The sequence below is a fragment of the Thiococcus pfennigii genome, assembly GCF_016583835.1.
In the GTDB taxonomy this organism is placed as follows: Bacteria; Pseudomonadota; Gammaproteobacteria; order Chromatiales; family Chromatiaceae; genus Thiococcus; species Thiococcus pfennigii.
In genome coordinates this window covers 113,182-169,928 of sequence record NZ_NRRW01000002.1, presented here as the reverse complement: position 1 = coordinate 169,928, position 56,747 = coordinate 113,182, and the positions used below count along the sequence as shown (strand labels likewise).

Annotated in this window: 46 protein-coding genes (2 of these 46 only partly in view); 16 read left to right on the top strand and 30 right to left on the bottom strand. The window is 69.7% G+C overall.

Annotation, left to right across the window (positions count from 1 at the left end; translation table 11 throughout):
• The 3 genes from CKO41_RS01530 to CKO41_RS01520 all read right to left on the bottom strand — a co-directional run.
• Positions 1-258, bottom strand: the 5' end (the start) of a protein-coding gene (locus CKO41_RS01530; RefSeq protein WP_200253157.1) for a hypothetical protein. Its footprint begins 354 nt before the window's first position; the window shows 258 of its 612 coding nt (coding positions 1-258); it begins with the start codon at positions 256-258; its stop codon lies beyond the left edge, outside the window.
• A gap of 194 nt (positions 259-452) precedes the next feature.
• Positions 453-1,319, bottom strand: a complete 867-nt coding sequence (locus tag CKO41_RS01525) for an SIR2 family protein (RefSeq protein WP_200381034.1) — start codon at positions 1,317-1,319, stop codon at positions 453-455.
• A gap of 82 nt (positions 1,320-1,401) precedes the next feature.
• Positions 1,402-2,316 (bottom strand): LysR family transcriptional regulator, encoded by a 915-nt coding sequence (locus tag CKO41_RS01520; protein ID WP_200381033.1) that lies wholly within the window; start codon positions 2,314-2,316, stop codon positions 1,402-1,404.
• A 117-nt stretch (positions 2,317-2,433) separates the two neighbouring features.
• On the opposite strand from CKO41_RS01520, the gene CKO41_RS01515 reads away from it, so the two are divergent.
• The 4 genes from CKO41_RS01515 (at position 2,434) to CKO41_RS01500 (ending at position 7,137) form a co-directional block, all read left to right on the top strand.
• The gene (locus CKO41_RS01515) at positions 2,434-4,407 is read left to right on the top strand and encodes a TonB-dependent receptor domain-containing protein (RefSeq protein WP_200381032.1); all 1,974 of its coding nucleotides are present in this window, start codon (positions 2,434-2,436) and stop codon (positions 4,405-4,407) included.
• Between the two features lie 49 nt (positions 4,408-4,456).
• Positions 4,457-5,293: an SAM-dependent methyltransferase gene (locus CKO41_RS01510; RefSeq protein WP_200381031.1), complete on the top strand. Its 837-nt coding sequence runs from the start codon at positions 4,457-4,459 to the stop codon at positions 5,291-5,293.
• Positions 5,290-6,675 carry an APC family permease gene (locus CKO41_RS01505; RefSeq protein ID WP_200253166.1) on the top strand — a complete coding sequence of 462 codons (1,386 nt, stop codon included), beginning with the start codon at positions 5,290-5,292 and terminating at the stop codon, positions 6,673-6,675. Before CKO41_RS01510 ends, CKO41_RS01505 begins: the two co-directional genes overlap by 4 nt.
• Before the next feature lie 105 nt (positions 6,676-6,780).
• Positions 6,781-7,137 (top strand): PilZ domain-containing protein, encoded by a 357-nt coding sequence (locus tag CKO41_RS01500; RefSeq protein ID WP_200381030.1) that lies wholly within the window; start codon positions 6,781-6,783, stop codon positions 7,135-7,137.
• A 240-nt stretch (positions 7,138-7,377) separates the two neighbouring features.
• Here the strand turns inward: CKO41_RS01500 and CKO41_RS01495 are convergent, their stop codons facing one another.
• Genes CKO41_RS01495 through CKO41_RS01485 form a run of 3 tightly spaced genes read right to left on the bottom strand, consistent with a single transcriptional unit; the run spans position 7,378 to position 9,696 of the window.
• Positions 7,378-8,757, bottom strand: a complete 1,380-nt coding sequence (locus CKO41_RS01495) for a TRAP transporter large permease (RefSeq protein WP_200253170.1) — start codon at positions 8,755-8,757, stop codon at positions 7,378-7,380.
• The gene (locus tag CKO41_RS01490; protein WP_200253172.1) at positions 8,757-9,341 is read right to left on the bottom strand and encodes a TRAP transporter small permease subunit; all 585 of its coding nucleotides are present in this window, start codon (positions 9,339-9,341) and stop codon (positions 8,757-8,759) included. The genes CKO41_RS01495 and CKO41_RS01490 overlap by 1 nt, the downstream gene beginning before the upstream one ends.
• Before the next feature lie 22 nt (positions 9,342-9,363).
• Positions 9,364-9,696, bottom strand: coding sequence for a DUF2782 domain-containing protein (locus CKO41_RS01485; protein ID WP_200253174.1), 333 nt, complete (start codon positions 9,694-9,696; stop codon positions 9,364-9,366).
• Positions 9,697-10,222: 526 nt separating this feature from the next.
• Between CKO41_RS01485 and CKO41_RS01480 the strand changes: the two genes are divergently transcribed.
• On the top strand, positions 10,223-13,414 hold the full coding sequence (locus tag CKO41_RS01480; protein WP_200381029.1) for a bifunctional diguanylate cyclase/phosphodiesterase: 3,192 nt from the start codon (positions 10,223-10,225) through the stop codon (positions 13,412-13,414).
• 28 nt (positions 13,415-13,442) lie between these two features.
• Here CKO41_RS01480 and CKO41_RS01475 read toward each other — a convergent pair whose 3' ends face one another.
• From CKO41_RS01475 to CKO41_RS01460, 4 genes are read right to left on the bottom strand one after another with little or no spacing between them, the layout of a single operon-like run.
• Entirely contained in the window at positions 13,443-14,756 is a 1,314-nt protein-coding gene (locus tag CKO41_RS01475; protein ID WP_200381028.1) for an ABC transporter permease, read from the bottom strand.
• Positions 14,757-14,770: 14 nt separating this feature from the next.
• Positions 14,771-15,928 (bottom strand): FtsX-like permease family protein, encoded by a 1,158-nt coding sequence (locus CKO41_RS01470; RefSeq protein WP_200253831.1) that lies wholly within the window; start codon positions 15,926-15,928, stop codon positions 14,771-14,773.
• A complete protein-coding gene (locus CKO41_RS01465; RefSeq protein ID WP_200253829.1) occupies positions 15,925-16,653 on the bottom strand; it encodes an ABC transporter ATP-binding protein in 729 nt (242 codons plus the stop codon). Before CKO41_RS01465 ends, CKO41_RS01470 begins: the two co-directional genes overlap by 4 nt.
• 12 nt (positions 16,654-16,665) lie before the next feature.
• Positions 16,666-17,886: an efflux RND transporter periplasmic adaptor subunit gene (locus tag CKO41_RS01460; RefSeq protein WP_200253827.1), complete on the bottom strand. Its 1,221-nt coding sequence runs from the start codon at positions 17,884-17,886 to the stop codon at positions 16,666-16,668.
• Between the two features lie 630 nt (positions 17,887-18,516).
• On the opposite strand from CKO41_RS01460, the gene CKO41_RS01455 reads away from it, so the two are divergent.
• Positions 18,517-18,921 carry a hypothetical protein gene (locus tag CKO41_RS01455; protein ID WP_200253825.1) on the top strand — a complete coding sequence of 135 codons (405 nt, stop codon included), beginning with the start codon at positions 18,517-18,519 and terminating at the stop codon, positions 18,919-18,921.
• A 514-nt stretch (positions 18,922-19,435) separates the two neighbouring features.
• Here CKO41_RS01455 and CKO41_RS01450 read toward each other — a convergent pair.
• Positions 19,436-21,523, bottom strand: coding sequence for an ATP-binding protein (locus tag CKO41_RS01450; RefSeq protein WP_200381027.1), 2,088 nt, complete (start codon positions 21,521-21,523; stop codon positions 19,436-19,438).
• A gap of 272 nt (positions 21,524-21,795) precedes the next feature.
• Here CKO41_RS01450 and CKO41_RS01445 point away from each other — a divergent pair, with 272 nt between their 5' ends.
• The gene (locus tag CKO41_RS01445) at positions 21,796-22,686 is read left to right on the top strand and encodes a phosphoribulokinase (RefSeq protein ID WP_200254868.1); all 891 of its coding nucleotides are present in this window, start codon (positions 21,796-21,798) and stop codon (positions 22,684-22,686) included.
• Positions 22,687-22,729: 43 nt separating this feature from the next.
• On the opposite strand, the gene CKO41_RS01440 is transcribed toward CKO41_RS01445, so the two are convergent.
• From CKO41_RS01440 to miaB, 4 genes are read right to left on the bottom strand one after another with little or no spacing between them, the layout of a single operon-like run.
• Positions 22,730-23,629 (bottom strand): CorC family transporter, encoded by a 900-nt coding sequence (locus tag CKO41_RS01440; RefSeq protein WP_200381026.1) that lies wholly within the window; start codon positions 23,627-23,629, stop codon positions 22,730-22,732.
• 4 nt (positions 23,630-23,633) lie between these two features.
• Positions 23,634-24,098 carry an rRNA maturation RNase YbeY gene (gene ybeY / locus CKO41_RS01435; protein WP_200254864.1) on the bottom strand — a complete coding sequence of 155 codons (465 nt, stop codon included), beginning with the start codon at positions 24,096-24,098 and terminating at the stop codon, positions 23,634-23,636.
• Positions 24,099-24,114: 16 nt separating this feature from the next.
• A complete protein-coding gene (locus tag CKO41_RS01430; protein WP_200254862.1) occupies positions 24,115-25,134 on the bottom strand; it encodes a PhoH family protein in 1,020 nt (339 codons plus the stop codon).
• A complete protein-coding gene (gene miaB / locus CKO41_RS01425) occupies positions 25,134-26,474 on the bottom strand; it encodes a tRNA (N6-isopentenyl adenosine(37)-C2)-methylthiotransferase MiaB (protein ID WP_200381025.1) in 1,341 nt (446 codons plus the stop codon). Before miaB ends, CKO41_RS01430 begins: the two co-directional genes overlap by 1 nt.
• 458 nt (positions 26,475-26,932) lie before the next feature.
• Here miaB and CKO41_RS01420 point away from each other — a divergent pair, with 458 nt between their 5' ends.
• The 4 genes from CKO41_RS01420 to CKO41_RS01405 all read left to right on the top strand — a co-directional run bounded on the left by CKO41_RS01420 (position 26,933) and on the right by CKO41_RS01405 (position 33,883).
• The gene (locus CKO41_RS01420) at positions 26,933-27,631 is read left to right on the top strand and encodes a type 1 glutamine amidotransferase (protein ID WP_200254436.1); all 699 of its coding nucleotides are present in this window, start codon (positions 26,933-26,935) and stop codon (positions 27,629-27,631) included.
• Between the two features lie 60 nt (positions 27,632-27,691).
• Positions 27,692-30,097, top strand: a complete 2,406-nt coding sequence (gyrB, locus tag CKO41_RS01415; RefSeq protein WP_200254434.1) for a DNA topoisomerase (ATP-hydrolyzing) subunit B — start codon at positions 27,692-27,694, stop codon at positions 30,095-30,097.
• Positions 30,098-30,246: 149 nt separating this feature from the next.
• Positions 30,247-32,646 carry a DEAD/DEAH box helicase gene (locus CKO41_RS01410; protein WP_200381024.1) on the top strand — a complete coding sequence of 800 codons (2,400 nt, stop codon included), beginning with the start codon at positions 30,247-30,249 and terminating at the stop codon, positions 32,644-32,646.
• Complete coding sequence (locus CKO41_RS01405) at positions 32,636-33,883, top strand: ribonuclease H-like domain-containing protein (RefSeq protein ID WP_200381023.1); 1,248 nt, start codon at positions 32,636-32,638, stop codon at positions 33,881-33,883. Before CKO41_RS01410 ends, CKO41_RS01405 begins: the two co-directional genes overlap by 11 nt.
• A gap of 82 nt (positions 33,884-33,965) precedes the next feature.
• On the opposite strand, the gene CKO41_RS01400 is transcribed toward CKO41_RS01405, so the two are convergent.
• Positions 33,966-34,268 (bottom strand): hypothetical protein, encoded by a 303-nt coding sequence (locus CKO41_RS01400; protein ID WP_242463859.1) that lies wholly within the window; start codon positions 34,266-34,268, stop codon positions 33,966-33,968.
• A gap of 126 nt (positions 34,269-34,394) precedes the next feature.
• Between CKO41_RS01400 and CKO41_RS01395 the strand changes: the two genes are divergently transcribed.
• Both CKO41_RS01395 and odhB read left to right on the top strand, forming a co-directional pair.
• Positions 34,395-37,247 carry a 2-oxoglutarate dehydrogenase E1 component gene (locus CKO41_RS01395; RefSeq protein ID WP_200255059.1) on the top strand — a complete coding sequence of 951 codons (2,853 nt, stop codon included), beginning with the start codon at positions 34,395-34,397 and terminating at the stop codon, positions 37,245-37,247.
• A 2-nt stretch (positions 37,248-37,249) separates the two neighbouring features.
• Positions 37,250-38,536, top strand: coding sequence for a 2-oxoglutarate dehydrogenase complex dihydrolipoyllysine-residue succinyltransferase (gene odhB / locus CKO41_RS01390; protein WP_200381022.1), 1,287 nt, complete (start codon positions 37,250-37,252; stop codon positions 38,534-38,536).
• 5 nt (positions 38,537-38,541) lie between these two features.
• Here odhB and CKO41_RS01385 read toward each other — a convergent pair whose 3' ends face one another.
• Positions 38,542-39,018: a protein YgfX gene (locus CKO41_RS01385; protein ID WP_200381021.1), complete on the bottom strand. Its 477-nt coding sequence runs from the start codon at positions 39,016-39,018 to the stop codon at positions 38,542-38,544.
• A 104-nt stretch (positions 39,019-39,122) separates the two neighbouring features.
• Between CKO41_RS01385 and CKO41_RS01380 the strand changes: the two genes are divergently transcribed.
• On the top strand, positions 39,123-39,728 hold the full coding sequence (locus CKO41_RS01380) for a DUF2238 domain-containing protein (RefSeq protein WP_200251419.1): 606 nt from the start codon (positions 39,123-39,125) through the stop codon (positions 39,726-39,728).
• Positions 39,729-39,798: 70 nt separating this feature from the next.
• On the opposite strand, the gene CKO41_RS01375 is transcribed toward CKO41_RS01380, so the two are convergent.
• Together CKO41_RS01375 and ppx are read right to left on the bottom strand one after the other, a co-directional pair.
• A complete protein-coding gene (locus tag CKO41_RS01375; protein ID WP_200251422.1) occupies positions 39,799-40,212 on the bottom strand; it encodes an SCP2 sterol-binding domain-containing protein in 414 nt (137 codons plus the stop codon).
• Between the two features lie 315 nt (positions 40,213-40,527).
• Positions 40,528-42,051, bottom strand: coding sequence for an exopolyphosphatase (gene ppx, locus CKO41_RS01370; protein WP_200381020.1), 1,524 nt, complete (start codon positions 42,049-42,051; stop codon positions 40,528-40,530).
• Positions 42,052-42,460: 409 nt separating this feature from the next.
• Here ppx and CKO41_RS01365 point away from each other — a divergent pair, with 409 nt between their 5' ends.
• The gene (locus CKO41_RS01365; RefSeq protein WP_200251428.1) at positions 42,461-42,640 is read left to right on the top strand and encodes a PA3496 family putative envelope integrity protein; all 180 of its coding nucleotides are present in this window, start codon (positions 42,461-42,463) and stop codon (positions 42,638-42,640) included.
• Positions 42,641-42,698: 58 nt separating this feature from the next.
• On the opposite strand, the gene CKO41_RS01360 is transcribed toward CKO41_RS01365, so the two are convergent.
• The 11 genes from CKO41_RS01360 to CKO41_RS01310 all read right to left on the bottom strand — a co-directional run bounded on the left by CKO41_RS01360 (position 42,699) and on the right by CKO41_RS01310 (position 56,476).
• Positions 42,699-44,042, bottom strand: coding sequence for a TIGR00266 family protein (locus CKO41_RS01360; RefSeq protein WP_200251430.1), 1,344 nt, complete (start codon positions 44,040-44,042; stop codon positions 42,699-42,701).
• A 4-nt stretch (positions 44,043-44,046) separates the two neighbouring features.
• On the bottom strand, positions 44,047-44,769 hold the full coding sequence (locus CKO41_RS01355; RefSeq protein WP_200251432.1) for a TIGR00266 family protein: 723 nt from the start codon (positions 44,767-44,769) through the stop codon (positions 44,047-44,049).
• 87 nt (positions 44,770-44,856) lie between these two features.
• Complete coding sequence (locus CKO41_RS01350) at positions 44,857-45,996, bottom strand: PilT/PilU family type 4a pilus ATPase (RefSeq protein ID WP_200381019.1); 1,140 nt, start codon at positions 45,994-45,996, stop codon at positions 44,857-44,859.
• Between the two features lie 59 nt (positions 45,997-46,055).
• Positions 46,056-47,093 carry a PilT/PilU family type 4a pilus ATPase gene (locus tag CKO41_RS01345; RefSeq protein ID WP_200251436.1) on the bottom strand — a complete coding sequence of 346 codons (1,038 nt, stop codon included), beginning with the start codon at positions 47,091-47,093 and terminating at the stop codon, positions 46,056-46,058.
• A 164-nt stretch (positions 47,094-47,257) separates the two neighbouring features.
• On the bottom strand, positions 47,258-47,758 hold the full coding sequence (gene purE, locus CKO41_RS01340) for a 5-(carboxyamino)imidazole ribonucleotide mutase (RefSeq protein ID WP_200251437.1): 501 nt from the start codon (positions 47,756-47,758) through the stop codon (positions 47,258-47,260).
• Complete coding sequence (gene purK / locus CKO41_RS01335; RefSeq protein WP_200381018.1) at positions 47,755-48,909, bottom strand: 5-(carboxyamino)imidazole ribonucleotide synthase; 1,155 nt, start codon at positions 48,907-48,909, stop codon at positions 47,755-47,757. Before purK ends, purE begins: the two co-directional genes overlap by 4 nt.
• A gap of 508 nt (positions 48,910-49,417) precedes the next feature.
• Positions 49,418-50,053, bottom strand: coding sequence for a vWA domain-containing protein (locus CKO41_RS01330; RefSeq protein ID WP_200381017.1), 636 nt, complete (start codon positions 50,051-50,053; stop codon positions 49,418-49,420).
• A gap of 5 nt (positions 50,054-50,058) precedes the next feature.
• Entirely contained in the window at positions 50,059-50,700 is a 642-nt protein-coding gene (locus CKO41_RS01325; RefSeq protein WP_200381016.1) for a vWA domain-containing protein, read from the bottom strand.
• A gap of 482 nt (positions 50,701-51,182) precedes the next feature.
• Positions 51,183-53,867, bottom strand: a complete 2,685-nt coding sequence (locus tag CKO41_RS01320) for a calcium-translocating P-type ATPase, PMCA-type (RefSeq protein ID WP_200251447.1) — start codon at positions 53,865-53,867, stop codon at positions 51,183-51,185.
• A 162-nt stretch (positions 53,868-54,029) separates the two neighbouring features.
• Positions 54,030-54,974 carry an alpha-E domain-containing protein gene (locus tag CKO41_RS01315; RefSeq protein ID WP_200251450.1) on the bottom strand — a complete coding sequence of 315 codons (945 nt, stop codon included), beginning with the start codon at positions 54,972-54,974 and terminating at the stop codon, positions 54,030-54,032.
• 56 nt (positions 54,975-55,030) lie between these two features.
• Entirely contained in the window at positions 55,031-56,476 is a 1,446-nt protein-coding gene (locus CKO41_RS01310; protein ID WP_200251453.1) for a circularly permuted type 2 ATP-grasp protein, read from the bottom strand.
• Between the two features lie 210 nt (positions 56,477-56,686).
• Between CKO41_RS01310 and CKO41_RS01305 the strand changes: the two genes are divergently transcribed.
• A protein-coding gene (locus CKO41_RS01305; protein WP_200381015.1) for a proteasome-type protease crosses the window boundary here: on the top strand, positions 56,687-56,747 show its start. It continues 695 nt past the right edge of the window; the window shows 61 of its 756 coding nt (coding positions 1-61); its start codon is at positions 56,687-56,689; its stop codon lies beyond the right edge, outside the window.

Here is a 56,747-nt window from a genome sequence, read left to right as displayed (position 1 = left end):
CGCGCTCTGCGACTGAGGCTCGTCGGCCTGCCAGCCGGCCAGCGGTTCGGGCAGGAGTTGCCATAGCTTGCCCGTCATCTGCTCCTGGATCTTGGTCACCGCGAATTGAAGGGCCTGCACGGCACCGCGCAGGTCGCCGGCATCGTACGAGGACCGGGCGGCATCGAGTTGCTCGTGGACCTCGTCGGCCAGGAGCGGGCCGCTGCCGAGCAGGGCGGCGAGGGCCAGGGCGGTGCGGGCGCGTTGGAATCCGGTCATGATCGGTGATCCTCGTCGTGATTCGGTGTGGTCTGGCGGGACGGTGCGCAGTGTCGCAGGGGAGGCGGCGGGTCTGCGCGGGGCACGTCGAGACGGATTCTGGCGAGCCGGGCGACGCTTGTCCAGACAGGTGGGCTTGAGCCGCGCCTCCCTGTCATGCCCGGTGGCGGTGCAGCGTGCGCCGTCCTCGCGCGCTACGCTGGCGCCTCGATTTGCCCGTCGCGTGTTGCGGCGGCGGCGAGGAGTGCGGGGATGCCGGCCTCGACGATCTCGATCCCTTGGCGCGCGCAGAAGCGCCGCTCCTTGGCCGTAGGCTCGGCGATCAGGGCCCAGCCGGCCGGGCGGCCGGCCGCGTAGATCAGGTTCGAGAGGATCATGCGCTCGGTGTCGCGCGTCAGGCGCAGGCCGAGTAGGACATACTGGCGTCCGATCCGGTAGTCCTTGAGGAAGCTCGGGATCGCGAAACCGCCCATCAGTTCGGTGATGTAGTCGACGAAGTCGGCGTCCGAGGCGATGAAGGTCGGGTCCGGCACTGGGCTGCCCAGGGGCTTGAAGAGGACTGGCAGGCGGCGGTCGACCCCCTCCTGCGGCACTTCGCGGTAGGTATCGCCATCCCATTCGTGGATCAGAAACCGGTAGGGAGTGCCACCGATCCGCGCGATGCCGCGCACCAGGGTGTGAGGGGTCGCACGATAGGAATCCTGAAGCTGGGTGTCGCGATTGATGTCGATGACGTAGGGTGGGTGGATCCCGGCCAGCCAATCGTGCAGCGGTGCCCGGGTCCAGGTGCGCTCCCCGTAGGTCCGCACGAGAAAGCGGTTGACCGCCCCGCGCCCGCGCTTGAGCTCCACGTTCATCGCCGCCCGCGAGAACTCCCACATCAGGCGTGCCGACATGGGGCGGCCGTTGTTCATCGCCAGGATCATGTGCTCGCTGTCGGCCGGGATCGGCTCCCCGGTCGCCGGGTCGACGACATCGGCCAGCGCCCCGGGGCCGAGGTAGGGGACTAGCTCGCCGCAGGCTAGGCCGGCGGCGAGCTGCTCTAGGATCTCCTGGGACATCTTTTCTGCTCCTCACTGAGGGAAACGGCTACGTCGGTGTCCCAGGCAAGTGTCGTGCCGTTTCTTGGCGCCACGGCGTCTGCTACCCGGTCGTGTCGGTGAAGGTCCAGCGCCGCGGGAGGTTGGCACGCAGGTACTCGATCAGGACGTCGGTGCGCCTCGGCCTGGGGCCGTGCGGCACATGCAGAGACAGCTCCACTGGCGAGCCCTCCCAGTCGGCGAGGACCCGCGCGTAGCTGCCGCGCAGGCCGTGGCGGGGGCACTCGGCGAGCCAGGAGGGTAGGATGCCAATGCCGTAGCCGCGGGCGATGCCGTCGGCGAGCATCTCGATCGAGTCGACGCGCAGGCGCGCCCGTGGCCGCAACCTGTGCGCCTGTCGGCTCCCCGAGTGATGCAGGACGACCTCGGGCGGCTCGCTCGCGAGCCCGATCCACGGGCACTGCTCCACGGTGCTAGGGTCGGCGAGCCTGCGGCACGCGCAGTCCGGCGCGGCCGAGGTGTAGAGGCGCCGGCGCCAGCGTCCGAGCGGCAGCCGCCTGAGGCTGGGGGCGCTCCGCGCGTCGCAGCTGATCCAGAGATCGGTCCCGGTTTCGTCCGGCAGTGCACCGCTCGGCAGGACCCTCACGTCGAGCGTCAGCCCTGGATGGCAAGTCAGGACCTCGTTCAGCATCCGCGTCGTCCAGCCCCTAGTCATTCCGTGGCTGATCCAGACCCGCACCTCCCCGGCCATCTCGCACGAGATCGCCTGCACCTCACGCCGCCCCTCCTCGGCGAGTGCCAGGATCCGCTCGGAATAATACGCGTAGCGCCGCCCTGCCTCGGTCAGGGTTAGGCGCCCGCCGTCGGGCCGCGTGAGGCGCTGGCCGAGCCCCTCTTCCAGTGCCGCCAGGCGGCGGCTCAGCGTCGATTTCGGGGCACCGAGCGCCCGGGCGGCGGCGCTGAGTGTGTCGTGTCGTGCCAGCGCGAGCAGGGCGCGGAGGGCGTCGAAGTCGCTCATTGGGGTTGCATTTCGGGAACGGCCCGTTCCACTGCCGAGGCTTCCCTGGCCGCTCGGGATGATTACCATATCTTTAGGTAGTGAGAATCATTCTAGATTAGCTGGAATAGGAATGCGATGAAACGCCACGCTTTGGTCTCGTTGGGGATGCTCTCCGCTTATGGTCTGACCGGTCAGGCCCCGGGAGCGGCGGCGCAGGACGCGCAGCTCCCAGCGATCGAGGTGCACGCCGAGGCGAGCGCCGAGGGCAAGGAGATCCCGATCGAACAGATCCGGCGCAACCTTGCGACCGACGTCGCCGACGTCTTCAAGGACGAGCCCTCGGTCGCCGTCGGCGGCGGGGCCCGCAACGCCCAGCGCATCTATCTGCGCGGCATCGAGGGCAGCAACCTCAACATCACGGTCGACGGGGCCCGCCAGGGGCGCAACCTGCATCAGCACCGCGGCGGCATCGGCGGTATCGACCCGGACCTGCTCAAGCGGGTCGAGGTCGATACGGGCACCGCCGCCGACCGCGGTCCCGGGGCGCTCGGCGGCGCGATCCGCTTCGAGACGGTCGACGCCCAGGACCTGCTTGCGGCCGGGCGTGACAAGGGCGCCACCCTGAAGGGCGGCTATGCGAGCGCCGACCGCTCCTGGCAGGGCAGCGCTACGGCCTACGGGCGCGTGGCCCCGGATCTGGCGCTCCTCGCCCATGTCAGTGCGATCAATCGTGAGGACTATCGCATCGGCGGCGGTGGCGAGGTGCCGAACTCGGCCGGGAAGGACCGCGACTACTTCCTCAAGCTGAGCCGGCTCGGCACCGACGGCCATGCGTTGCGCCTGAGCGCGGAGCGCAACACCAATGCCGGCCTCTACCTCTGGGGCAGCCACGGCAGCGACATGGGCTATGCCCCGGAGGACTCGGTGCCCGTCTATCAGCGCTGGGAGCGCAACACCTTGAGCCTGGATCATCGCTTCCGGTCCGACAATCCGCTGCTCGATCGGCGCGCCAATGTCTATCGCAACCAGGTCTCGTTGGAGGACCAGGACAGGGGTACCGAGGTCGAGAGCGACGAGATCGGTGGCGAGCTGCGCAATACGCTGCGCTTCGCGCTGGGTGCGACAGATCATCGTCTGACGATCGGCGCCGACTACTTCCAAGAAGACGGCACCAGCGAGGACTCCGCCGGCGCTTCGGTCGACATGGAATCCGAGAACCTTGGACTGTTCATACAGGACCGCATGACCCTGGGGCGCCTCGGCCTCTCGTTCGGGGCACGCTTCGACGACTTCTCGGCCGAGTACGGTCCGCACACCCTGAGCGGCAACCGCGTCTCGCCGAACGTCAATGTCGACTACGAGGTGGCGCGCGACTGGACCCTCTTCGCCGGCTACGGCGAGGCGGTGCGCGGCAGCGGCATCATCCCGGTCGCTTGGATGGCGCGGATCGACGAGAGCACCCTATTCAACGACGGTCAGGGGCTCGAGCCCGAGGAGTCTTATCGCAGCGAGGGCGGTGTGCGCTACCAGACGAGCGGCCTGCTGCGCGCGGACGACCGCGTCGATGCCGAGGTCACCGTCTTCAACACCCGTCTGCGCAACACCATCGAGCGGGTCGGCGGTGGCGGGGGGGCGGTCACCGCGATCATCAACAACCCAGATACCCTGCACGCGCGCGGCTACGAGATCCGCGCCGGCTGGGGCTGGCGCGGGTACCAGACGCGCCTTGCGTTCGCCAGCGTCGACCTCGAAGACGACGACGGCGAGCCGGCCGGAATCATCCGGCGCAAGGGTGCGGCCACCGGCGACCGCCTCGTCTGGGACAACCGCTGGGTGGTGCGCGAAGACTTCACCCTCGGTTACACCCTGACCGCGGTCGGGCGTCTGGACGAGGTCCCCGACGGCGAGGAGGAGCGCCCGGGCTACGTTCTGCACGACGTGCAGGCCGAGTGGCAGCCGCGCCACCTGCCCGGCCTGACCTTGGCGCTCGCGATCCACAATCTGTTCGATCGGCGCTACGCCGATCAGGCCACGATCGCCAGCAGCACGACCGGTATCGTCGAGGAGCCCGGACGCGACGTCCGCCTCGCGGCGAGCTACCGATTCTGATCCTTCATCCCTACACCAAGACCTGAACCAGAAGCTAGGAGTCACCCCCATGAACCGTGTCTCATGCCGCCGTGCCGCGGCCATCGGCGTCCTGACCATCCTCTGCGCCTTGCTCGCCGCGCCGCTGGCCTGGGCGGAGGACGACAGGAAGCGCGGCCAGCTCTATCTCGTCAGCCTCGGCATCGGCGACCCGGACAACATCACGGTGCGCGCTCAGAAGACCATCGCCGGCGCCGACATCGTCCTCGGCATGGAGCGGTTGCGCGAGCAGTACGGCGAGCTGCTGCGCGGCAAGGATCTGCACGAGGCCGGCCACGGCCTGTTCCGCCCGCTTGGGCGGCGTGCCCGAGACGGCGAGACGGTCGCAGCCCAGGAGGCGCAGGTGCGCCGCCTCGTCCGCGAGGCCGTCGCCGCCGGCAAGAGAGTGGCCGTCATCGACTACGGGGATCCGACCATCTACGGCCCGCAGATCGGCTACCTGCGCGAGTTCGCCGATCTCGATCCGGTCGTCGTGCCCGGCATATCGAGCTTCAATGCGGCCAATGCGGCCCTTGGGCGGAGCCTCACCGACGGCGACGGGAGCCGTTCGGTGATCCTGACGGCGGCCGCCGGGCGGCGCGGCGAGGGCAGCCGCGACACCCTCGAGAAGCTGGCCGAGACCCGCTCGACCATGGTGCTCTTCACGATGCGTTCGCAGCTGCCCGAGGTGATCGAGCAGTTGCGCCGCCAGTACCCGGGCGAGACGCCGATCGCGATCGTCAGCCACGCCGGCTATGCCGAGCGCGAGCAGGTGCTGAAGGCGACCCTCGACACCATCCTCGAGCGGGTCGGCGGGGCGGATCTGCCGTTCGAACACCTGATCTACGTCGGCGACTTCCTACGATGACGGAGTTGGCGGCGGGCGGCCTGCGCCGCGAGATGGGGCTCGGCTCGGCGACCGTGTTGGTCATCGCCAACATGATCGGCAGCGGCATCTTCACGACCTCGGGCTTCATCCTCGCCGAGCTCGGCAGCCCTAAGGCGCTCCTCGCCTGCTGGCTGGTCGGCGGTCTCTTCGCGCTGGCTGGGGCGCTCTGCTACGGCGAACTCGGGGCCATGCTGCCGAGGGCCGGCGGCGAGTACGCCTATCTGCGCCGGGCCTTCGGCCCGCTGCCGGCCTTCGTCTCGGGCTGGATCTCGCTGATTGTCGGCTTCTCGGCGCCGATCGCGGCCGCCGCGATCGCGTTCGCGACCTATCTCCTCGGCAGCGGCCAGGCGCCCTGGCTGGTCGTCGAGTTTGGCGGGCGGCCCTGGTTCAGCCTGTCGCCGATCACCGTGCTGGCCTGTGCCGTCGTCGTCCTGCTCTCGCTCGTGCACTACCACAGCCTGCGCCTCGGGCAGGGTGTGCAAAATTGGCTCACGGCCTTCAAGCTTGGGCTGATCCTCCTCTTCATCGGTGCCGGTCTGGCCGTCGGGCGCGGCGACTTCGGTCACCTGGGGCGGACGTTGCCCGATGTCTCCGGCAGTGCTGCCGACTTCGCCGTGGCGCTGATCTTCGTCTCGTTCGCCTACAGCGGCTGGAACGCCGCGGCCTACCTCGGCGGCGAGATCCGCGATCCGGGGCGCAATCTGCCGCGTGCCCTGGCGCTCGGCACCGCTCTGGTCGTCGTCCTCTACTTGGCGCTCAATCTCGTCTACGTCTACGCCCTGCCGCCGGCGGCGATGCGCGGTGTCCTGGAGATCGGCACGGCGGCCGCCGCGGCCCTCTTCGGGGGCGGGATCGGCACCCTCTTCGGCCTGGCGATCGCGCTCGGGCTGCTCTCGGTGCTGAGCGCGATGATCATGGCCGGGCCGCGGGTCTACTATGCGATGGCGCGCGACGGGCTCTTCTTTCGTCGCTTCGGCCGCGTCCACGTGGCGCGGCGCACGCCGGCCCAGGCGATCCTGTTACAGGCGGCGATCGCGATCCTGATGATCCTCGCCGCCGCCTACGACGCGCTGCTGATCTACATCGGCTTCACGCTCTCGCTCTCGGCGGCGCTGACGGTCGCCGGCCTGATGCGCCTGCGCCACCTGTGTCCCGAGGCGCCGCGGCCGTACCGCACCCTCGGCTATCCGCTCACGCCGCTCCTGTTCATCGCCGGCAACCTGTGGATCCTCGTCTACACGCTGGCGAGCCGTCCGGTGGTGGCGTTCTACGGTGTCGCGACGCTGGTGGCGGGGGTGGCGCTGTACTGGCTGTTTCGATCGGAGGCGACGAAGCGCGCCGACACGGGCGCGTCCGGGTGACGGTGCGGCCGTGTCACCGTTCGGTCACGTCGATGGAACTCGGTCGTCAAGTTTTGCATCTAAGATGTTTTAGAAGAAGGAGAAAGAACCCTGGAGAGTCCGATCATGTCCGTCGAGCGCCGATACGGCAAGCGCTATGCCATTGACCTGCAAGTCCAGATCCGCTATCGGCGCCGTCGCTTCTCGCATGCGCGGGCGCGGAACCTGTCCGAGCAGGGCATGTATCTGGACGTGCGGGCCGTGACCCTGCCCACGGGGACCCTCGTCGAGTTGGAGCTCCAGTGCCTCGGGCGGGAATGGCTGATCCCGGCGATCGTCATCCACCACCAGGGCGGCGGCATCGGGGTGATGTTCCGCGACCCCCAGGACGAACTCTACCGCGGCCTGATCGGTGCCCACGAACTGGCGCACCGGCCGCACCGTCCGGCGATCCCCGCCCGCGAGCCGTCCTCCCTGTACTGATCCCCCGCAGCATCGCGTCCGCCCATCCCTGTCGCCGCGTCCTCGGGGGTGAGAGTCGTCTCCGGCGCGCCATCGCCCCTTCGCTTGGCGGTCGAGCGTCGGCGGTGAGCCGTCCATCGGGCCCTGCTCGGGTCGTGCCCAGCCAGGCCCGGGGCGCATGGCGACCTTGCCCCCTTCTGTTGCGGGCGATGCCCAAGCCTTGGCGTCGTGTCTCCCTTGGTCTTGGGGCTTGCCCGACGGTCAGTAGAGCGCGTCCGGCAGCCAGGTCGCGAGACTGGGCGCGAGCGCGAGGAGCAGAAGGACCAGCAACTGGATCGCGATGAACGGCAGCGCGCCCCGGTAGATCTGGCCGGTGGTCAGGGTCGCCGGCGCGACGCCGCGGAAGTAGAAGAGCGAGAAGCCGAAGGGTGGCGTTAGGAACGAGGTCTGGAGGTTGATCGCGATCATGATCCCGAGCCAGACAGGATCGACGCCCATCGCGAGCAGCACGGGCGCGACGATCGGCACGACCACGAAGGTGATCTCGATGAAGTCGAGGATGAAGCCGAGCAGGAAGAGGGTCAACATCACGAAGGCCAGCGCCACAACGGTCCCGCCCGGCAGACCGGTCAGGAAGTCGGTCACCAGCCGATCGCCGTCGAGGCCGCGGAAGACGAGCGAGAAGATCGCGGCGCCGACGAAGATGAAGAAGACCATGCTCGAGACGATCGTCGTGCGCCGAACTACCTCGCGCAGGCCGGCGAGCGTCAGGCGCCGCTGGAGCGCCGCGAGCGCCAGTGCCCCCACGGCGCCCACGGAGGCCGCCTCGGTCGGCGTGGCCAGCCCGGCCATGATCGAGCCCAGCACCGCCACCATCAGCGCCAGCGGCGGGACCATCACCCGCATCACCCGTCCCCACAGCGCGGTCCTGTCGCGTGCGCGTTCGGTGCGCGGGATCGCCGGTGCCGCGCCGGGTCGCAGCCAGGCGACCGCGGCCAGATAGCCGATATAGAGGACCACGAGCAGGAGGCCAGGCACCAGGGCGCCGACGAAGAGGTCGCCGACCGAGACGGTCTCCGGCGCGAAGATGCCCATCTTCAGTTGCGCCTCCTGGTAGGACGACGACAGGATGTCGCCGAGCAGGACCAGGATGATCGAGGGGGGAATGATCTGCCCGAGGGTGCCGGACGCGCAGATGGTGCCGGCCGCGAGCCGCGGGTCGTAGCCGCGACGCAGCATCGCCGGCAGCGCCAGCAGGCCCATCGTGACGACGGTCGCGCCGACGATGCCGGTGCTGGCCGCGAGCAGGGCGCCGACCAGTACGACGGCGATCCCCAGCCCGCCGCGCAGCGGACCGAACAGGGTGGCCATGGTGTCGAGCAGGTCCTCGGCGATGCGCGAGCGCTCGAGCATGACGCCCATGAAGACGAACAGCGGGACCGCGATCAGGGTCTCGTTGGTCATGATCCCGTAGAGGCGGTTGGGCAGCGCCTCGAGGAAGGCCGGATCGAAGAGGTCGAAGGCCATCCCGAGCAGGGCGAACAACAGGGCGCTGCCGCCGAGCGACAGGGCCACCGGATAGCCGAGCAGCAGCGTGAGCCCGACCGCGACGAACAGCAGCAGCGGCAGCCAGTCGGCCATCAGCCGGCGCCCCGCTCGCGCTCAGACGCATCCGCATCCGCGTCCGCGTCCGGGACGGCGATTCCGGCGAGGAACAGCGCATTGCGCAGCGCCGTCGCGAGCCCCTGGACCATCACCAGGGCCGGCATGACCAGGATCAGCGCCTTGAGCAGGTAGACCCCGGGCAGCCCGCCCGCCTCCCGCGACGCCTCGGCGACGGCCCAGGAGGCGGCGACATAGTCCCAGGCCATCCAGGCGATGAATAGGCAGACCGGGAAGAGCAGCAGCAGCGTCCCCAGGAGGTCGACCCAGGCGCGCCCGCGCGGCGAGAGGCGCTGGTAGAAGATGTCGACCCGCACGTGGCCGTCGTGGCGCAGCGCATAGCCGATGCCTAGCATGAAGAGGAGCGCGTGCATGTAGGTGACCGACTCCTGCAGCGCGATCCAGCCGAGGTCGAAGAGGTAGCGCAGGACGACGACGAGGAAGGTGACTGCGACCATCGCCAGGGCCAACCAGGCGACGGTGCGGCCGACGAGGTCGTTGATCCGCTCCAGGGCGCCGATCAGGGCCGCCCAGCGGGGGCCGTGGGCTGGGCCTGCGTTCATGGGGTCCCGGCGGCGGCCCATCCTACCAATCGAACAGGAGCCACTGCTGCGTGGCCATGTTCCATGGCTGGTCGTCGCGGGTGTCGAGGGCCCCGTCGCCGTCGGTATCGAGCAGGTAGTAGGGCGGTCCGGCGACGGGGATGATCTTGGCCATGTACAGCTGGCCGCGCACCCGGTACTCGTAGATGACGTCCTGGCCGCGCTCGATGATGGTGACCTCCGGTTCGACGGCGTCGTCGGTCAGCGAGGCCGGCGGCAGGGCCGGGGCCGAGAGGTATTCCTGCATCAGGTCATCGTCGGCCAGCGCCGCGGCCGCGAACAGGCCGAGCGCGAGGAGGATGGGCAGCTTGTTCATTGGACTGAGGGCCGACTCCATGTGGATTTGAGGAAGCTGGACAGGGACCGCCGCGGCCTACCGAGGCTGCCGTCTCTGTGCGGTGGGGCCGTCGCGATTGGAGCGCATCGCCGACCCGGGCTCGGACCTTCGCCCCATGGCCGCGCGGTCGCCTCGTCCGGCGCAACGCAGATGGTATACCGAAAACGGTCTCGTTGCCGCCCGAGGGAACCAAGGGAGATCCGCGCTCGCCTGCCCGCGGCGTGGGCGCGAATCTGGCTCTTGGTTCACAGTTCTTCGCTGTGGTCGGGTCCCAGTGTGAACGCCGGTCGCCGGGCTGCGTAGAATCGAGGCGATCGTGCCCCCGGGGCAGGCCAACCAGCGTGGGCCGAATGCCGCGGGCGCTACGCAGGGTTCGCAGCGCCCGCCGGGCGTCGTCGCCATGCCGCCGGCGGGATGGCCCCGATGGATCCGGCTCGCCGTCGCGGCTGGATGCGCGCGTTGGGGCGCCCCATTCGATCGGACTCGCACACGGAAGGATCTCGTCATGTCGGAACGATTGCGCGCCGTCGCTTGGGCGATCGTCGGTTTCGTCGCGGTACTGTCGATCATCGTCGCCGTCGACCGGCTCGTCGTCCAGCGGGCCTTCGAGCGCGTGCAGCGCGCCCAGGCCGGGGAGGACCTGGTGCGCGCCCGTCTCCTCGTCGAGGGCGAATTGGTCCGGCTGGCCTCGGCGGCGGCCTGTCGGGCCGCCCGTGCCGCCCTCGCCGGCACCGATGCGCCCGGCGCGCCCGGCGGTCGCGTCGCGCCCGAGGACGAGTCCGTCGGTGCCTGTCCCGAGCCGATCGACCTCGCCGCCCTCGTTGGGCCGGCGGGCGAGGTCCTCGCCCGGGCCGGTCGGCCGGCCCCGGCCGGCGACTCGGGCAGGGGGGGCGATGCACTCGTGGCCGCCCCGGCCCTGAGCGGGCCGCTGCGCCAGGCCCGCGGCGAGGGACGGGGGGCGGCCGGCCTGGTGGCCAGCCGCGACGGGCCCCTGCTGGTGGCCCTGCATCCCGTGCCGGCGGCGGGCCGCGGTCCGCCATGGGCGGTGCTCCTCGTCGGGTTGCGTGCCGATGCGGACTGGCAGCGAACCCTCGGCCAGCGCGCCGGCCTGCGCTTCGCGCTCCTTGCCGCCGAGGATCCTCCAGCGGAGGGCGCCGGGCGGCGCCGGTTCCTTTCCACCGGGCCCGAGCCGTCGGGTGTGCTCTCGGTCGTCCTCGATGGACTCGACGGGCGACCCGCGGCGCTATTGCGGGTCGCCGTGCGCGACGACATCGCGGTGACCGCGCGGCGCACGAGCCGCACGATGATCGGCATCCTCGGTCTGGCGGCCCTGGCCTGGCTGGTCGCGGTGGCCACATCCAATGCGGGCCGGCTGCGCGGGCGGTCGGGGGCGGCCTCGGCCTGGGGCACGGCAACGGTCGCGGCCCTGATCGGCCTGACGGTGACGCTGGCGATCCTCGATGGCCTCGGTCTGCCGGCCCATGCGTCCACGACGACCCCTTGGATGCTGGTCCTCGGGCTCTCGGCGACCCTGTTCCTGGCGGGGGCGCTCTACCGGCTCTCGGCGCGGCGTGCGCGGGCCGAGGCCCTGGCGGCCGCCCGGGACGTCGCCCTCCAGGAGAACGAGCGGCGCCTGCGCAGCATCCTCGATCATGCCCCCTGGGGCTGCCTGCTCTTCGACCTCCTCCCCGACGGTCGGCTGGTCCTGCGGGTCGCCAACCGGGTCGCGCACGCGACCCTCGGCTGGCCCGCGGGCGATGCGATCGGCCGCCCCCTCGAGGCGCTCTTCCCGGCGCTGCGGGGCACCTCGTTCCCCGCGACCCTGCGCCGGCTGGCGCGCGCGGGCGGCGTCCGCTATTGGCCGGAGATCCGCTACCCCGATGGTTCGATCGACGGCCTCTACGAGATCACGGCCTTCCAATCCGCCGGCGATGCGGTCGCGATCTTCTTCACCGAGATCTCGGAGCGGCGCCGCGCCAGCGAGCGCCGCCGCCTCGCGGCGGCGGTCTTCGAGGCGGTGCACGATGCGATCCTGGTCATGGATACCGGGCGACGGATCGTCGCGGTCAATCCGGCCTTCACGCGCCTGAGCGGCTATCCGGAGGCCGAGGCCCTGGGGCGCGAGCCGACCTTTCTGCATGCCGGCCGCCAGGCGACGGCCTTCTATGCGGGGATCTGGCGCGCAGTCGGTCGCGACGGGGTCTGGCAGGGCGAACTCGTCAACCGGCGCCAGGACGGTGCGGTCTTCGTCATGGTCGCCACCGTCAGCGAGGTCCGCGGCGACGAGGGGGAATTGACCCATTACGTCATCGTCGGTGCCGACATCACCCACCAGAAGGAGACCGAGCACCGCATCGAGCACCTGGCCCACTACGACGCCTTGACGGATCTGCCGAATCGGGTCCTGCTGAACCGGCGCGGCGATCTGGCCCTGGCGCTCGCGGAGAATCGTCGCGGGACACTGGCGGTGCTGGCCGTCGACCTCGATCACTTCAAGGGCATCAATGATTCGCTCGGCCACGCCGTCGGCGACGACCTGCTGCTGCAGGTCGCCGCGCGGTTGCGCGCGGCGAGCCGCGATACCGACACCGTCGGGCGACTCGGCGGCGACGAGTTCGCGTTGCTGCTGCCCGAGACCGGGCGCGATGGGGCGCTGCGCGCGGCCGAGCGGCTCATCGACGCCTTCCAGGAGCCGTTCGACCTGGCCGGGCAGATGGTGCGGATCACCCTGTCGATCGGCATCGCCATCTCTCCGCAGGACGGCAAGACGATGGCCGAACTGCTGAGGAACGCCGATACGGCCCTCCATCAGGCCAAGCTCGAGGGCCGTGCCACCCGGGTCTTCTTCACGCCGGAAATGAACGCCGCGGCCGTCGAGCGCCTCGTCCTGGAGTCCGACCTGCGCAGGTCGATCGCCACCGGCGGCATGCTCGCCTGGTATCAGCCGAAGGTGCGACTCGCCGACGGCCGACTGGTGGGCGCCGAGGCCCTGATCCGCTGGCGTCACGACGAGCGGGGGTTGATCCCGCCGGATCGTTTCATCCCGGTCGCCGAGGCCAGCCACCTGATCGTCGAGATCGGCGACTGGATCCTCGAGGCGGTCATCGGCCAGCTCGCCGCCTGGCGGGCCGCCGGCCTGCCGCCGCTCACGGTGGCCGTCAACCTGTCGCCGCAACACTTTCGCGACCCGCGGCTCGCGACCCGTATCGAGACCCTGCTGACGCGCTACGAGGTGCCGGCCGAGGCGCTGGCGCTGGAGCTGACCGAGTCGAGCCTGCTCGACGGCGGGGTCCGGACCCGCGAGATCCTGCTCGCGCTGCGGGCGCTGGGCGTGCAGCTTGCGATCGACGACTTCGGTACCGGGTACTCGAGCCTCGGCTATCTGAAGCGACTGCCGATTCAGGCCGTGAAGATCGACCGCGGCTTCGTGCGTGACCTCGCCGCGCATCCCGACGATCGCATCCTGGCGGCGACGATCGTCGCCCTCGGGCGCAGCCTGGGCCTGGAGGTCATCGCCGAGGGGGTGGAGACCGAGGAACAGCGCGAGATCCTGCTCGCGATCGGCTGCGACCTGGGACAGGGCTTCCTGTTCGACCGCGCCCTGTCCGCCGAGGCGTTCGCCGAGCGCTGGCTGCGTCCCGCGGCCCCGGCGGTGGGGTCGCCTCCCGAGGGGGCGCCCGTGCCGCGGCACCGGTAGGGCGCGCCGCGCGGCGCCGCCAGCCTGCTCAGGACTCGCGCAGCGCCACCGTCACCGGCAGGGTCGCGGCGCGCAGAGCCGGTAGCAGGCCGCCGAGGAGCCCGATGCCGAGGGCCCATTGCAGGCCGCGTCCGAGGAGCTCCGGGGTGACCTGGAACTGGAAGACCACCTGGCTGAAGTTCGACCCGAGCGTCGAGACGGTGAAGCCGTTGAAGAGCGCCCAGGCGATGCCGGCGCCGAGCAGGCCGCCGGCGAGCGCGAGTGCCATCGTCTCGAGCAGGACCGAAACGACGACCGGGGCGGCCGTGAAGCCGAGCGCGCGCAGCGTCGCGATCTCGCGGGCGCGCTGCGAGACGGCCGTGTACATGGTGTTCAGGGCACCGAAGACGGCGCCGAGGGCCATGATCGCGGCCACGCCGGTGCCGATCGCGCGGATCGCCGTCGTCAGCCGCTCGGACTGCTGCCTATAGTAGGTGCGCGTCGTCTCGACGTCGACGCGCAGGCGGGGATCGGCGGCGAGCGCCGCGCGCAGCGTCTCGATCGCCGCCGGCGAGTCGAGGGCCGCGATGACCGACTGGAAGCCGTTGCGGCGGTGGGCGGCGGCGAGCGTCTCGGCGTCGGTCCAGACCTCCGACTCGTGGGTGTCGCCGGAGGCGAAGACCCCGACGACCCGCCAGCCCTCATTGTTCATCCGCAGTTCGTCGCCGATCTCCAGCCCCCGGAATTGGGTCCGCGCCCCCTCCCCGACGATCAGCTCTCGGCGCCCCGACTCGAAGCGCCGCCCGGCGACGATGCGCACCTGCGGGCGCACCTGCCAGGCGAGCGGCCCGATGCCGCGCACCTCGAGGTTCGCATCGGCCCCGGTCGAGCGGCGCGGCACCGTCGCGACCAGCACCACGTCGGCCGTCGCGAGCGGCACATCGCGCGCGTCGCGGCGCACGCCCGGGGCCTGCATGATCAGCGGTACCGCCGAGCGCTCGACGACCGAGGAGACCTCGGCGTTGGCCCCGGCGCGCAGCACGATGGCCGTCTCGTCGTTGCCGGCCCGGGTCACGGTCGCCTCGAACCCGGCCGCCATCGCCTGCATCGCGACCAGCACGGCGACCACGCCGGCGATGCCGACGACGACCACCGAGGTCGCCCCGAGCCGCTGCGGGATGGTCGCGAGCCCGACCCGGGTGATCTCGAGCGCTTGGCGCCCCTGACGGGCGGCGACCAGCCAGTAGAGCAGACCGGCCAGCAGTCCGAGCATCAGGAACGGCTGCCAGAGCCAGCCGGCGGCGAGCGCCAGGCCGGCCAGGGACCCGACAAGCGTGCGCAGGGGCTTGGCGAAGTGGGCCATCGCTCGCGCCCCGCTCAGCGTCCGGCGAGGGCGTCGACGATGCGCAGGCGCATCGCCTTGAGCGCCGGCGGCAGGCCGACGATGAGGCCGATCGCGACCATCAGTACGCCCCCGAGGAGCCAACTGCGGGTCGCCATCACGACATCGAGCTGCCCCGAGGTCGCCTCGCTGATCACCGGCAGCGCGAGCCGCGCCATGACGAGGCCGGCCAGGCCGCCGAGCACGAGCAGCGTCACCGACTCGGCCATGACCAGCAGGAGCACGGCCCGGTTGCTGAAGCCGATCGTCTTGAGGACGGCGAGCTCCGGGATGCGCTCGCGGATCGCCTGGGCCATCGTGTTGCCGGTGAGCAGCAGCAGCGTGAAGAAGACCGCCGCCATGATGGCCGTGACGATCAGCCCGATGTCGCCGATCTGCTGGGCGAACGAGCGCTGGAAGTCGCGCTCGCTGCGCGCCGTGGTCTCGAACGCCGAGTTCGCGAACTGCCGATCGATCGCCTGGGCGACGCGGTCGGCCTGACGCGGATCGGCGACCCGTACCGTGAACCAGCCGACCGTCCCCTCCCCGAGCGTGCGGCCCTCGTCGAAATAGGCGTAGCGGAACAGGAGCTGGCGCTCCAGTCCGCGCAGCTGGGCGTCGCCGACCCGGTAGATGCCGACCAGGTCGAGGAGCCAACGGTCGGTGCCGTCCTTGTTCGGGTAGAGGGCACCCTGGAGCGGGATCTTGTCGCCGAGCCGCCAGCCGAAGCGCTCGGCCAGGGCGGCACCGACGATGGCACCGGTGCGCGTCTTGAGGAAGGCCTGCTGCTGCGCCGGCGGCAGCTCGTACTCCGGGTGCAGGGTCAGGTAGTTGTCGCTGACCGCGATGTTGGGGAAGAAATTCTTCGGATCCTGGTAGATGCCGCCGAACCAGTCGGCGTGGGCCACCCCGGCCACGCCCGGGACCGAGGCGATCCGCGCCAGGTACGAGGAGGGCAGGGTCTGGGTCAGCGACAGCCGCGAGGAGACGATGAGCCGGTCGATGCCGGTGGCCGTCTCGGGTGCGGTGAAGGCGACGCGCACCGCATCGAGCATGCCGAAGAGGGCGAAGGCCGCGGCTACCGACAGGAGCGTCAACAGCGTGCGCGGCTTCTTGCGCAGCAGGCCGGCGAGGACGAGCGGCAGGTACTTCACGGGCCGCTCGCGGGCGCCTCGCTGGCCTCGACCAGGACGCCCTTGTCGAGGTGCAGGACGCGCTTGGCGAACTCGGCCGCCTTCGGGTCGTGGGTGACCATGATCATCGTCTTGCCGTGCTCGCGGTTCAGCCGCTGGAGCAGCGCCAGGACCTCCTCGGCCGAGTGGCGGTCGAGATCGCCGGTCGGTTCGTCGCAGACGAGCAGCGTCGGGTCCGAGACGATCGCCCGGGCGATCGCGACCCGCTGCTGCTGGCCGCCCGAGAGCTCGGCGGGCTTGTGCCCGGCGCGGTCGGCGAGCCCGACGAGGCGCAGCGCGATGGCGGCATTGCGGCGGCGGCGCGCCGCCGAGAGGCGCGTCAGCAGCAGCGGCAGCTCGACATTGCGCTGCGCCGAGAGGGCCGGCAGCAGGTTGTAGAACTGGAACACGAAGCCGACATTGGCCGCCCGCCAGCGGGCCAGCGCCGTCTCGGAGAGGCGGTCGATGCGCTGCCCGGCCACGTGCAGGGTCCCGGCGCTCGGCACGTCGAGGCCGGCGATCATGTTGAGCAGCGTGCTCTTGCCGGAGCCCGATGGCCCCATCAGCGCGAGGAAGTCACCGGCGGGGATGTCGAGGTCGACGCCGTGCAGGACCTCGAGGCGCTCGCGGCCGCGCGTGTAGACCTTGCTCACGCCGCGGATCATGACCAGCGGCTCGCCGATCGGGGTAGGGGCGGGTACGTCCATCCGGGGCGCGGCTCAGGCGCCCGGGCGGGGCGCGATGCGCGCCCCGTCGGTCAGGTCGGCCGGCGGCGTGCGCACGATCCGCTCGCCCGGGGTCAGCCCCGCCTCGATCAGGCGCTGTTCGCCGAGCTCGGCCCCGGGCGTGACGCTCCGCTCGCGGGCGCGCTCGCCGTCGACGACATAGACGACGCTCGCCCCGTCGCGCGCGCGGACCGCCGTCGCCGGCACCAATACGCCGTTGGCCTGGCGCTTGCCTTCGGCCTGCGGCGCCTCGAGGAACGACACCCGCACGCCCATCTCGGGCACCAGGCGCGGGTCCTCGACGAGGATCGCGATGCGCACGCGGATCGTCGCCTTCGCGCGTTCGGCGGTCGGGATGATCGCGATCACCTCGGCCGGGATCCGCCAGTCCGGATAGGCGTCGAGCGTCGCGACGACCGGCTGGCCCGGGGCGACCCGGTCGATGAAGGCCTCGTTGACATCGACCTCGATCTCCAGCGAGGCCATGTCGACGATGGTGCCGATGCCGGTGCGGGTGAAGCCGCCGCCGGCCGACACGGGCGAGACGATCTCCCCGGGCTGGGCCGCTTTGGCGACGACCACGCCGGCGAAGGGCGCCCGCACGATGGTGTTGTCGTAGTCGACCTGCGCCACCGCGAGCTCCGCCTCGGCGACCTGGACCTGGCTGCGGCTCGCCGCGAGCTGCGCCTCGAGGGTGCGCACCTGGGTGCGCGCCAAGTCCAGCGCCTCCTCCGATGTCAGCCGCCGGGCATCGAGCCCCTCCTGGCGCCGCTCGGCGCGCCGCGCCTGTTCGAGCTGGGCCTCGATCTGGCCGAGTTGGGCGCGGGCGGCGGCGACGCGGGCCTGCCGCAGCGCGACCTGGGCCTTGGCGTCGGCATCGTCGAGGCGCGCCAGCACATCGCCGGCCGCGACCCGCTCGCCCTCCTCGATCAGCACCTCGGCGAGCTTGCCCGAGATCTTGCTCGACACCGTCGCCTGGCGGCGCGCGACAACATAGCCGGTCGCGTCGAGCAGGGTCGCGGGGCCTACGCCGCGGGTCTCGACGACGATCGTGTCGACGGTCAGGGCCTGGCCGAACAGGGCCCGGTAGCCGCCGATCCCGACCAGCGCGAGGACCAGGACGAGGACGAGCGGCCAGAGCCAGCGCCGGTCGCCGCGGCCCTCGCGTTCGCCATTGTCGATCCGCAATGCTTCGAGGAGGTCAGGTTCGGACATGGCGGTTACCAGGGAGGCGTCGAGGCATGGCGGTCCTTCCAGAATCGTGTCGCGTGGCGGGCATGTTGGCGTTGGACCGGTCGCGGGTCGGGCGGTTCGCTTTGGCACGCCGCGCGTTCGCCCGAGCCGCCGTTTGGGCGACGAGCGTGCCGATCAAGCGGCGGGCGCGTCGCAGATCCGACCGACAGTGCCCCTCGCGTCGCGAATCGCGGTACAGGTTCACAACCTTGTCCGTCTCGGGTGTCCAGGGACCTTGACAGGGGGGTGGGATCGTCTATCTTCTCCTGTAATTCGCGAGCGACTGGTGTCGTGCCGGCGCCCTCGTTCCCGGCCCTGAACAGGCCTTGGGCGCCGGCCCAGGTCGGCGAATGCGCAATTATCGAGGGCGTCCCGAGAAATTCAAGGCGCCTTTCGTTACTCGCATGCCCCTTTCTTCGTTTTCAATCGGTTGGTTTGGCGGAACGAGGGCGGGACGACGGTCGCGTCGTCCGTGACGCGCCTTGAAAGGGTTGCTCGTGGGGAAAGTTTTGGGCACCCTTGCGAGGAGCCAAGCGTTGGGGCTGCAGGCCGCGGGGTCTGGCAGTGATTCAGGTTACGAAACCGTTGGTAGATTGAATGGAGACTCATCCGATGAAGAAGACGGCCATACTTTTGACGTTTTTCGCGGCGATTTTTCTCTTAGGCGGCACGGCCTATGCCGACAGGATTCTGCCATCGGCCAATGCGGGGTCGCTTGGTTCCGATTACGAAGGCGTGGATGTCTCGCCGGGCGAATTCGCCGATGCCTTGACCGCCTACGAGGTCCTGACGAAGCGGGGCGCCATGTCCCCCGAGGTGCTTTCTCCGTCGGCCTGCGATGGGCAGCTCCTCTTCTGCACCGGCGGCTTCCGGACCTGCGAGTATGAGTGCCAGGGCACCGCCGGTGGCGGGACCCTCACCGGCGATCGTCCCTGCGGGCCCGTCAAGGTCTGCGTCGGGCTCCCGAACTGCGAAGCGGTGTGTCTGAATCCGAGTGCGCCAGCGCCTTCCGAGTGATTCGCCACGACCCTCGTGACGAGATGACATCGACCTGATCCGCCACGGATCGGGCACTTGGCCCCCAGGGCAACCCTGGGGGTCCCTCCCGCGACCTCTCCCCATCCGCGTGTCGGTTCGGACATGACCGGCGCACGCCTCGAGTGCGGCCCCTGACCCGCCCTCCCGCAGGTCGTCGCAGTCGCTACCGGACAGGCGCCGCCCCCTAGGTGCGGCTTCAGCCGCCATTCCCACCCCCCAGGCAAGTCTAGTCTAGCCGTTCAACATGCACGCGACCGCATGGACTCCGCGGTTGGGCTTGCCAAGCGGTGTTGCGGCTGAAGCCGCACCTACGGCGGCACGGAATGCGGAGGTCGGTCGCTGTGCGGAGGTCGTGCAGGATCCGGGACTCGCTGCGGGCTTCGATCGGTCGCGAGTCATGCCCATGCGGACAATTCGCATCTTGAACCAGAGGTGCCGCCCGTCACTGCGTCCGGCTCGGCCGGGGGCGGCCGAGCCGGCGTGGTCGCGGTCGTCAGGTCGGTATCGCGGGCACGAAGCGTGCGACGACGTCGCGCAGCGAGTCGGCCTTGACGGGCTTGGAGAGGAAGTCGTCCATGCCGGCGGCGAGGCAGGCGGTCTTGGTGTCTTCGGCCGCGTTGGCGGTCAGGGCGATGATCGGCAGGTGGCCGGCGCGCTCCTCGGCGCGGTAGGCGCGGGTGAAGGCGATGCCATCGAGCTTGGGCATGCGCAGGTCGATGAAGGCGATGTCGAAGCGGCCCTCGCGCGCCGTGCGCAGCGCCTCCTCGCCGTCGTCGACGAGGACGACCGCGAAGCCGAGGCGCTCGAGGAAGGTCCGGATCACCTTGGCGGCGATCTCGTTGTCCTCGGCGACCAGGATGCGGATCTCGGCGGCGTCGGGCCGAGCCGGTGCCAGTGGTCGGGGGCGGGCCGCCGCGGTGCGGTGCTCGGGGGGGTCTCGGGTCGCGTCGCGGCTGGTCAGGTCGATGAGGGTCGTGATCAGTTCCTCGGCAATGAAGGGCTTGTCGAGGTGGGCGGCGCAGAACTGATCGACCTGGGCGGTGCGCCGCCCGGCGTAGGTCAGGCAGAGGCAGGGCAGGGTCCGTTCGAAGGTCCTCCGGAAGAGGTCGAGCATCGCCGCCATGTCGACCGGTTGGGGCGCGTCGGCGACGATCAGCAGGTCCGTGGGCTCGGTGATCAGGCGGCTGAGTCGGGTGATGTCCTCGGCCTCCTCGCAGCGGACCCCGACCGCCGCGAGCTCGTCGCAGATCAGGGTCCGATAGGTCGTGTTGCGTTCGAAGATGAGCGCCCGCAGGCCGCTCAGCCGGCCGTCGATGCTTGGCGGCGGCGCCTCGGCCGGGGCGAGCGGCAGGCGCACCCAGAAGCGGCTGCCTCGACCCTCGACGCTGTCGACACCGATGGCCCCGCCCATCAATTGCGCGAGGTCGCGGGCGATCGTCGTGCCGAGGCCTGAGCCGCCGAAGCGACGGGTCGTCGATTCGTCGGCCTGGCGGAAGCTCTCGAAGATGGTCGTGAGCTTGTCGGCCGGGATCCCGATGCCGGTGTCGCGGACCTCGAACAAGAGGTGCGGCCGATCGAGCGCGGCCTCCGCCGGGCGCGGCGTCACGCTAAGCTCGACCTCGCCCTGTTCGGTGAACTTGACCGCGTTGCCGAGCAGGTTGAGCAGGATCTGGCGCACGCGCAGCGGGTCGCCGATATGGCGGGCCGGCAACCCCGGTGCGACCCGCAGGATCAACTCCAGGCCCTTGCCCAGGGCCAGTGGCTCCATGAGCCCGCAGACATCCTTGACGGTCGCGCGCAGGTCGAACGGCGTCTCCTCCAACCGGAGTTGGCGGGCATCGATCTTCGAGAGGTCGAGGATGTTTCCGATAAGGGACCCCAGGAGCTCGGCCGAGCGCGAGATGGCGACGACGTAGTCGCGCTGTTCGTCGGTGAGTTCGGTGGTCTCGAGGAGGTCGGTCATGCCGATCACCCCGGTCAGGGGCGTGCGCAGTTCGTGGGTCATGAAGGCCAGGAAGTCGCTCTTCGCCCGATTGGCCCGTTCGGCCTCGGCGCGCGCCTGCTGGACCCGGCGCAGCAGCGAGTACTGGTAGAGCGGCAGGGCCACCAGCAGGAGCATGAAGAAGGCCGCCTCGAACGGGTGTCGCGACCAGTGATCCAGGCTCATCAGGACGGCGTTGTACGCGAGCACCGAGACGACGGTGGCGAAGATCAGCTCGCTGCGCCCGTAGCGGGTGCCGGCCGAGATGAAGACCCAGATGTAGAAGAGGTAGAAGGGGCTGATGGCCTCCTGCGTGAGCTGGATCACGAGGCTGGTGGCGAGGATGTCGATGAGCAGCCCCAGGTAGCGCCGCGGCGTCGACTCGGGTACCCGCAGCGCGCTGATCAGCAGGGCGATGGCGATGACCAGAAAGAACGCGAACAGGGCGACGAAGTAGGAGACATCGATCGCGTAGTAGCCCGTGTGGGCCCCCAGGCCGATGTAGACCAGGCCGAAGGCCCAGATCGCCAGGCGTACAACGGCGGATTGGAAATCGGCCCGGCCGAGCAAGTCGGGCGGCAAACCGAAGGTTCGACGCATCGTGCGATTCCTCCCTGATGTGGCCGGCCGCGGCGCGTCGGCTGCGGCCGGTGCGCTGGTGGGGATTGATCTTCATGGTATATTAGCGAAAACTTTCGCCGTCCTGCCCATTGGCCAGTCGGCGCTCGAGGCGAAGTTTTCCCGTGCCGATCTTCCGAGTGCCGTATCGTCGCGACAATAACAGCAGACCGCCGTCGGCGCCCCGTGGTGCGCCTGGTGGGCCGAGCGCTCGCCCGCGGTCCGGTCACAACTGAGAGAAAGAGGAGTACCCCATGTCGAAGAAGCATCCCATCGTCGCCGTGACCGGTTCGTCCGGCGCGGGCACGACCACGGTCAAGCGCGCCTTCGAGCACATCTTCTACCGCGACGGGATCAACCCGGCGGTCATCGAGGGCGACAGCTTCCATCGCTACGACCGGGCCGAGATGAAGGTGCAGATGGCCAAGGCCCACGATGAGAGCCGCAACCTCAGCCACTTCGGCGCCGAGGCCAACCGCTTCGACCTGTTGGAGACGCTCTTTCAGAGCTATGGCGAGAGCGGCAGCGGCGACAAGCGCTACTACATCCACAGCGACGACGAGGCGGCGATGCACAATGCCCGCCTCGGTACCGACCTGAAGCCCGGTCAGTTCACGCCCTGGGAGACGATCGCCCCCGATACCGATCTGCTCTTCTACGAGGGCCTGCACGGCTTGGTGGTGACCGAGGAGCACAATGTCGCCCGTCACGTCGATCTCGGCGTCGCGGTCGTCCCCATCGTCAACCTGGAGTGGATCCAGAAGATCCATCGCGACAACGCCGAGCGGGGCTATTCGGCCGAGGCGATCGTCGACACCATCCTGCGTCGGATGCCCGACTACATCAATTACATCGTCCCGCAGTTCTCGCTGACCGACATCAACTTCCAGCGGGTCTCGACGGTCGACACATCCAACCCGTTCATTGCCCGTGACATCCCGACGCCGGACGAGAGCTTCGTCATCATCCGCTTCAAGGAACCGGAGCGGCTCAATATCAACTTCCCGTACCTGCTCGCGATGATCCACGACTCCTTCATGACCCGCCGCAACACCATCGTCGTGCCCGGCGGCAAGATGGGCTTCGCGATGGAGATCATCCTCCAGCCGATCATCGAGCGGATGATGGACGACCGCAAGGTCTGAGCCGCGTCGAGCCGAGCGGCGGTACCCCGCCGCTCGGCCCGGTTCAGCCCGGGCGGCCCTGGGCCGTCCTGTCCTGCCCGGCGTCCTGCTCCGGGTCGCCGAGCGGTCGCATGGGCTGGATCCCGAGCAACAGCACCCGGCGGCTGTCGGCGCGCATCACGACGAAGCGAAAGCCGTCGATCTCGACCGTCTCGCCCTTCTTCGGCACATGGCCGAGGGCGTTGACGACCAACCCGCCGATCGTGTCGAACTCGGCGTCCGAGAACTCGGCGCCGAAGTACTCGTTGAAGTCCTCGATCGAGGTGCGCGCCTTGGCCGTGTACTCGTTGCGGCTGCGCCGGAAGATGCTCGCGCCCTCGTCGAAATCGTGCTCGTCCTCGATCTCGCCGACGATCTGCTCGAGCACGTCCTCGATCGTCACCAGCCCGGCGGCGGCGCCGTACTCGTCGACGACGATCGCCATGTGGTTGCGGCTGGCGCGGAACTCCTTCAGCAGCACGTTGAGGCGCTTGCTCTCGGGCACGAAGAAGGCCGAGCGCAGCAGGTCGCGGAGGTTGAAGCCGCGGCGGTTGTTCGAGCAGTAGGCGAGCAGATCCTTGGCGATGAGGATGCCGAGCACCTCGCCCTTGTCCTCGCCGACGACGGGAAAGCGCGAGTGGGCCGATTCGACGGCGATCTCGAGGATCCGCTCCAGCGGGTCGTCGCGGCGGATGGCGACCATCTCGGCGCGCGGGATCATGATGTCGCGCACGCGCTGATCGGCCACCTGCAGGACACCCTCGATCATGCACAGGGCGTCGGTATCGAGCAGGGCCCGTTCCTTGGCCTGCTTGAGCCGTTCGATGAGTTGCTCCCGGTCCTGCGGCTCGCTTCCGAAGACCTGCCCGAGTCGTTCGAGCCAGCCCCATGGACGCGAGCCGTTGCTAGATCGATCGCTAGTCATTGTTTCAATCCATCTCCTCGTAGGGATCATCGAATCCTAACCCGCGCAAGATGACCGTTTCCAGCCTCTCCATCTCGGCGGCCGCGGCCGCGTCCTCGTGGTCGTGGCCGAGCAGGTGCAGGGTGCCGTGGACCAGCAGGTGGGCCCAGTGGGCGACGGGCGGTTTGCCCTGTTCGGCGGCCTCGCGCGCGACGACCGGGGCGCACAGGACCAGGTCCCCGAGCAGGTCGATGGCGTTGGGCAGGCCGGGCGGGGCCTCGAACGGGAACGACAGGATGTTCGTCGGTCCCTCCTTGCCGCGGTAGCGGCGGTTGAGCTCGGCGCCCTCGGCCAGGTCGACGAGACGCACCGTCACCTCGGCGCGGGTGCGCCGCCCGGCCAGGGCGGCTGCGACCCAGGCGGCGCAGTCGGCGGCCGAGGGCAGGTCCGGCGCGCCGCTCGCGCACTGGAGATCAAGCTCGAGGTCCATCGCGGGGCGCCCGGCCTCAGCGATCGGCAAAGGCGTTGTCATCGCCGCGGCGCCGGTCGAAGGCGTCGTAGGCGTTGACGATGCGCTGCACCAGGGCGTGGCGCACGACGTCGCGGGCGTTGAAGAAGGTGAAGCCGATGCCCGGCACGTCGCGCAGGATCTCCACCGCCTGGCGCAGCCCCGAGGGCTGGCCGCGCGGCAGGTCGACCTGGGTCATGTCGCCGGTGATCACGGCCGTCGAGCCGAAGCCGATGCGGGTGAGGAACATCTTCATCTGCTCGGGCGTCGTGTTCTGCGCCTCGTCCAGGATGATGAAGGATTCGTTGAGCGTGCGCCCACGCATGTAGGCGAGCGGCGCGACCTCGATGACGTTGCGTTCGATCAGCTTGCCGACCTTCTCGAAGCCGAGCATCTCGAACAGGGCGTCGTAGAGCGGGCGCAGGTAGGGGTCGATCTTCTGGGCCAGGTCGCCGGGCAGGAAGCCGAGGCGCTCGCCGGCCTCGACGGCCGGGCGCACCAGCAGCAGGCGGCGCACTCGGTCGGTCTCCAGCGCCTCGATGGCGCTCGCGACGGCCAGGTAGGTCTTGCCGGTGCCGGCTGGGCCGATGCCGAAGTTGATGTCGTGGCGCTGGATCGTGTGCAGGTATTCCTGCTGGTTGGGGCCGCGGGCGCGGATCAGGCCGCGCTTGGTCTTGATGACGACCTCCGGCAGCCGGTTGCGGCATTCGGCGAGGTCGGCCTCGAGGGTCGATTCTTGGAGGTGCAGGTGGATCGTCTCCGGGGTCAGGACCTCGTGCTCGGTCGCGGCATAGAGGGCGCGCAGGACCAATTCGCCGGCGGCGACGCCGGGCGCGTCGCCGACCAGGCGGAAGCTCGCCCCGCGGTTGCCGATCTCGATGCCGAGCCGGCGCTCGATCTGGCGCAGGTGCTGGTCGAGCTGGCCGCAGAGGTTGGCGAGCCGGACGTTGTCGGTCGGGGCCAGGTCCAGGTCGCGGACCGCGGGCTCGACCCGCAGGGCGGAGGCGCTCGTCGGCATCAGGCGATGAAGGCGTCGCTGAGGGCGCCGCGCAGCGAGTTGGGCAGCGCCTCGGTGATGGTCAGGTCGACGAACTGTCCGACCAGGTGGTCGGGCCCCGAGAAGTTGACGACCCGGTTGTTCTCGGTGCGCCCGGCGAGCTGTCGCGGGTCCTTGCGCGCCGGCCCCTCGACGAGGATCCGCTGGCGGGTGCCGACCATGCGCCGGCTGAGCGCCTGCGCCTGGGTGTTGATCTGCTGCTGGAGGCGGGCGAGGCGGGCCTGCTTGACCTCGAGCGGCACCGAATCCGGGTAGTCGGCGGCCGGGGTGCCGGGGCGGGGGCTGTAGATGAAGCTGTAGCTCTGGTCGAAGCCGAGCTCCGCGACCAGGGCCAGGGTCGCCTCGAAGTCGGCGTCACCCTCGCCGGGAAAGCCGACGATGAAATCCGACGCGAGGCTGAGCCCCGGGCGCGCGGCGCGCAGCCGGCGGACCTTGGCCTTGTATTCGAGGACCGTGTGACCGCGCTTCATCCGCGCGAGCACCGGGTCCGAGCCGCTCTGGATCGGCAGGTGCAGGTAGCTTGCGAGCTCGGGGACGTCGCGGTAGGCGGCGATCAGGTCATCGGAGAGTTCGACCGGGTGGCTGGTCGTGAAGCGGATCCGGTCGATGCCCTCGATCGCCGCGACGTAGCGGATCAAGAGCGCGAGATCGGCCTCGCCGCCATCGTCGGTCGCGCCGCGGTAGGCATTGACATTCTGCCCGAGCAGATTGACCTCGCGCACGCCCTGCTCGGCGAGGGCCGCGACCTCGGCGATCACGTCGTCGAACGGCCGGCTGATCTCCTCGCCGCGAGTGTAGGGCACGACGCAGTAGCTGCAATACTTCGAGCAGCCCTCCATGACCGAGACGAAGGCCGTCGGCCCGTCGGCGCGCGGGGCCGGCAGGCAGTCGAACTTCTCGATCTCGGGGAAGGAGACGTCGATCTGTGGCGCGCGCTCGCGGGCCAGCGCGTCGAGCATGCTCGGCAGCCGATGCAACGTCTGCGGGCCGAAGATCAGGTCGACGAACGGCGCCCGGGTGCGGATCGCCTCGCCCTCCTGGCTCGCGACGCAGCCGCCGACGCCGATGATCAGGTCGGGGCGGTGCACCTTCCAGGGCCGCCAGCGGCCGAGCTGGGAGAAGACCTTCTCCTGGGCCTTCTCGCGGATCGAGCAGGTGTTGAGCAGCAGGACGTCGGCGTCCTCCGGCCGTTCCGCGAGTTCCAGGCCGTGCGAGACGCGCAGGACGTCCGCCAGGCGGGCGGAGTCGTATTCGTTCATCTGGCAGCCGTAGGTCTGGATGAAGAGCTTCTTGGCGGGCATCGTGGGGGGAGGTGCGAGACGGGAGTGCGATGTTCAGCCATTCAATGGTTTACTGTCAAGGGCGGCGACGCCCGAACAGCACGACGGGGCGTCTTGATCGGCGTGACGGGCAGGCGATGCGTCCCGGCGGCCCCCGCCGGCGTCGTCTGCGCCGGTAGGGCCCGCCTGTGAGCGACCCCGGTGAGCGATCCGGGCGGGCGATCCGGGTGGGCGATCCGGCAGGGCGGTCGCCGAGAAGGGGCAGGTTGGCGCGCGTCGTAGCCCGACGGCCCCGGCTCAGGCGGCGAGGTGACCGCGAACGGCACTCAAGTAGCGGCCCGCAGCGGGTATAATGCCGGGATCCGCAGCGGGGTGCGGCCCTGGGACCCAGCGGGCCGTCACCGGGGCCGCTCGGGCAGCGGTGCCGCGAGTGCTCGAGGCGCCGCGAAGCCCTCGCCGTTCCACCAGGGAGCAGGCCGATGAAGGTCCAGATCCTCCAGCACGTGCCCTTCGAGGACACGGGTTCGATGGCCGCCTGGCTCGCCGGGCGCGAGGCCGTCTGCCACTACACGCGCCTCTTCGCGGGCGACGCCCTACCCGCGCCCGAGGGCCTCGACCTGATCATCGCGCTGGGCGGGCCGATGAGCGTCAACGACGAGCGCGAGCACCCCTGGCTGCGCGGCGAGAAGGCCTTCCTGCGCGCGGCGATCGCGCGCGGCACGCGGGTCCTCGGGGTTTGCCTTGGCGCCCAGCTCATCGCCAGCGCCCTCGGCGCGCGGGTCTACCGCCATGCGGAGAGGGAGATCGGCTGGTTCGAGATCGAGGGGCTCGCCGCCGCCCCCGGCGAGGCGCCGGGGCGGCTCGAGCTGCCGCGCCGTTGCCGGGTCTTCCAATGGCATGGCGACACCTTCGAGCTGCCGGCCGGCGCGGTGCAGCTCGCGCGCAGCCCGGCCTGCGAGGCCCAGGCCTTTCAGGTCGAGCGCCACGTCGTCGCGCTTCAGTTCCATCTGGAGACGACGCCGCAGAGCGCCGCGGCGCTCCTCGAGCATTGCCGCGACGAGCTGGTGCCCGGCCCCTGGGTCCAGGACGAGGAGACCATCCGTGCCGCCGATGCCGCGACCTACGCCGCGGCCAATCGGCTCATGGTGCGGGTGCTCGACCACCTCGCGGCCGCCTGAGCGGCCTGCAAGCCATACCCTTCGGCCGCCGCCGGTGGCCGAGCTGAACGAGTGCAATCAATGTCATACGATTCTTCGAACATAAAGGTGCTGCGCGGTCTCGATGCGGTGCGCAAGCGGCCGGGGATGTACATCGGCGACACGGACGACGGCACCGGGCTGCACCACATGGTCTTCGAGGTCGTCGACAACTCGATCGACGAGGCCCTGGCCGGTCACTGCAACGAGATCCGGGTAACGCTGCTCGCCGACGGCTCGGTGGCGGTCGTCGACAATGGGCGCGGGATCCCGGTCGACCTGCACGTCGAGGAGAACCGTTCCGCGGCCGAGGTGATCATGACGGTCTTGCACGCCGGCGGGAAGTTCGACAACAACTCGTACAAGGTTTCGGGTGGGCTGCACGGGGTCGGCGTGTCGGTCGTCAATGCGTTGTCGGAGCACCTCGACCTCGTGATCCGCCGCAACGGCCGGGTCCACCGCCAGGAGTACCGCCTCGGCGAGCCCCTGTACCCACTCGCGGTCATCGGCGAGACGGGCGAGAGCGGTACCGAGATCCGCTTCAAGCCCTCGCGCGAGATCTTCTCCGACGTCGAGTTCCACTACGACATCCTGGCCAAGCGCCTGCGGGAGCTCTCGTTCCTGAACTCGGGGGTGTGCATCCTGCTCACCGACGAGGCCACCGGGCGGAGCGATCGGTTCGAGTACGAGGGCGGGATCCGCGCCTTCGTCGCGCATCTCAACCGCAACAAGGCGCCGATCCACCCGAGCGTCTTCCACTTCTGCACCGAGCGCCAGTCGGTGACCGTGGAGGTCGCGCTGCAGTGGAACGATTCCTACAACGAGAGCATCTTCTGCTACACGAACAATATCCCGCAGCGCGACGGTGGGACCCATCTGGCCGGCTTTCGCGCCGGCCTGACGCGCACCCTGAACAACTACATCGAGCGCAATGGGCTCGACAAGTCCGCGAAGGTCAAGACGATCGGCGAGGACGCCCGCGAGGGGTTGACCGGCGTCGTCTCGGTCAAGGTCCCCGATCCGAAGTTCTCGTCCCAGACCAAGGACAAGCTCGTCTCCTCCGAGGTCAAGGCGGTCGTCGAGGCGCTGATCGTCGAGAAGCTCGACGAATTCCTCGAGGAGAACCCGCCCGAGGCCAAGACCATCGTCAACAAGATGCTGGAGGCCGCACGGGCGCGCGACGCGGCGCGCAAGGCCCGCGAGATGACCCGCCGCAAGGGCGTGCTCGATATCGCCGGCCTGCCCGGCAAGCTCGCCGACTGCCAGGAGAAGGACCCGTCGCGCTCCGAGCTCTATCTCGTCGAGGGCGACTCGGCCGGCGGCTCGGCCAAGCAGGGCCGGGACCGCGCCTTCCAGGCGATCCTGCCGCTCAAGGGCAAGATCCTCAACGTCGAGAAGGCGCGTTTCGAGAAGATGCTCTCCTCGGCCGAGGTCGGCACCCTGATCACGGCGCTGGGCTGTGGTATCGGGCGCGAGGAGTACGACCCGGACAAGCTGCGCTATCACCGCATCATCATCATGACGGATGCCGACGTCGACGGCGCGCACATCCGCACCCTGCTGCTGACCTTCTTCTACCGTCAGATGCCGGAACTCGTCGAGCGCGGCCACATCTACATCGCCCAGCCGCCGCTCTACAAGCTGCGCCGCGGCAAGCACGAGGAGTACCTGCTCGACGAGGCGAGCCTACGCCTGGCCCTGCTCCAGACCGCCCTCGATGGGGCGAGCATGCAGGTCGCCGCGGAGGCCCCGCCGCTGCGCGCGTCGGCCCTGGAGGAGCTCGCGAAGGAGTATCTGGTCGTCAAGCGCATCATCCAGCGCCTCGCGGTGCGCTACGACGAGCGGGTCCTCGTCGAACTCCAGGGCCTGCCGCGCCTGGCCCCCGCCGCCTTCGAGGAGGCGGCGCAGCTCGGTGACTGGCTGGCCGAGCTCGACCAACGCCTCAATCGCCAGGCCTCGCCGGCGGTCAGCTACCGGGTTGCCGCGAGCGGACCGGACGACCTCGTCTACCCGGGGCTGGAGGTGATCCGCCTGGTCCACGGCATCCCCGAGACGCGCTTCATCCCGATCGAGTTCTTCAAGAGCGCCGACTACAACCGCATCGTCCACTTCGGCGAGAAGGTCGCGACCCTGCTCGGTCCCGGGGCCAGGGTCCGCCGTGGCGAGAAGGAACAGGCGATCGAGTCCTTCGGGCAGGGCGTCGACTGGTTGATCGGCGACGCCCAGAAGGGCTACTTCATCCAGCGCTACAAGGGGCTCGGCGAGATGAACCCGGATCAGCTCTGGGACACGACGATGAACCCCGAGTCGCGCCGCCTGCTCCAGGTCACGATCGAAGACGCGATCGCCGCCGACCAGATCTTCACGACCCTGATGGGCGACCAGGTCGAGCCGCGCCGCGACTTCATCGAGACCAACGCGCTCAACGCCGAGAACCTCGACGTGTGAGACGACGTCCAGCCGGCGTCCCCGCGCGCCGTTTCATGGGAACGGTCGGGTTGCGCGTGCCGTAACCCGATAGGCGGCGCTGCCTGTTTCGCGGTAACCTCACCCGATCGCGAATCCCGGCGAGCACAGGTTCGGCAGACACCGGCGAGATGGCACAGACGATCCCGTTGCAGGGCGTGACGGCGGCGCGCCCCGAGGCCGTCGAACGGATGGTCGCGCGCTTGGAGCAGCGCTACCCTGGACGGATCACGGGGCGGCTAGTGCGCCCGGCGACGGCGGCCCAATATCGCCCGCTGCCACCCGGGCTGCATCCAGGCCTCGCCCAGGCGCTCGCGGCGCGCGGCGTCGAGCGTCTCTACAGTCACCAGCGCGCCGCCTGGGACCGGGTCGCCGAGGGGCGTCACCTGGTGATCGCGACGCCGACCGCCTCGGGCAAGACCCTCTGCTACAACCTGCCGGTCCTCGATGCGGTGCTGACGCGCGGCGTCAAGGCCCTGTACCTATTTCCGACCAAGGCCCTGGCCCAGGACCAGGTCGCCGAGCTCAATGCGCTCAATCAGGCGGCCACCCTTGGTGTGAAGGCCTTCACCTTCGACGGCGACACGCCGGGCGATGCGCGCCAGGCGGTGCGCACCCGCGGCGACATCGTCGTCTCCAACCCGGACATGCTCCACCAGGCGATCCTGCCGCACCATACGAAGTGGGCGCAGTTCTTCGAGGGGCTGGCCTTCGTCGTCGTCGATGAGCTGCACAGCTATCGCGGCGTGTTCGGCTCGCACGTGGCCAATGTCTTCCGCCGGCTGCGGCGCATCTGCCGCTTCTACGGCGTTGCGCCCCAGTTCCTGTTCGCCTCGGCGACGATCGGCAATCCGGCGGCCCTAGCCGAGGGTCTGATCGGCGCGCCGGTCGCGGCCGTCAACGAGAGCGGTGCACCGGCCGGCGACCGCCACCTGCTGCTGTGGAACCCGCCGGTCATCAATCCGGACCTGGGCCTGCGTGCGTCGGCCCGCTCGCAGACGACGCGCCTTGCGCGGCTCGCGGCCAAGAGCGGACTGAAGACGATCGTCTTCGCCCGCTCGCGGTTGATGGTCGAGGTCATCACCAAGTACCTGAAGGACGTCTTCGACCGCGACCCGCGCCGCCCGCCACGGGTGCTGGCCTATCGCGGCGGTTACCTGCCGAGCGAGCGGCGCGCGGCCGAGAAGGCGATGCGCGCCGGGCGGGTCGACCTCGTGGTCAGCACCTCGGCGCTCGAGCTCGGCGTCGACATCGGGGCGCTCGATGTGGCGGTCTTGAACGGCTATCCGGGCACGGTCGCGGCGACCTGGCAGCGCCTCGGGCGGGCCGGGCGGCGGCTGCGCCCGAGCCTCGGCGTGCTGGTCGCGACCAGCGACCCGCTCGATCAGTACCTGGTGCGCCACCCGGAGTTCTTCTTCGATGCCTCGCCCGAGCAGGCGCGCATCCACCCGGATCAACTGCTGATCCTGCTCGATCACGTGCGCTGCGCGGCCTTCGAGCTGCCGTTCCAGGACGGCGAGTCGTTCGGCGGCGAGGACCTGATCGAGATGCTCGGCTATCTGCGCGACGAGGGGCTGCTCCAGCACCAGGGCGGGCGCTGGTATTGGATCGCCGACAGCTATCCGGCCCAGGCCGTGTCGTTGCGCTCGGTCGCCGAGGGCAACTTCGTCGTCGTCGAGATCACCGACGGGGCGAGTCGCATCCTCGCCGAGGTCGACTACACGGCCGCGCCTGGGACCCTCTACGAGGGGGCGATCTACATGGTCCAGTCGCGCCCCTATCAGGTCGAGCGGCTCGACTGGGTCGGGCGCAAGGCCTATGTGCGCGCGACCCGTGCCGACTACTACACGGATGCGATCGACTACACGCGCCTGAAGATCCTCGACCGCTTCGACCTCCGCCCCGAGGGGCTCGCCGCCGCGGCCCACGGCGAGGTCCACCTGGTGCGCCGCTACCCGGGCTACAAGAAGATCCGCTACTACAGCCACGACAACGTCGGCTACGGCAACATCAACCTGCCGGACCAGGAGCTGCACACGACCGCCGTCTGGTGGCAGGCGCGCCCCGATGCCCTGGAGGGCCTGCTGCCGGACCGCCAGCAGGCCATCGAGGGCTTCCTCGGCGCCGCCTACGCGCTGCACCATGTCGCGGTCCTGCGCGCGATGGCCGAACTGCGCGACCTGGGGCGCGCGGTCGGGGATGGGCAGGGCACCTGGTTCGCGACCCTAGGCGCCGACGGCCGAGGGCAGCTGCGCGGCGCCGAGAACGAGCCGGTCGCCGCGGGCGATCTGACCGGCTTCGAGCCGACCCTGTTCCTCTACGACAATTACCCGGGCGGGGTCGGTCTGTCGGCGCCCCTCTTCGACGAGGCCGCACTATTGGTCCGCGACGCCCTCGACCTGGTCGCGGCCTGCCCCTGTCCGGCCGGCTGCCCGGCCTGCGTCGGCCCGGTGCTCCCCGGCGACGAGGTGCGCGCGGTGACACCGAAGGCGGCGGCCCAGGCCGTGCTGGGGTTGCTCCATGGAGACTAAAGGGGGGCTTCGGGGGGGGCTGAAGGAGCGGCTCGGGCGGCTCAAGGGAGGGGCCCCGTCCGCGCCCGAGGCGTCCGCCTCCTTCGCGGCGCGGGTCCAGCGCCTGCGCCGGGGGACCGGGCGTGTGGCGGCGCACGGCGGCAGTCCGGACGAGCAGGCCCTCGCCGAGGCACTCGGCGCCGAGCGGCTCGCCCCGGGCGTGCTGCGCCGCGAGGAGCGGCTGGCGTTGAGCGAGCGCCACGGTGCCGTCGCCCTTGCCGAGGTGCCGGGGGCGCTGGCCGAGCTCGCCGAGGGGCCTGCGGTGGAAAGGGTGGGCGATCCCGTTGGGGATCGGGACGGCTGGATCTTCCTGGACACCGAGACGAGCGGCCTGGCCGGCGGCACCGGCACCTGGATCTTCCAGCTCGGTGTCCTGCGCCCCGTGGCCGATGGCTGGTGCCTGCGCCAGTACCTGCTCGCGCGGCTCGATGCCGAGGCTGCCTTCATCGAGGCGATCGCCGTCGAGCTTGGCGGGGCCGGGCTCGTCATCACCTACAATGGCAGGAGCTTCGATGCGCCCCTGCTCGCGACCCGGTTTCGGCTCGCCGGGCGGGGCGATCCGCTGGCCGGCGTCGCCCACCTCGACCTGCTCGCGCGCGTGCGGCGCGCCTTTGCCCCGGTTTGGCCCGATTGCCGGCTGGCGAGCGCCGAGGAGCAACTACTCGGCTTCCGCCGTGCCGGCGACCTGCCCGGGGCCGCCGCCCCGCAGGCCTGGCTCGATTGGCTGCGCCATGGCCGGATCGCGCCGCTCGCCGCCGTGGCGCGCCACAACCGCTGGGATCTGCTGTCGCTGGCGGCCCTCGCGGTGCCGCTGGCGGTCACCTATCGCGACCCGTCGGCGACGGGGGCGGCGGTCGAGGCCGTCGCCGCCTACCACCTCGCCCGTGGCGCGCCGGAGCTCGCCTATGCGGTCCTCGCCGGGTACCCGTCGCGGCTCGCCCCGCCGGCCCGGCTACTCTTGGCCGACCTGCACCGCCGGCGCGGCGAGTGGGAGGCCGCCTGCCGCCTCTGGGGCGAGCTCGTCGAGCGCGACGAGCCGGCCGCCCTGGAGGCCCTGGCCAAGTACCATGAGCACCGCCGCCGCGACCCGGCCCAGGCCCTGGCGCTCGCCCGCCGCCTGCCGCCGGGCGCGGCGCGCGAGCGCCGCTGTGCGCGCCTCGCCGCCAAGCTCGGCCGCGGCTCCGCGATGCCGCCGTAGGGACCGGCTTGCCCTGGCGATCGATGCCCGCTGGGGCCGATGCTGCACTGCTGCGAGCGAGCGGGCGCCGATCCGCTGGCGGTCAGTCGGTCGCGTTGGGCTGGCCATGGGTCCCGTCGTCGTCCTGCCCCGGGCGCTGTTCGCGTGGGTCGCCGCCGGCCGCTCGGGTGCGCGCCAGGCGGATGCCCACCTGTTCGTGCAGCAGCTTGAAGAGCTTGCGCTGGGCGCGTTGATTGGCACTCGTCGGCTCGCCGATCAGCTCCAGGCGAGCCTGGAAATAGGCCAGGTCCGCCTCGATACGGGCGAGATCGAGACGTTGCCGGCGCCGCTCCTCGATGATCACGCGATCGATCTCCACATCGGTAATGGCTGTCGTTCCATCCAAGCCCCCTGTCCCCGATCGCGCTCGGCCGTGCGGCCGAGATCCGCGATCCATGCGTGAGCCCTGGTGCTAGACGTGGCATGATCAGCGCCCCGGGCCTCCCCAGCAAGAGCAACCGAGCCAACGAAAATGAGTGCACGCATCGAGCTCTTTCGCCGCTCCACCGCGCTGTACGGTGGCAACGCCGCCTTCATCGAAGACCTCTACGAACGCTACCTGCAGGACCCGGAGTCGATCCCCTCGGCCTGGCGCGGCCACTTCGACGCGATGCACCAGGAGGCGGCCAACGAGGTGCCGCACGGGCCGGTTCGCGAGAACTTCCGCCGCCTCGCCCGGGAACGCCGGTCGCGGCCGACCAGTCGTGCGGGCGGCGCCCTGGAGCCGGTGGCGGCCGAGAAGCAGGCGGCGGTGCTGCGCCTGATCAACGCCTATCGCTATCGCGGTCACCAGGTGGCCGATCTGGACCCGCTGGTGCTGCGCGAGAAGCCGCAGGTCCTCGACCTGGATCCGGCCTACCACAATTTGCAGCCGGAGGATTTCGACCAGGTCTTCCACACCGGCAGCCTCTACGCCCCGAACCGCATGGCGCTCCGCGAGATCGTCGCGCTCGTGCGGCAGATCTACTGCGGGCCGGTGGGCAGCGAGTACATGCACATCATCAGCACGCAGCAGAAGCGCTGGATCCAGAAGCGCCTGGAGGGCTACCGGGCGGTGCCGGAGCTCGATGGCGCCGATCGCCGCTGGCTGTTGACGCTGCTGACCGCTGCGGAGGGCCTAGAGCAGTATCTGCACAACCGCTACGTCGGTCAAAAGCGCTTTTCGCTCGAGGGCGGCGAGGCGCTGATCCCGCTGATCGACGAACTCATCCAGCGTGCCGGGCGCCAGGGGTTGAAGGAGATCGTCATCGGCATGGCCCACCGGGGCCGGCTCAACGTGCTGACCAACATCCTCGGAAAGCCGCCTCAGGACATGTTCGACGAGTTCGAGGGGCGGGTGCATGTCAGCTGGCGCGAGATGGCCGGCGATGTGAAGTATCACATGGGCTTCGCGACCGACATCGATACCCCCGGCGGGGTCGTCCACGTGGTCCTCGGTTTCAACCCGTCGCATCTGGAGATCATCGATCCGGTGATCGAGGGGTCGGTGCGGGCCCGTCAGCGCCGCCGTCTCGACCGCACCGGCGACCTCGTGCTCCCGGTACTGATCCACGGCGATGCCGCCTTCGCCGGCCAGGGCGTGGTCGCCGAGACCCTGCAATTGTCCCAGACTCGCGGTTACTCGACCGGCGGCACGGTCCACATCGTCGTCAACAACCAGATCGGCTTCACGACCAGCAATCCGCTCGATACGCGTTCGACCCTCTACTGCACGGACGTCGCCAAGATGGTCCAGGCGCCGGTCTTCCACGTCAACGGCGACGACCCGGAGGCCGTCATCTTCGCCACGCGCCTGGCCCTCGATTTTCGCAACCAGTTCCACAAGGACGTGATCATCGATCTGGTCTGCTACCGCCGCCTCGGCCACAACGAGGCCGACGAGCCGTCGGTGACCCAGCCAATGATGTACAAGAAGATTCGCGGCCATCCGACGGTGCGCGCCCGCTACGCCGAGCGGCTGACCGAGGCCGGCGAGTTGACGAAGGACGCAGGCGAGCTGATGGTCGAGGACTATCGCCGTTCGATCGAGCAGGGCGTGGTCGTCGCCCGTCCGGTCCTCTGCGGCCTCGACAACCCCTACAAGGTCGACTGGGGCGACTGCCGTGGCGACGACTGGGACTCGGCCGAGGTGCGCACCGGGGTCGCCCGCGAGACGCTCTGCGCCCTGACCGAGCAGATGCTGCGCGTCCCCGAGGGCTTCGAGCTCCACCCGCGGGTCGAGAAGATCTGGGGCGAACGGCGCAACATGGCCCACGGCGACCAGCTCATCAATTGGGGCTATGCCGAGAACCTGGCCTACGCGACCCTCCTCGATGCCGGCTTCCCGGTGCGCCTGTCCGGCCAGGACGCCGGTCGCGGCACCTTCTTCCATCGCCATGCCGTGATCCACGACCAGGCGAGCGGCCGCAGCCACACGCCGCTTCAGCACCTGGGGCCGCACCAGGGGGCCTTCGTCGCGATCGACTCGATCCTCTCCGAGGAGGCCGTCCTCGCCTTCGAGTACGGCTATGCGACGGCCGAGCCGAATGCCCTGACGCTCTGGGAGGCCCAGTTCGGCGACTTCGCCAACGGCGCCCAGGTCGTCATCGATCAGTTCATCACCTCGGCCGGCACCAAATGGGGGCTGTGCTGTGGCCTCGTGATGCTGCTCCCGCACGGCCTCGAGGGGCAGGGCGCGGAGCATTCCTCGGCGCGCATCGAGCGCTTCCTGCAGCTGAGCGCCGAGCGCAACATCCGCGTCTGCGTCCCGACCACGCCGGCCCAGATCTTCCACCTGCTGCGCCGCCAGATGCTCTGCAAGGAGCGCCGCCCGCTGATCGTGATGACGCCGAAGAGCCTGCTGCGCCACCGGCTCGCCGTCTCGGGCCTCGACGAGCTGGCCGAGGGGGGCTTTCAGCCGGTGATCGGCGAGTGCGATCCGCTCGCCCCCGAGGGCGTCGAGCGGGTCGTCGTCTGCAGCGGGCGGGTCTTCTACGATCTGCTCGAGGCGCGGCGCACGCGGGCCCTGACGAATGTCGCGATCGTGCGCATCGAGCAGCTCTATCCCTTCCCGAGGGCCGCCTTCACGGCGGCGCTGGCCCAATTCCCGGCCGCCAACGAGGTCATCTGGTGCCAGGAGGAGGCCCAGAATCAGGGCGCCTGGGATCAGATCAAGCATCGCCTCCATGATCTGACCCCGGCCACCCAACGCGTTTATTATGTCGGGCGACCCACGTCGGCGGCCCCCGCCGTCGGCCACCGCGCTGTGCACCTGGAGCAGCAGGAACGGCTGGTCGACGAGGCCCTCACCGGACGTATCAACCCGAGCATGAATCGAAGGATCTAGCGATGACGACCGAAGTCCGTGTCCCGACCCTCCCTGAATCCGTCGCCGATGCGACCGTGCTCGCCTGGCACAAGGAGCCGGGGGCGGCGGTACGCCGGGGCGAGAACCTCGTGGATCTGGAGACCGACAAGGTGGTGCTGGAGGTGCCGGCCCCGGTCGACGGGGTGCTGGCCGCGATCGAGGCGAAGAAGGGCGACGTGGTCGGCGCCGATGTCGTATTGGCGCGGATCGAGGCCGGTGCGGCACCACCGGCCGAGCAGGCCGTCGCCTCGGCCCAGGAGGCGCCAGCCACGGTGGCCCGACCGCCAGCCCAGCCGCCAGCCCCGCCGGCGGCAGCGCGTCGCACGCCGCCACATCCCGCGCCGACCCGCTCGGCCGCGGCCGATGCCGAGCCTATCCTGGCGCCGGCCGCCCGGCGTCTGGTCAAGGAGATGGCCCTGGATCCGGCCGAGATCGCCGGCAGCGGGCGCGACGGGCGCATCCACAAGGCCGATGTCGTCGCCTTTCTCGATCGACGCGAGCCGAGCGAGCCCGAGATCGACCCCGAGGCCCTGGTGCCGCCGCCGAGCGGTCTGGGCGGCGAGGCCGGGCGCCCCGAGCAGCGCGTGCCCATGACCCGGCTGCGCGCCCGCATCGCCGAGCGCCTGGTCGAGGCCCAGCAGACGGCGGCGATCCTGACCACCTTCAACGAGGTCGACATGCAGGCGGTCACGGACCTGCGTCGGCGCTACAGGGACCCGTTCGAGCAGGCCCACGGCGTGCGCCTGGGCTTCATGTCCTTCTTCGTGAAGGCCGCCGTCGAGGCCCTTCAGCGCTTCCCGGTCGTCAACGCCTCAGTCGACGAGGGCGACATCATCTACCACGGCTACTACGATATCGGTATCGCCGTCAGCTCCCCGCGCGGGCTGGTCGTACCGATCCTGCGCAACTGCGACCAGCTGTCGATGGCCGACATCGAGCAGGCGATCGCCGGGTTCGCGGGCAAGGCGAAGGACGGCTCGTTGAGCTACGAGGACCTGACCGGTGGGACCTTCTCGATCACCAACGGCGGGGTCTTCGGCTCGCTCCTCTCGACCCCGATCCTCAACCCGCCGCAGAGCGCCATCCTCGGCATGCACAAGGTCCAGGAGCGCCCGATGGTCGAGGACGGCGCCATCGTCGTGCGCCCGATAATGTATCTGGCCCTCTCCTATGACCATCGCCTCATCGACGGGCGCGACGCGGTGCAGTTCCTGGTCGCGATCAAGGAGGCGATCGAGGATCCGGCGCGCCTGTTGCTGCGGGTGTGAGGCGGTCAGCCGGAGCCGTCGCCGGGCTCGCGCGGCGCCCGGCTCCGATCGAGCTCGGCGCGCAGCCGGGCGCGCAGGCGGCGGTGCTGCTCGCGGTCCAGTCCGTCGGCGAAGAGCGCGAAGCGGCGCCGCAGTCGCCCGCAGCGCAGGTCGAGTACGACCAGGCCGACGCTGACGAAGGTCTCGGGCGCGAGGCGGGCCTCGCGCTGCCGCCCGGAGGCGAAGGTCACCAGCCAGGTCCCGTCCGGTTGCCAGAGGGCCTCGCGCACCGCCCAGGGCAGGCGCGGCCAGAGGTGGGCGAGGGCGCTGTGGGCCAGCCCGACGAGCACCAGGGCGGGGAGGGCCGCTCGGGCGGGCCAGGGGATCGGCAGGGTCAGGACGATCAGGAGTCCGCCGCCGTGCACGAGGGCGAGCAGGGCGGCGAGGCGCCGCGAGGGTCGCGGGCGGATCGCGAGCGGCCGGGGCGCCAGGCGGGTCGTCATGCGGTGGGCGCCCGGGTCTCGGCGCGGGCGTCCGGCGCGTCCGCTGGTGATAGGATGGCCCGCAGCGCAGGCCCGGTCGGGCCGTTTCGGTGAGCTGCCCCGCGATGAGTCGCAATGCCATCCTCTGGAGCGTCGTCTTCGGCGCCGTGTTCATCTGGTCGGCGATCGACCCGCGCGACCGCCTGACCTGGCTCCTCGAGGTGGCGCCGGCGCTCGGCGGCGCCCTGGTCCTCGCCGCGACCCATCGGCGCTTTCCGCTGACGCCGCTGAGCTACTGGCTCGTCCTGATCCACTGTTGCATCCTGATGGTCGGCGGGCACTACACCTATGCCGAGGTGCCGGCGTTCGACTGGCTCGGCGACGCGCTCGGCTGGCAGCGCAACAACTACGACAAGCTCGGCCACCTGGCCCAGGGCCTCGTTCCGGCGATCCTCGCCCGTGAGGTCCTGATCCGCCAGCAGGTGGTCCGGGGCACGGCCTGGCGCGACCTCCTGGTCGTCTGCTTCTGTCTGGCCCTGAGCGCCTTCTACGAGCTCCTCGAGTGGTGGGTGGCGCTCCTCGCGGGCGCGGCGTCCGAGGAGTTTCTCGGCACCCAGGGCTATGTCTGGGACACCCAGTCGGACATGGCGTGGGCACTGTTCGGCGCGCTCCTCGCCCTGATCGCGCTCGGGCGCTGGCACGATCGGCAACTCGGGCGCCTCGGCGCGTAGCCGCGTGCCCCCGGCCTGGCTGACCCGCCAGGCCGGGCGTTGCGGTCCGTGTGGTCTGGGTCGGCGGCGGTCAGCGCAGCTCGTCGGCGCCGATCTTCTGTAGGATCCCGAAGGTCTTGACGAACGGCCCGGCCATCCGCGGGTCCTTGATCATCGACTTGTAGTCGCCCGTCTTGAACTTCAGCTTACCGGTCGCGTAGGCGGCGCCGAGGCCCATCATGCCGATCCCCTTCTCGACCCATTTGAGCCAGTCGGAGAGGTCGGCGCGCAGGTCCCAGTCCGGCGCCTCGCCGGCCCACTCGGCGGCCCGTACGCACTCGCCGTTCTCGACGACGAGGAGGCCACGCGGGTCGTCCTCGTCCTTGAAGCCCCAGGCGATGGTCGACTTGAAGCCGATCTCGGCGAGCTTGTCCTTGATCTCCGGGTCGCTGTTCCACGCGTCCTTGAACTGCGTCATCCACTCGGCGGAAAAGAGCTTGGCCATCTTAGGTCGTTCCTCCTGCTGTTGACGTTGATGCGGGCGCCGCGCCGGGCGAACAGGCCCGGCGCGGATGCTGTGACCCCAGAAACGGCGGTTGACCGTTTCGCCAGATTCGAGTCGGCGCAACCGGACGGTGACACTTAGGCGATTTCTGTCAACAAACCTACCGTCTGGCTTGTCTTTTCGCCCGCCTTCCGTGTCGCGAGCGCACTCGCATCGCTGGGCTAGGCTCCTGCGCTCGCTCCTTGAAGGCAAACGAACGTCCGGCGTCATCCGGTAGGTTCGTTTCCGGCAATCGCCTAAAGCATGGCTCGGATTCTACCCGAATTCCAGCGTGAAGCCCGCCGTGGCCAGGCGTGCGGCCTCCTCCTCCAATTCCAGCTGCGTCAGCGGATGGCGGGCCAACCAGCCATCGGGAAACTCCAGGCGGATCGCCTCGCCCTCGACGCGCAGCTGTGGATCGGGCAGCGCCTTCTCGGAGCGACCCCGGTGCATCAATACGGCCAGGCGCAGCAGGACGCAAAGGCGCCGCACTGCGACCTGGCGGTCTTCAGGCAGGGCGGCGATCTCGGCGCCTGGGAACTTCCGCCGGTGGCCCAATACCAGTGCCGCAAGCACCTGCTGCGCCTGGCGCGTGAAGCCCGAGAGGTCGGCATTGCGCAGCAGGTAGGCGCCGTGCTTCTGGTAGCTGCTGTGCGAGATGATGAGGCCGATCTCGTGGAGGCGGGCCGCGAACCCGAGGGCGAAGGGGTCGTTCGGGTGCGTGAACTGCCAAGGTTCGGCGCTCTGCGCGAAGAGGGCCGTCGCCGTCTCCTCGACCCTGGTCGCGTGGGTCCTGTCGACGCCGAAACGCTGGGCGAGCGAGCGTACCGTGCGCTCGCGCACGTCCTCGTGCTGGTCGCGCCCGAGCATTTCGTAGATCAGCCCCTCGCGCAGGGCCTCGTCGGAGACCTGCATGTGGCTGACGCCCAGGTGCATGAACACGGCCCGCAGTGCCGCGACCCCACCGGGGAAGACCGGCCGGCGCTGCTCGCTGAGCCCCTTGAAGGTGAGGGCCTCGACCGAGCCGGCCGCGACTAGGGCATTGCGCAGCCGCTCCAGGGCCGCGGCCGAGATGCCGTCCGGGCACCAGCCTTCGGCGGCGATGACGGCGGCGATCGCCTTGATGGTGCCGGAGCTGCCGACCGCCTTGTGCCAGCCGGTGCGGCGGAACAGCGCGCGGATCGGGCGTACCTCCAGCGCCCCGGCGAGTTCGGCGCGCTCCATGGCGCGGGCCGTGATGCGTCCGTCGGCGAAATACCGCTGTGACAGGGTTACGCAACCCATGTGCAGGCTCTCGCGCAGGCGCGGGGTGAAGCCCCGTCCGACGATCAACTCGGTGCTGCCGCCGCCGATGTCGACGACCAGGCGCAGTTCCTCGCCGGCCGCCAGGCCATGGGCGACGCCGAGATAGATCAGGCGCGCCTCCTCGCGGCCGGCGATGACGTCGATCGGGTGGCCGAGCGCCCGCTCGGCGCGCTCCAGGAAACCGCTCTCCGGGCGGATCTGGCGCAAGGTATTGGTGCCGACCGCGCGTACGTCCCCGGGCGGCATCGCTCGCAGGCGCTGGCCGAAGCGGTCGAGACAGGCGAGGGCCCGCTCGGCGACCTCGGGACTCAGCATTTTGTCCGGGGTCAGGCCCTCGCCGAGGCGCACCATCTCCTTGATCCGGTCGATGACCTGGAGATCGCCACCGAGGGCGCGGGCGACGAGCAGGTGGAAGCTGTTGGAGCCCAGATCGACGGCGGCCACCAGGCGAGGCGAGGCGTCTGCGTCAAGGAGGGGGGGCGACCCTGTGGCCATCGATGACACCGGCTCTCTATCGCGAAAATGGCGTGTGGCGCATTTGACATCTCCTCTTGCCGGCGGAGAAGGGCGCCTGGGCTCGGGGCCCGCGCGCGGGTGCTCCAGATCCCCACGGCCCTTCGGCAGCCGACCAGGGTCCGCGCCGGACGAGGCATGCGACCTCGATCCTCCGTGGTCGCGCGTCGCCAGCGGCGCTGGTTCGGCGGCGATGGTAGCAGAATCGCCGCGTGTCGCGGCAGGTGGACGGACCTCGGTTGCCCGAGTCGGGCGGCAGCCGCGTTGCGGGGCCGTCGTGTCGCAGAGGACAAAATATTCTGATCGTGACGATCGATAATTTTCGTTTTTTCGTGGCGGGCGACTGCGTTAGATAGCGAGGGTTTAGCAATTCGTCGACCGAGGTCATGCGATGTACGAGACCGAATCCCGGTTCCTCGATGAATCGGCGGAGCCCATCCCCATTGGGGGTGGCGTCGAGCAGAAGGATCCCCCGGCGAGTCTGGCGGTGCGGCGGCGCATCGAGCGGCTGCGTGAGCTCCATCGGCTGCGCAAGCTGCTCGACGACCCCGACTTCGACGACCTGAGCTGACGCCTCTGAGGTCATCGGGAAGCCCCCGCCGCCGTGGGGCGAGGGCGCTTGCGCGCCCTCAGCCCGGCAGCAGCTGCGAGACCCAGCGACCGAACTGGCGCGGCTGCCGGGTCTGCAGCAGGATCCGGCCGGGGCCGTGGAAGCGGCAGACGATGTTCTCCCCCGACGTGAAGGCGGCGACCAGGCCGCGGCTGCCGAGTTCGAGGTCGTAGTGCATCGACCGTGACCAGGCGACCAGGTGGCCGTTGTCGACGACCTTCTGCTCGCCGGCGGTCAGCGTCAGCTCGTGGATCGCGCCGAAAGACTCCAGCAGGACGAGCCCCTCGCCGTGAGCCTCGAGGATGAAGAAGCCCTCGCCGCTGAAGAGTCCTTGGGCAACATTCTGCACCTGGGTGCCGACCTCGACCCCCTCGGTGCAGGCGAGGAAGCCGCCGCGCTGGATGACGAGACCGTCGCCCGGGCGGATCTCGACGGCGGCGATGTCGCCGGGCGAGGCCGGGGCCAGGTAGACGGCGCCTGCGCCTCGCCCGGCGCTCAGCGTCTGGAGGAAGAGGCTCTCGCCGCTCAACAGGCGTCCGAGCCCGCCGAGGAGGCCACCCGAGAGGGTGCCCTCGACGGCGATCGTCGGACTCATTGCGACCATCGCATCGCCCTGTGCCTTCAACCGCCGGCCGTGCGGCAGGTCGACGCGCGCCAGGGCATAGGCGTCGCGGTAGAGGATTTCGTAGCTCAGCCGGCCCGCGTCGGAATAGCGCGTCTCGCTGTCGCTCGGCAGGACCCCGGTCGCCGGGGCCTTGATCAGCGTCGGCGCGCCCGCGGTCGGCGGGGCGGGTCGCCTCGTCGGTGGGGGTGACGAGGCGGCCGGCGTCGGTTCGTCGGCGGCGATCTCGACGCCGAAGTGCTCGGCGAGCGGACCGAGGCCGCCGGCGAAGCCCTGGGCGATGGCGCGGAACTTCCACTGGCCCTGATAGCGGTAGACCTCCCCGAGGATCAGGGCGGCCTCGGACATGCCGGCCGTCGTCGGACGGAATGACGCGAAATCGGCCCCGGGCGCCTCGCGCAGCCGTACCTCGACCCGGCCCGCCTCGGCGAAGGTCGCCGGGCCCAGGAGCGCCAGGCAGAAGGCGACCCTGGCCACCGCATCGGGCAGGGCCCGTGGGTCGATGCGCAGGGTTCGGTGGGCGCCGCTGCCCGCCAGGGCGATGGCGCCGCCGCAGGCGCTCGGGTTGTTGTAGAAGATGAATGCCTCGTCGCCGCCGACCCGCCCGTCGGCGCCGAGGAGGAAGGCGCAGGCCTCGACCTCCTGCCCGCCCGGGCGCTCCGGGTCCCAGTGCAGGTCGATCAGGACCACGCCGGCTGGGGGCAGGCGCAGGTTGCCGCCGGGTTGGAGCTCGGTGGTCATGGCCTCAGTTCCCGCGCGCGGGCAGGAGCCGGCTCAGCCAGCCGCCGAAGGCCTTGGGGTTGCGGCTCTGGATGTAGACGGTCCCGGGGCCGCGGAAGCGGCAGACGAGCCCCTCGCCCGAGGTGAGGCTCGAGATCCAGCCGGCGCTCGCCTTCTCCAGGCTGTAGTGCATCCCGTCGGGCCAGGCGACCAGATGGCCGTTGTCGACGACCATCTCCTCGCCGGCCGGCACCTCCAGGGCGTGGATCGCCCCGTAGCTCTCGGCGAACAGCATCCCGCGCCCCTGGGCGCGCAGGACGAAGAAGCCCTCGCCGCTGAAGAGCCCGCGCGCCAGGTTCTGGGCTGCCGTCGAGATCTCCACCCCCTCGCTCGCGGCGAGGAAGCCGTCCTTCTGGAGGATGTAGGGCTGGGTCCCGTCGAGGTGGATCGGCAGCAGGTCGCCGGGCTGGGCCGGGGCGAGCAGGGCGATACCGGCCCCGCGCGTCGCCTTCAGGGTCTGGAAGAAGAAACTCTCGCCGGTGAACATCCGGCCGAGGCCGCCGAGGAGGCCGCCCTCGAGCTTGCCCTCGACGTCGATCGTCGGGTCCATCGCGACCATCGCGTCGGATTGGGCCTTGATCGTCTGCTTGGGTTGGAGGTGAACCTCCAGCAGGGCGAAGGCGCCGCGGTAGTAGACCCGGAAGGTCAGGTCGCCGATGGTCTGCAGGTCCGACGAGGGGGCGGTCATGGGTACTCTCCGTTGCTTGCTCGGCGGTCGGCGGCGCCGCGCTGCCCTGGGGGACGCGGCTGCCCTGGGGGGCGCGGCGCGTACCGACTAGATCCGCATCGCGTCCTCGTCGTCCTCGTCGACGAGTCGGATGCCCTCGATGCCCCGCTCCAACTCGGCGCTGGCGTTGCCCTGGAGCTTGATCATCAGGCGCACTTCGTTGGCCGAGTCGGCGTATCTCAGTGCGTCCTCGTAGCTGATCTCGCCCTCCTGGTAGAGGCTGAAGAGGGCCTGATCGAAGGTCATCATGCCCTGTTCCTTGGAGCGCTTCATCAGCTCCTTGAGCTTGTGGACCTCGCCCTTGCGGATCATGTCGGCCGCCAGCGGCGTGTTGAGCAGGACCTCGATCGCGGCGCGCCGGCCCTCGCCGTCCTTGCGCGGCACGAGCTGCTGGGCGACGACCGCCTTGAGGTTCAGCGACAGGTCCATGAAGAGCTGCTGGCGGGCCTCTTCGGGGAAGAAGTTGATGATCCGATCGAGGGCCTGGTTGGCGTTGTTGGCATGCAGCGTGGCGAGGACCAGGTGGCCGGTCTCGGCGAAGGCGATGGCGTACTCCATCGTCTCGCGGGTGCGGATCTCGCCGATCAGGATCACGTCCGGGGCCTGGCGCAGCGTGTTCTTGAGCGCGACCTCGAAGGACTCGGTGTCGACCCCGACCTCGCGCTGCGTGATGATGCAGCCGTCGTGCTGGTGGATGAACTCGATCGGGTCCTCGATCGTGATGATGTGCCCGGCGCTGTGGCGGTTGCGGTAGCCGACCAGGGCCGCGAGCGACGTCGACTTGCCGGTGCCGGTGCCGCCGACGAAGATCACCATGCCCCGCTTGGTCATCGCGACATCGCGCAGCACCGCCGGCAGGCGCAGCTCCTCGATCGTCGGGATCTGCGTCTCGATGCGCCGCAGCACCATGCCGGCGGAGTTGCGCTGGACGAAGGCGCTGACGCGAAAACGCCCGACGTCGCGGGCGCTGAGCGCGAATTGGCACTCGCTGGTCTTTTCGAACTCCAGCCGTTGGCGGTCGCTCATGATCCCGGTAACCAGCTCGTGAGTCTGGGTCGCCGTCAGCGGCTTGTTGCCGATCGGGTGGATCATCCCGTCGACCTTGATGCTCGGTGGCCAGCCGACCGTGATGAACAGGTCGGAGGCCTTCTTCTCCATCATCAGGACGAGCAGCTGCCTGAATTCCATCTTGTTGCCTCGTGATTGCGCCGGTCCCGCCCGCGGGCCATCCGGCGAAGCGCGCATCCCTAGCGGATGGACTCCTTGTTCTGGGCGCGGCTGCGCGCCTCGGTGCGACTGATGACCCCGGCCCGGACCAGATCGGCCAGGCACTGATCGAGGGTCTGCATGCCGTGCGCCTGGCCGGTCTGGATCGAGGAGTACATCTGAGCGACCTTGTCCTCGCGGATCAGATTGCGGATCGCCGGGGTGCCGACCATGATCTCGTGGGCGGCGACCCGGCCGCCGCCGATCTTCTTCAGCAGCGTCTGGGCGATGACGGCCCGCAGCGACTCCGAGAGCATCGAGCGCACCATCGTCTTCTCGGCTGCCGGGAAGACGTCGATGATGCGGTCGATGGTCTTGGCCGCCGAGCTGGTGTGCAGGGTGGCGAAGACCAGGTGCCCGGTCTCGGCCGCCGTCAGGGCCAGACGGATGGTCTCCAGGTCGCGCATCTCGCCGACCAGGACGATGTCCGGGTCCTCGCGCAGGGCGGCCCGCAGGGCCTCGCTGAAACCGAGCGTGTCGCGGTGCACCTCGCGCTGATTGATCAGGCACTTCTTGCTGGTGTGGACGAACTCGATCGGGTCCTCGATCGTGAGGATGTGCCCGTACTCCTTGTTGTTGAGGTGGTCGATCATCGCCGCCAGCGTCGTCGACTTGCCCGAGCCGGTGGGGCCGGTGACCAGCACCAGGCCGCGCGGCACGTCGATGATCTGCTTGAAGATCTCCGGGGCATTGAGCTCCTCGAGCGTCTGCACCTCGGAGGGGATGGTGCGGAAGACCACGGCCGCGCCGCGGTTCTGGTTGAAGGCGTTGACGCGGAAGCGGGCGATCCCGGGGATCTCGAACGAAAAGTCGGTCTCCAGGAACTCCTCGTAGTCCTTGCGCTGCTTGTCGTTCATGATCCCGTAGGCCAGCGAGTGGACCGTGCGGTGATCGAGGGGCGGTACGTTGATGCGGCGGATGTCGCCGTCGACGCGGATCATCGGCGGGAGGCCGGCGGACAGATGCAGATCGGAGGCGTTGTTCTTGACGCTGAAGGCGAGTAACTCGGCGATGTCCACCTTGAAGCTCCTGCTCGGTGTTGGTCGATCCCGTTCGGGATCCGGTGATCCGCCCAAGGATACGCCAAGGCCCAAGGGCCACAAAGCGCCCGCCGCTCGGGCGCGCGGTGCCCGATTCGACGGGGCGGTGAGCGGCGGGCCGCCGCGAAGGGCGACCGCCAGGCTCAAGGCCGCCGATCGGCCTCCATCCGGGCCGCCTTCTCCAAGACCTCGCGCTCCATCGCCCGCTTGTATTCGACGATCCGCTCGCGCACCTCGGTGTCGCTCGCCCCGAGGATCTGGGCGGCGAGGATCCCGGCATTCTTCGCGCCGTTGATCGCGACCGAGGCGACCGGCACCCCGCCGGGCATCTGCACGATCGACAGCAGCGAGTCCTGACCCGAGAGGGCCGCCGACTTGACCGGCACCCCGATCACAGGCAGCGGCGTCAGGGCGGCCGCCATGCCCGGCAGGTGGGCGGCGCCCCCGGCGCCGGCGATGATGACTCGCAGGCCACGGCGTGCCGCCGTCTCGGCGTAAGTATAGAGCCTCTGCGGTGTGCGATGGGCCGAGACGATCGTCATCTCGAAGGCGACCCCCAGCTCGGCGAGGACATCGGCCGCCGCCTGCATGACCGGCAGGTCCGAGTCGCTGCCCATGATGATGCCGACCAGCGGTTGGCTCATAGCGCGTCCTCCCCGGTGACCTCGAGCAGGGCGCGGACCCGCTCGGCCTTCCTCCTGGCCTCCTCGATGTCGGGGTCCAGGATGGTGACGTGGCCCATCTTGCGATACGGCTGGGTCGTCGCCTTGCCGTAGAGGTGTACCGAGACGCCTGGGATCGCGAGCGCCGCGGCCAGGCCGCGGATGATCGGCCGGCCGGTGCGCCCGGGTGCCCCGAGCAGGTTGATCATGGCCGCCGGCGAGAGCTGGTCCGTGGCCCCGAGGGGCAGATCCAGGATCGCCCGCAGGTGCTGCTCGAATTGGTCGGTCAGGCAGGCCTCGATCGTGTAGTGACCGGAGTTGTGGGTGCGCGGGGCGACCTCGTTGACGAGCAGGTCGCCGGCGCGGGTCAGGAACATCTCGACGCCGAAGATGCCGACCCCGCCGATCGCCTCGACCGCCCGGCAGGCGAGCCGCTGGGCGGCGGCGGCGACCTCGGCCGGGATGCGCGCCGGGGCGAGGAGCAGGTCGAGGATGTTCTCGCCCGGACGGAAGCACATCTCGACGACCGGATAGGCGCGCCGCTCGCCGTCGCGGCTCTGCGCCACCAGGACCGCGATCTCCTTGTCGGCCTCGACGAAGCGTTCCAACAGCGACGGGACCGGCAGGTGCTCGCAGTAGGCGTCGGCGCCGGCCATGACGACGACGCCGCGCCCGTCGTAGCCGCCGCGGCGCGCCTTCTGCACCAGCGGATAGCCGAAGGCGGCGAAGGCCGCCGGATCGGGCCGGTCCATCGCGACGAATGCGGCGGTGGCGATGCCGGCCTCGGCGAGGCGCTCCTTCTGACGCAGCTTGTCCTGGACCACGGCGAGCACGCCGGGCTGGGGATAGATGCGATGGCCCTCGCGTTCCAGGGCCATCAGGGTGTCGGTGTCGACGTCCTCGATGTCGTAGGTCGTCACGTCGCAGACGCTGACCAGTTCGCGCAGCTTGGCCGGGTCATGGTAGTGGCCGACGATCTGGTGACCGGCGACCTGGCCGGCCGGCGAGTTCGGCGTCGGATCGAGGACGACGCAGGTGCAGCCGAGGCGCTTGGCCGGCTTGACGAGCATGCGCCCGAGCTGGCCGCCGCCGATGATGCCGACGCGGGCAATGGGGAAAGGGATGCTATCCATAGAGAAAGGGTTATCGGGGTGGGTGACGTAGGCGGAAGGCGGTTGCGACCTCGGCACGTCGGCGGGGCCGCCCGCGTCGGGGTCGGCGCACCCGGCCCGGGTGCCCGTCTCGGGTCGCTGCGTGCGTTCTCGCCTGGTTCTTAGTGACGACTCGAGAACAACCGGCGCATCCTTTTCGAACGACGAAACACGCGGAAAGGCTGGATATACGCGGGCGACTCTGCCGTTTTTTCGCGACTTTCGCGCATTTCTGGTCTCTTGTCTTTCGCGTGCTCGTATCGGTAGTTTCTGTACCGTTCCTGAGTGACGATTCAAGAACAGCCGACACATCTTCTCGGAACTACGAAACACGCGAAAGGGCCAAGCTTACACAAGCATCTGCCGTTTTTTCGTGACTTTCGTGTATTTCGTAGTTTCTTGTCGTCTTCGCGCTTGTATCGTTTGCTTCTGAACCCGTCCTCATCGTCTCGTGGCGAGATGGTCTTCGTCGCCGGACGGCCGGCGCCGTTCACATCGCCACCGTGATCTCCTTCGGTAGCGGCGGCAGGCTGTTGGAGCCGGCCGCCCCGGCGCTCTGGCTGCCCATCGCGATGCTCGCCGAGACCCAGCGGAAGAACTCGGCGAAGGCCGTCCCGTCGAGGGTGTCGAGGGCGACGACCGTGTCGGTCAGTTCGCGCAGCGGTTCGTGGCGGGCCTTGGGCCCGGCCGCGCACGCGACGACGTTGCCGAAGCCGCCGCGGCGGATCGTCGCGCAGGCCTCGCGATAGGCCTGCACGTCCGATGGGCTGCCGTCGGTCATGACGAAGACCAGCGGCAGCCAGTCGCCGCGCTGCCCGGGCGAGGAGCGTAGCACGTCCTGGCCCGCTCGCTCGATCAGGAGCGCGAGGGCCGCGCCGAGGAAGGTCGGCCCGGATTCCGGCACCTCGATCTCGGGGACCTGCACCTGCTCCAACGGCGTCAGCGGAAAGAGCTCGCGGGCCTCGCGGTCGAAGGTGATCAGCGACAGGTGCACGGTCTCCAGCGCATAGGGGTCGCGCCGCAGGGCCTGGAGCATCGACTGGACGCCGACGTTGAGGGCCGCGATCGGTTCGCCGCGCATCGATCCCGAGGTGTCGAGCAGCAGGTAGACGGGCAGGCGGCGCATCGGGTTCAGACCCCGACGACGTTGACTTCGGGCGGCGGCGGGGGTAACTCGTCGAGGGTCGAGACGTCCTGCTTGGTCAGATCGACCCGCTTGCTCGTCTGGATCGACGCGGCCGAGACCCACTTGAAGAAGGCGTTGAAGGTCGAGGAGTCGGCGGTGTCGAGGCGCACGACGGCCTCGGTGATCTGCTGCAAGACCTCGGTGCTCGCGTGCGGGCCGGCGGCGCAGGCGACGATCACCCCGGTCGGGACCTCCTTGAGCCGCGCCAGGCCGGGGCGCCAGTCGTCGGTCGGTTCGCCGTCGGTCATCAGGAAGACGAGTGGCTTCCAGTCGCCCTTCTGGCTCGGGGTGTTCTTGACGACGTCGGCCGCGATTCGCTCGGCGAGCAGGGCCAGGGCGGCGCCGAGCGAGGTCAGGCCCGAGGCCTTGAGCGCCGGCGGCTGGAACATGGCCACCTCGGTCAGCGGCGAGATCACGCGGGCGTCCGTGTCGAAGCCGATCACGCACAGATAGGCCGTCTCGAGGGCGTAGGGGTCCTGGCGCAAGGCCGAGACGAGCGTCTGCATGCCGGTGTTGACGGCGGCGATGGCCTCGCCGTTCATCGAGCCGGAGGTATCGAAGACCAGATAGATGGGCAGGCGCCTCATGAGCAGCCCCTTGATTCAGAAGACCTTGGGTCCCGATGGTACTTCTCCGGGCAGGGCGAGGCAACCGCTCGACCGCGCTCCGATCCGCGCGTGTCGTTGGCCAGCGGACGGCGGTGCGCCTGGCGAGGCTGGCCGTGTCGCTACGCCTCGGGTCCCGGGCTCGCGCAACCCGCTCGACCTCGTATGTCATCGTACGGAAGCGGCCGAACGGATCGGGTGTCGGTGCGGCTTCAGCCGCAATGCCATCCGTCAGACACCCAGGGCCGGAGTCTGCGTGCGGCTGAAGCCGCACCTAGTGTGCCCTTCACCGCTGGGTGAGTCCGAGCTTGGGCGGAGTGTCGGTAAGGTGCCGATTGACCTTCGTTGGAGTCAGCGGCTGGACGCTGACTGCGCGATTGGGACGGTACGTCGTCTCGCGGGGGTTGCCTAGCCTGCCGCGCAGGCCCGCGCCAGGTCGGGGCCTCCCTGCCCCGGCGTCGCCGTCAGCCGGCCTGGTGGACCGGGTTGCCGAACGTCAGGTTGCGGATCACCTTGCGCAGCAGGTCGATCGGCACGATGAGGATCGCCAGCGTGAGCACCAGCAGCCATTCCTGGAGCGACAGACCGACCGTGCGCAACACCTCGCCGCCGAAGCTGATGAAGAACACCTGGATCACCATGATCGACGGGATAATGATCGTGAACAGCCGGTTGTCGAGCATGTGCTCGAACAGGTTCAGCCCTTGGGTGCGGGCGTTGAAGGTGTTGAAGATCTGCACGAACACGAAGAAGGCGAAGAAGGCCGTCAGGAACTTGGCCTCGGCCTCGGCCGAACCGGCCGCGTGGCCGCCGTCGAACCAGCCCTGCGTGATCGGGCTGGTCAGGAACAGGATGCTGAGCGCGGCGATGACCCCGCCGTTGATCAGGATCGACGACCACATGTCGGCGTTGATCAGCGGCTCGTCGCGGCGCAGCGGTCGCTCCTGCATGTAGCGTTGCAGGGCCGCCTCGCCGGCGAAGGCCAAGCCCGCCAGCGTGTCCATGATGATGTTCAGCCACAGGAGCTGGGTCATCGTCAGCGGCAGGTCGAAGCCGAAGAACTGGCCGAGGAAGACGACCAGGATCGCCGAGACGTTGACGGTCAGCTGGAAGATCAGGAACTTGCGGATCGACTTGAAGAGGGTGCGGCCGTAGAGCACGGCCTTCGTCAGCGACGAGAAGTTGTCGTCGAGGATCACGATGTCGCTCGACTCCTTGGTCATCTCGGTGCCGCTGCCCATCGCGAACCCGACATCGGCGTTCTTGACCGCCGGGGCGTCGTTGACGCCGTCGCCGGTCATGCCGACGACCAGCCCGAGCTCCTTGGCGAGCTTCACGAGCCGGCTCTTGTCGGTCGGGAAGGCGCGGGCGACGACATAGAGGTGCGGGAGCAGGCCCTTGAGTTCGTCGTCGGACAGCTCGCCGAGCTCCGCCGAGGTCATGATGACGGCCTCGGGGTCGTCCTCGAGCAGGCCGACGTCCTTGGCGATCGCCTGGGCCGTCTCCTTCGCATCGCCGGTGATCATCACGACATGGATCCCGGCGTCCTTCGCGGTCTTCACCGAGGCATAGGCCGTCTCGCGCAGCTCATCGCGCATGCCGAAGACGCCGACCAGGGTCAGATCGGCCGGCAGCGCCTTGCCCTCGTCGATCGGGGTATCGGTCACGGCCACCGCGAGCAGCCGCATCGCGCGCGCCGACAGCTCGCCCATCGCCTGCTCCAGGGCCGCGGTGTCGGTCAGTTCATGGGGCCTATCGTCGCCGTTGAGATAGCGTCGGCAGTTCTTCAGGATCACCTCCGGTGCCCCCTTCACGAGGGTCAGCGAACGCGGGCCGGTCACCTGGGTCGCGGAGAACTTGCGCGTGCTGTTGAAGGGGATCAGGTCGACGATATCGACCGTGCCGTCCTGGGCCAGGTACGGGGTGACGAAGCGCAGCAGGGCCTGCTCGGTGCGGTCGGCGCCGACCGTCTTGATGTCGTTCGGGTCGCTCGCGTCGATGACGGCGCTCGTGTTGTTGCGCAACGCGAAGCCGGCCTCGTCGCGCAGCGCCTGCGGGATGTCCTCGAGGCGCTCGTAGCGGGTGCCGTTGCCGTCCAGGACGGCGCTGACCGACAGCCGGCCCTGGGTCAGGGTACCGGTCTTGTCGGTGCAGAGGATGTTCAGGCTGCCGGCCGTCTCGATGCCGAGCAGCTTGCGCACCAGCACCTTGACGCTCAGGAGCTTCTTCATGTTGATGGCCAGCACCATCGCGATCATCATCGGCAGCCCCTCGGGCACGGCGACGACGATGACGATGATTGCGAGGATCGCGGCGGTGACGAAGTCCTTGACGATGGTGCCGCCGTCCTGCGCCCAGTAGGCCTCCATCCCCCCGCCCTGCAGGAAGATGTTGTTGAACATGAAGGCGAGGAAGATGAAGGTCGCGCCGATGTAGCCGAAGGTCGCGATGTGCCCGCCAAGGACCGTCAGCTTGTGCTGCAGCGGCGAGAGGCGGTCCTCGGCCGAGACCAGCTCCTTCATCGTCTGGCCGTAGCGGGTCCGATCGCCGACCGCGGTGACGCGCATGACGCACTCCCCGTCGACGAGCAGCCCGGCGCGGAACAGCCGGTTCGCGTCATCGGCCGCGGTGGGCTCGGCCCCCTCGCGCACGGCGGTCTTCTTGACGGGCTCGGACTCGCCGGTCAGGGCCGCCTCGTCGATCTCGGCATGGCCGGCGATCAGCAGGCCATCGGTCGGGACCGTATCGCCCGGTTGCAGCAGGACATGGTCGCCGACGACCAGGTCGTTGATCGGGATCTCGGTCAGGTGCCCGTTGCGGAACACCTTCACCAGGATCATCGAGGCCTCTTCCAGGAGCCGCTGAAACGATTGCTCGTTGCTGTACTCCGACCAGGTCGCGACGAAGGTCGCGATGACGACGGCGAAGGCGATGCCGACGCTCTCGTACCACTCGGCGTAGCCGAACAGCCACAGGGCCAGCGTGATCAGCAGGGCGACGATCAGGATGACGATGATCGGGTCCTTCAGATTGCCGACCAGCTTATCCCAGAAGCCCTCGGTCTCCTGGCTGGCGACCGCGTTCGAGCCATGCTCGGCGCGTGCGCGCGCGGCCTCCTCGTCGGTGAGTCCCGGGTAGGCGAATTTCATGATGACATTCCAGTTGCGAAGGTTGCGTGTGGGCCCTGGCCGAGGGGCCGGGTGCGGCCCTGGGCTCAGCGGCCGTCTTGAAGTGGTGACGGGATGAAGTCTATCAAAGCTGCCGGGCAGCCGGACTTCGCGCCCGGGCCGCGCGGCGGGCCGGGTGGACGATCAGGCGGCCTCGGCGAGTGGCGGCGGGAACCAGGTGCTCGCGATCTCCGCGTGCAGGCTAGCGATATCGGCCTGGAACTCGTCGACGAAAGCATGCAGCTCCGCTGGCGAGAGGCGCGCCAGGTCGGCGCTCGCGAGGTTGCGCTTCAGTCGCCCGGCGACCCGCAGGCAGGCCTCGTTGCGCGGCAGGCACTCGAGGCTCGCACGCACCGCGTCGATGCAGTGCAGGGCGGCCCGCGGGAACTCGGCGTTCTGGAACAGGAAGCGCAGCACCGGGCCGCGCTGCACGCGGACCTGCTCGCTGCGCCGGTACATCTGGTAGGCGGTCAGGGATTTCAAGACGCTGACCCACTGGATCGTATCGTAGGGGCGCAGGTCGGGCGTCTCCTCGGGCAGCAGGCTCGCCGAGCGCACGTCGGCGATGCGGGTGGTCATGTCGGCCCGTTCCAGGTTGCGCCCGATGCGCAGGAACCTGTAGCCCTGGTCGTGGAGCATGGTCCCGGCGAGCAGGCCGGTGATCGTCTGGGCGCCGAGGATCAGGCGCTTGAGATAGCCGTGCCGCCCGCCCTTGGTCATGCCGCGCTGCAGGTCCTCGGCGGCGAACAGGTACAGCTCGTTGATCTGCTCCCAGGCCTCGCGCGGCACGATGTCGCGGATCGTGCGGCAGTTCTCGCGGGCCGCGAGCAGGGCGCTCAGGATCGAGCCCGGGTGGCGCTCGTCGCCGAGCAGAAAGCGCACCACCTGGCGTTCGCCGTACTCCTTGTAGTGTTGCTCGAAGAGGGCATTGTGGCCGGTGATGTCGATCAGCGGGCGCCAGCCGGGGGCGATGCCCCTGGGCAGGTCGAGGAGCAGGTTGGCGTTGACCGCGACGATCCGGGCGGTGTTCTCGGCCCGCTCGACGTAACGGGCCAGCCAGTAGATGTTTTCGGCGACTCGCGAGAGCATCGCGCGGTTCCTCTAGGCGGTGGTGCGGGCAGGCGGTGGTGCGGGCGATGGGCCGGTCAGCTCGGGACGATCCAGGTGTCCTTGCTGCCGCCGCCCTGGGACGAGTTGACGACCAGCGAGCCCTGGCGCAGTGCGACCCGCGTGAGGCCGCCCATCGTCACCCGCTGGCGGTCGGCGGAGAGGATGAAGGGGCGCAGGTCGACATGGCGCGGCTCGACGCCGCCCTTGACGATCGTCGGCACGGTCGAGAGGCGCAGTGCCGGCTGGGCGATGTAGTTGCGCGGATCGCGCCGGATCAGCTCGGCGAAGCGCTCGCGTTCGGCCTGGGTCGAGGCCGGCCCGACCAGCATCCCGTAGCCGCCCGACTCGTTGGCCGGCTTGACGACCATGGTCTCCATGCGTTCGAGCACGAGCGCGAGCGCGTCGGGCTCCATGCAGCGGTAGGTCGGCACGTTCGGGATGATCGGGTCCTGATCCAGGTAGTAGCGGATGATCTCGGGCACGAAGGCGTAGACGACCTTGTCGTCGGCGACGCCGGCCCCGGGGGCGTTGGCCAGCCCGACGGTGCCGGCCTTCCAGGCGCGCAGCAGGCCGGGGACGCCGAGCATCGACTCGGGCCGGAAGGCCTCGGGGTCGAGGAACAGGTCGTCGATGCGTCGGTAGATGACGTCGACCCGCTCCGGGCCGTCGACGGTGCGCATGTAGACGCAGTCGTCGTCGGCGACGAAGAGGTCGCGCCCCTCGACCAGCTCGCAGCCCATCTGCTGGGCGAGGTAGGCGTGCTCGAAGTAGGCCGAGTTGTAGATCCCGGGCGTCAGTACGACGACCTGCGGAAAGTCGGCCGGCCGCGGCGAGAGGGCCGCCAGCGTGTCGAAGAGCTCCGAGGGGTAGTCGTCGACCGGCAGCGGCGCATAGTGTTCGAAGAGCTCGGGGAAGACCCGTTTGGTCACCAGGCGGTTCTCCAGCATGTAGGAGACCCCCGAGGGGACGCGCAGGTTGTCCTCCAGCACGTAGAGGGTGCCGTCGGCATCGCGCACCAGGTCCGAGCCGCAGATGTGGGCCCAGATCCCGAGCGGCGGGTCGACGCCGACGCACTGCGGGCGGAAGTTCGCCGACTTGGCGAGGACCTCGCGCGGGAAGACCCCGTCGGCGATGATCCGCTGGTCGTGGTAGAGGTCGTCGATGAAGAGATTGAGCGCCTGCACGCGCTGCTTGAGGCCGGCCTCGACCCGGTCCCACTCGTCCTTGGCGATGACCCGCGGGATGATGTCGAAGGGCCAGGCGCGATCGATCGTGCCGCCCTCCTCGGAGTAGACGGTGAAGGTGATCCCCATCTCCTTGATCGCGACGTTCGCCGCCTCCTGGCGGGCGAGGAGTTCGTCCGGGCCAAGGGCCGCGAGGTCGGTGAGGAGATCGGCGACCGGTGCCCGTCCCTGACCGGGTGCGGCCACTAGTTCGTCGTGGAGGTCGGCGCAGGGGTAGCGTGTCCAGTCGATGTCCATAGGCGGGCGGCCCCGGTGGTGCGCGAGGGTGACGAGTGGGTCGCACCGGGCGAGGCTGCGCGGCGGCGACCGTCCATGGGTGGATTCTTCAACGGCCGCGGGCGCAACGCAATAGCCGGCGCCGGGCGGCGGCGCGGCGGGCACCCACGGCGCCCCGGGTTGGACTAAGATGATGCCCCCGCATTCGAGGCTCTGACGAGGAACCCCCTGATGACCTATTGTCTCGGCCTGGCCCTCGAGGCGGGCCTGGTGCTCGCCTCCGACTCGCGCA

Coding starts and splice junctions, on each gene's coding strand:
- CKO41_RS01395 (WP_200255059.1), top strand. CDS start 34,395: ATGAGTGCACGCATCGAGCTCTTTCGCCGCTCCACCGCGCTGTACGGT.
- CKO41_RS01440 (WP_200381026.1), bottom strand. CDS start 23,629: ATGACTAGCGATCGATCTAGCAACGGCTCGCGTCCATGGGGCTGGCTC.
- CKO41_RS01510 (WP_200381031.1), top strand. CDS start 4,457: ATGAACCGTGTCTCATGCCGCCGTGCCGCGGCCATCGGCGTCCTGACC.
- CKO41_RS01500 (WP_200381030.1), top strand. CDS start 6,781: ATGTCCGTCGAGCGCCGATACGGCAAGCGCTATGCCATTGACCTGCAA.
- ppx (WP_200381020.1), bottom strand. CDS start 42,051: ATGGCCACAGGGTCGCCCCCCCTCCTTGACGCAGACGCCTCGCCTCGC.
- ybeY (WP_200254864.1), bottom strand. CDS start 24,098: ATGGACCTCGAGCTTGATCTCCAGTGCGCGAGCGGCGCGCCGGACCTG.
- CKO41_RS01520 (WP_200381033.1), bottom strand. CDS start 2,316: ATGAGCGACTTCGACGCCCTCCGCGCCCTGCTCGCGCTGGCACGACAC.
- purK (WP_200381018.1), bottom strand. CDS start 48,909: ATGGATAGCATCCCTTTCCCCATTGCCCGCGTCGGCATCATCGGCGGC.
- gyrB (WP_200254434.1), top strand. CDS start 27,692: ATGTCATACGATTCTTCGAACATAAAGGTGCTGCGCGGTCTCGATGCG.
- CKO41_RS01465 (WP_200253829.1), bottom strand. CDS start 16,653: ATGGACGTACCCGCCCCTACCCCGATCGGCGAGCCGCTGGTCATGATC.
- purE (WP_200251437.1), bottom strand. CDS start 47,758: ATGAGCCAACCGCTGGTCGGCATCATCATGGGCAGCGACTCGGACCTG.
- CKO41_RS01380 (WP_200251419.1), top strand. CDS start 39,123: ATGAGTCGCAATGCCATCCTCTGGAGCGTCGTCTTCGGCGCCGTGTTC.
- CKO41_RS01410 (WP_200381024.1), top strand. CDS start 30,247: ATGGCACAGACGATCCCGTTGCAGGGCGTGACGGCGGCGCGCCCCGAG.
- CKO41_RS01330 (WP_200381017.1), bottom strand. CDS start 50,053: ATGCGCCGCCTGCCCGTCTACCTGCTGCTCGACACCTCGGGATCGATG.
- CKO41_RS01490 (WP_200253172.1), bottom strand. CDS start 9,341: ATGAACGCAGGCCCAGCCCACGGCCCCCGCTGGGCGGCCCTGATCGGC.
- miaB (WP_200381025.1), bottom strand. CDS start 26,474: ATGCCCGCCAAGAAGCTCTTCATCCAGACCTACGGCTGCCAGATGAAC.
- CKO41_RS01525 (WP_200381034.1), bottom strand. CDS start 1,319: ATGTCCCAGGAGATCCTAGAGCAGCTCGCCGCCGGCCTAGCCTGCGGC.
- CKO41_RS01385 (WP_200381021.1), bottom strand. CDS start 39,018: ATGACGACCCGCCTGGCGCCCCGGCCGCTCGCGATCCGCCCGCGACCC.
- CKO41_RS01485 (WP_200253174.1), bottom strand. CDS start 9,696: ATGAACAAGCTGCCCATCCTCCTCGCGCTCGGCCTGTTCGCGGCCGCG.
- CKO41_RS01310 (WP_200251453.1), bottom strand. CDS start 56,476: ATGGACATCGACTGGACACGCTACCCCTGCGCCGACCTCCACGACGAA.
- odhB (WP_200381022.1), top strand. CDS start 37,250: ATGACGACCGAAGTCCGTGTCCCGACCCTCCCTGAATCCGTCGCCGAT.
- CKO41_RS01515 (WP_200381032.1), top strand. CDS start 2,434: ATGAAACGCCACGCTTTGGTCTCGTTGGGGATGCTCTCCGCTTATGGT.
- CKO41_RS01505 (WP_200253166.1), top strand. CDS start 5,290: ATGACGGAGTTGGCGGCGGGCGGCCTGCGCCGCGAGATGGGGCTCGGC.
- CKO41_RS01495 (WP_200253170.1), bottom strand. CDS start 8,757: ATGGCCGACTGGCTGCCGCTGCTGCTGTTCGTCGCGGTCGGGCTCACG.
- CKO41_RS01405 (WP_200381023.1), top strand. CDS start 32,636: ATGGAGACTAAAGGGGGGCTTCGGGGGGGGCTGAAGGAGCGGCTCGGG.
- CKO41_RS01455 (WP_200253825.1), top strand. CDS start 18,517: ATGAAGAAGACGGCCATACTTTTGACGTTTTTCGCGGCGATTTTTCTC.
- CKO41_RS01430 (WP_200254862.1), bottom strand. CDS start 25,134: ATGCCGACGAGCGCCTCCGCCCTGCGGGTCGAGCCCGCGGTCCGCGAC.
- CKO41_RS01315 (WP_200251450.1), bottom strand. CDS start 54,974: ATGCTCTCGCGAGTCGCCGAAAACATCTACTGGCTGGCCCGTTACGTC.
- CKO41_RS01475 (WP_200381028.1), bottom strand. CDS start 14,756: ATGGCCCACTTCGCCAAGCCCCTGCGCACGCTTGTCGGGTCCCTGGCC.
- CKO41_RS01460 (WP_200253827.1), bottom strand. CDS start 17,886: ATGTCCGAACCTGACCTCCTCGAAGCATTGCGGATCGACAATGGCGAA.
- CKO41_RS01355 (WP_200251432.1), bottom strand. CDS start 44,769: ATGACCGCCCCCTCGTCGGACCTGCAGACCATCGGCGACCTGACCTTC.
- CKO41_RS01320 (WP_200251447.1), bottom strand. CDS start 53,867: ATGAAATTCGCCTACCCGGGACTCACCGACGAGGAGGCCGCGCGCGCA.
- CKO41_RS01480 (WP_200381029.1), top strand. CDS start 10,223: ATGTCGGAACGATTGCGCGCCGTCGCTTGGGCGATCGTCGGTTTCGTC.
- CKO41_RS01450 (WP_200381027.1), bottom strand. CDS start 21,523: ATGCGTCGAACCTTCGGTTTGCCGCCCGACTTGCTCGGCCGGGCCGAT.
- CKO41_RS01375 (WP_200251422.1), bottom strand. CDS start 40,212: ATGGCCAAGCTCTTTTCCGCCGAGTGGATGACGCAGTTCAAGGACGCG.
- CKO41_RS01360 (WP_200251430.1), bottom strand. CDS start 44,042: ATGACCACCGAGCTCCAACCCGGCGGCAACCTGCGCCTGCCCCCAGCC.
- CKO41_RS01445 (WP_200254868.1), top strand. CDS start 21,796: ATGTCGAAGAAGCATCCCATCGTCGCCGTGACCGGTTCGTCCGGCGCG.
- CKO41_RS01365 (WP_200251428.1), top strand. CDS start 42,461: ATGTACGAGACCGAATCCCGGTTCCTCGATGAATCGGCGGAGCCCATC.
- CKO41_RS01420 (WP_200254436.1), top strand. CDS start 26,933: ATGAAGGTCCAGATCCTCCAGCACGTGCCCTTCGAGGACACGGGTTCG.
- CKO41_RS01350 (WP_200381019.1), bottom strand. CDS start 45,996: ATGGAATTCAGGCAGCTGCTCGTCCTGATGATGGAGAAGAAGGCCTCC.
- CKO41_RS01325 (WP_200381016.1), bottom strand. CDS start 50,700: ATGAGGCGCCTGCCCATCTATCTGGTCTTCGATACCTCCGGCTCGATG.